Consider the following 55,000-nt stretch of genomic DNA (forward strand, 5'->3'; position numbering starts at 1 on the left):
AATTCTATGCCCGAAAATATATTAAATCGAAAATTAGCCCAATATGGTCTTATGTAAAAAAAAATAGCGGGAGGGCTTGACACAAGAAACATAGGAGAAAGCGACACTTTAGTTAAATTCCGCAGGAATTATAACATAAAGCGACGACGAATTCACGTTATATTAAAGGTAAACCCGTCTGAAAAATAGAATTCTGTTAATCAACCTCGGCGGTCCGCGCGCCGCTTCTGAAATCGAAAAATTCCTGATCGACCTTTTCGAAGATCCTCTCGTTTTCGATCTGCCCCTTCCCGAATGGATACGAAAACCGCTCGCAAGGCTGATCGCAAAAAAAAGAGCGGGGAAAGTCGCCAAAACCTACGAGTCTATGGGGTTCGGAGGAGGTTCGCCTCTTGTTTCGGAAACTTCCAAACAGGCGGAGGCGATCGCCAAAACCCTTAAAAAAATCACGGGACAAGAATGGGAAAGCGACGTCACCATGACCTGCGGTTATCCCGATATTAGAAAATTAGATCGGGAATCCCTCGTTCCTACAAAACGGAATATTCTGCTTCCCTTATATCCTCATTTTTCCAGATCTACGGTTTTGAGTACGGCTAAACTCGTGGAACAAACGACTAAGTTTTGCCCTGTGAGTCTCGAAGGTTGGGTGGCGCCGTTTCATTCTTCCCAAGTTTATTTGGAATCGATTCGGGATCTTATTTTGGACTTTTTTCAAGACAGATTGAACCGGAAAGATTTTTTACACTCCGAATCCTTTCGGAAAGTTACGAACTGGGAAACGATAGACCTTGTATTCAGCGCCCACGGGATACCGATTCGTCTGATTCAAAAAGGGGATAGATATAGGGAAGAAATCCTAACCAACTTCGAAAATTTAAAACGCCTCCTTCACGAAAAGGGATTTCGAGGAGAATGTCATATTTCATTTCAGAGTAGGGTAGGGCCCTCGAAGTGGACGGAACCGAACACAATCACGATGCTCGAAGAACTCGGAAAAAAAGGAATCAAAAGGGTAGCCGTATATCCGATCAGCTTTGTGAGCGATCATTTGGAAACCCTGGAAGAAATCGGAGAACAACTCAAAAAAATCGCATATGAAAACGGAATCGTAGAATACCATCGAATTCCGGCTCCCGGAATTTATCCGAAATTCATTGACGCGATGGCAAAAATCTGTTTGGAATCCGTCGAAGCTCCGAAAAAAGAATGTCTGTGTAAAAAGTTGGGAGGACATATTTTAAAATCGGGAGAATGTCCGATCAATCCGTAAACGATCGATCAATTTCCGTTTCGCATAACGTTCCAGGCCCTTTCTAGGATCGAACTCAGGCCGATTCCGTATCGAAAATTTCCTTCCGCAAAAATCCCTTCGGGAAGGCTACGATCCAACTCTTTGTTGAATTCAAGAAGTGCGGAGTCGTATACCGGAAGCGCGGATTTCCAAATCGTTACATAGTGATTGATGGGTTCGTCGTTTTGAGCCGCGATCTTTTTTCGATCCTCTTCTAAGATGGATACGATTTCTTTTTCTTTGAGTTTCACGATCTCAGCGTCCGACGCCCCTCCGAATATAAACGTCTCGGAATAATGTCCTTCGGAGACTCTTCCGGGAAAGATGGAGGAATTGAGCAAAACGCCCCTGGCCCGCACACCCGCGTCGAGTGGGAAAAGGATTCCAAATCCGGTTTTTTTTCCGAGCAGAGGTTTGTTGCCAAATCGAGTGACGGTCACAACGCCGAGAGTTTTACAGATTTTTTCGTATTTTTTAAAAACGGGAATACTCGAAGATAATAATTTCAGGGAAGATTCCAAACCGCAAGCGAGGACGATTTTTGCCTTCGGATATTTTTTTCTAAGAGAGCTCAGAGTAGGGGATTCTTCCGAACGTAATATTTTGGAATTCGGAGAGGATTTGATTTTTGTTTCCATCGCGTTTAGAAGTTCTCCCAAACCACCCCGAAAACTCACCGTTCCCCTTCTTTGTTTCGGAACTTTTTGTTTCGTATTTTTTTTTAGAGCCGTTTCTCGAATATTTTTTAAAAGCGAGCCCTCCGAAGAGATCCATTTTCCCAATACGAGCTCCGCGGACATATCCTTTAGATTTCCTGCATATACTCCGGAGAGACCCGGCTCCAACAGGTTTTCAACCGCGTCTTTTCCAAAAACCCGAATCCCCCACTGATAGACCGATTCTCCCGGCCGTATCCCGGCGGAAATCGCCGAAACTCCGTATAACAGCCGCAAGGCGCTTAAAAAAGACAACGGTATTCTTTTGGGAACTCCGTCTTTCCAGATGAATCTTTTTTTAGAGTTTTTTTTTGCGGGTAGAATGTCCAACTTAAGCGCGGACGCAAGTTCTTCGAATCGATAGGAATTTAGGATTCCGTTAGCGGCCGTTTCCACGAGCCCAAAAGGGGTTTGAACGGACCCGATCAAACCGCCGCTGCGGTTTTGTTTTTCATAAAGAAAAACGGATTCTCCCTTTAAAACGGCCAGTGTCGCGTAGAGAAGTCCGGTAAAACCGGCGCCGACGACGATATAATCGGGCGGTCGCGTATTCACGGATCGATTTTTGTCTTAAAATTGATATCTATATCCGAACATATACTTGGATTCGAGAGTCGCCGCGGAAGTGAAGCCGCCTTGTGCGTTTCCTGAGTTCGCCATCGGGTTGTAATCGAAGATCAATCCCTTCGTCGCTCCGTCCGAAATTCCGACCTTGGAAGAAATTTGTCCTCCGAAGATAAACGCATCCGCCAAGTTGACCAGATAAATTCCGGCTAACACGCCTAAGCTGGTTTGAAGATTCTTATAAGCCTTATCTACGGCTTCTCTTTTGTCTTGATAAGGACTGAATTCTTGATTGTAGATATGAAGCGCTAAAGGATCGGAAATCACGGGAGGTAAATCCGGATTTGCGATTCCCAGAGAGCTGAGCGCGAGCGCATCCTTGGAATACGGATTTCCATAGTTCTCATATTCTCTTTTGGCAACCATATACTTGCGATTATTCTCATATACTGCGTAACCCGCGACTAAAAAGAGGGTAGGGTAGATGACCGCGGCAAATTTTCTGCCCTCCGCCCATTGTCCCCAACCCGGAAGGGCCGCGGATCTTGCAAACGCTCCGACACGGGAAACCTCCGGTTTTTTAGGCGGCGGAGTAGGAGGAGGAAGGGGTTTATTTTTTTCCGCCGCTTCTCTTTCTTTTCTGAGACGCTCTTCTTCCTCTTGTTTTTTCGTCAGTTCGAGATTTCTTTGTTTTGAAAGTTTTTCTTCTTCCAATCTTAAAATTTCCGCGTTTCGGATCCGTTCTTCCTCTTCTTCGCTGAGATCCTTATAAATGACTTTTAAAACTTCCCTTTTGGAGACGACCCGTTTGCCTTCCTTAGTTTGAATCGTAATCGTTTTTTGATTTTGAGTGATTACCTTACCGCGAAAACTTCCGCCCTCGTGTAGAAGAACGGTTTCCGCAGAAATCGAAAAAACGAAGACCATGAATACGGCAAAGATTAAAAAAAGTTTTTTCATATATGATTTCAAAACGGACCTTCCCACGATAAGCGACTACTTACTATTACAAGAAATTTCGCATCTTACCTTTTATATATGTTTTGGACGACTGTTTGACCGAAAACAGAGTAGTTTCCTTTCAAATCGACCTCGAAAAAACCCTCAATTCCGGACTTTTTCTCCGTAATCTAAGATCCAAACCAGTACAAACGTTTCTAAGAAAAGGTCGACCCTTTTCGGTCAAAGAGAGAAGATTTCCTTCCCACCTAATTAGAGTATCGTCTTCCATCGAGGCCAAATACAGCCTCACGTCTCGCAAAATTCTCTCAGGTACTATAACCTTTCCGGTCGTCGATAATTGCAGAATTAACGATCTTTGTATCAAATCCTCTTCGTCCAACTTATGTCCTCTAAGTGTGGCGAACCCTTCCTCACGGATGCGTTTTTCATATTTTTTTACGATTTTTTCGTTTTGATGAAAACAATCCCAACTATCCGAAATCGCGGAAACCCCGAGACCCAAGAGCATGTCCGTGGTCTTTGTGGTATAACCCATAAAGTTCCGATATAAGTTTCCGTTTTTTGCCGCTTGAGAAAGAGAATCCGATTCCAAAGCGAAATGATCCATCCCGATTTCCCGGTAACCCGCTTTCAAAAACAGTTCTCTGGAAACTTCGTATAACTCGCGTTTTGCGGAACCGGACGGAAGATCGGCTTCCGTAAACAATCTTTGCGCCGCTTTGAGCCAAGGAACGTGCGCGTAACTATAAAACGCGATTCGATCCGGACGCAGTTCCAAAGTTTTTTCCACGGTGCGTTTCATACTTTCCAAATTTTGTTTCGGAAGTCCGTAGATAAGATCGAAGTTTACGGACGTATATCCCAATTTCCGGGAAAGTTCCGTGATTCTTTCCGTCATCTCGAAAGGTTGTGTACGATTGACCAGCCTTTGCACTTCCGGATCAAAATCCTGAACTCCCAAGCTGACCCTTCTAAAACCGAAATCGTGCAGAATTTTCAGCTGTGTGTCCCTGGTTCTGCGAGGATCCACTTCGAGAGAGAACTCGGGTTTCGAAGAGACATTCATTCTTTTTAATATGGAATCCAAAAGAATTTCCAAATTTTTTTCGGAAAAGTAAGTCGGGGTTCCGCCTCCGAGATGCAGTTCTTTCAACTCCCTTTGGCCGATTTCCGGAACCTCTCTTAGATAATTAGAAAATTCTAATAGGATAGCCTCGATATAAGAATCTTCCACGGAATGATTTTTGGTGATCGAAGTATTACATCCGCAAAAAGAACAAAGAGTTTCACAAAACGGAATATGCAAATATAAGGAAAGCGAGGAAGTTTCGGAATAAAGACGATTTCTCACCTTATTCAACCATTCTTCCGCGGTCGGATTTTCGGACCAATACGGCACGGTGGGATAACTCGTATACCGGGGAGCGGGGATATCGTATTTTGCGATCAGTTCTTTTGCGGTCGTCATTGAAATGTCTCTCTCACGATTTCTACGAAGGTTTTCACATTGTCTTCGGGAGTTTTCGGCATCACCCCGTGTCCGAGTCCGCAAACCCAACCGATTCTTTCTTCGGGCAAAAGATCGCGATACCTGCTTAAGTAGTACTTTAAGGTTTTCTTAAATTCTTCCCTTTCCATAAACAATAGGGTTTGATCGAAATTTCCCTGAACCATTCTTTTTTCATTTTTAAGAACTTCTTTCAAATCCCATCTATGATCGAATCCGAAACCCGCAAGGGTCCCGATCTCCCGAATCGTTTGAAAATGCGGAGACGCAGTTCCTCTTCCATAATATCCGACTCTACCGGGATAACTATCGGCCAAGGTTTTTATTCCGGGAAATACGATCTCTCGAAAAAACTCGGGTGAAAGATCTCCTCCCGCAGTATCGAAGATCATAATCAACTCGGCCCCGCCCGCAAGTTGAAGCGCGATATTCTCTTTTAAGAACGGGACTATTTTTTCCAAAAATTCATTCCGGACGTCCGTAAGAGTTTTCGGAAGAGAAAGATTCCCTTCGTGTTTTCCCGAAACCGCGTAAGTGAACAAGGTCCAAGGCCCGCCCACAAATCCGATGACGGATTTATCTTTGGGAATTCTTTCCCTGGTCAGTTTCATCGCGTCCTTTTGAAACTGCATAAAGGAAATTGAATCTTCTACGGACTTCAATTTTTTCAGGTCCTCTTTGGAACGAATCGCAAAACTCAAATTCGGTCCGGCGTCCGTATATTTAAGTCCCATTCCGAGCGCTTCCAGAGGAAACAAAATATCGGAAAAAAGAATCGCAACGTCGAAATCGAATTCGTCTACGGGACCGAAGGCGACTTCCGCGGCGAGCTCCGGAATCTTACAAAGTTCTTCAAAGGAATGTTTTTGTCTAAGGGCCTGATAGTGTTTATGATAACGGCCTGCCTGTCTCATCATCCATACGGGAGGAATCTTTTGAGCGATCCCGCCGATGGCGTTGGAATATCGTTCACTCGACATTTTTGATTTCTCCGGTCCATTGATAACCGACACTTCTTACGGATCGAATCACTCTTTCCCCTTCTTCGCCGAATGCCTGTCTGAGTCTTACGATCGAATTGTCTATCGTTCTATTTGTGGGGAAACTTTCCTCTCCCCAAAGTTTATCCAATATTTCCGCGCGGCTGACAGTACGGTCCCTTTCGGTCACGAGAAAATGGAGTAGGGCGCAGTCTCTTTTGGAAAGCGGAAACTCTTCGTTTCCCTTTTTAATCCGAAATCCTTGAAAGTCCAAAACGTAGTCCTTATAAAAAAATCTGGTTTCTTCTATGGAATGTTTATGCGATTCCAATACGTGCCTAACGCGAAGCAGAAGTTCCTTGAGATGAAACGGTTTGGGAATGAATTCCTCTGCTCCGAGTTCGAATCCTCTAAGTCTTTCCGGCGCTCCCGCCTGCGCGGTTAAGAATAAAAACGGAGGACAGTCTTTCGTTTCCTTCAGTTCTTCCGCAAGAGTAAATCCGTCCCCGTCCGGTAAACGTACATCCAAAAGAATGAGATGAGGTTTTTCGTCTTTGACCAATTTTTTCGCGGAAATCGCGGAGACGGTCCAGAGGACCTCGTATCCTTCTTTTTGCAGACGTTCTTGAAGGGTTTCTCCGAGAGAACGATCGTCTTCGACTAACAAGAGTTTGGCTTTCATCTCATGACATCCCCGGAAAATTCAAGTCTACTCTGAAGCCGACGGTTCGCGGAACGATCCGCATATCGCCTTTCATTTTTTTCATTAACTTTTTTATAATATACAATCCTATGCCGGTTCCGCTTGTGCTTCCGTGTCTGTAAAAAGGGACGCCCAAACCCTTGTATTTGCCGTCAAATCCGGATCCGTCATCCGTAACCGTAATCAGAACCCGATTCGATTTTTGTCTTTCGGAAATCACTTCAAGGACTTGAGCCCCGCCGTGTTTCAAAGAATTCTCCGCGAGATTTTTAAAAATACTTTCCAACGCCTTTCCGTCCGCAAAAACGAAAACGTTTTCCAACCGTGTAAGATCGATTTTCAACTCGGGGAAATCCTCTTCGATCGAAAGAAATACTTCGCGCACGTTCGTTTTTTCTATATAAAGAATTTCCGATCTTGTCAGACTCGCAAGATACATCGCTCGATTCATCTGCGATTCGATTCTCACGGAATCCATCAACAATCTATGAATAAGTTTGTTTTCGTTCGGATTCGGCATCTCTTCCTGAAGACTTTCGGCTTGAAGACGGAGACTCGCCAAGGGCGTTTTCATCTCATGGGTTACGGTGGAAAAAAAATCGTGAATCATCTTGTTTCTTCGAATATCGCGATACGAAAACCAAATCAAAGTGGCTCCTCCTAGAAAGAGCATGGAAAGGAAAAAAGTTCCCTCCATCTTGATCATTCTACTCTGTCTTTCCAAAACCGCAAGACTCTCTAAGGACGCGGACGAATCCAATTTCGCGCTGAGCCCGGCAACCGTGTTCGTAAGTTTTAACCCGAGTAATAACCACCAAACTCCGAGTGAAACGGTGACGAGCAACCAGGCGATCGCGAATAGAATTCTGGAATTTTTCCAAAAATACGACATTAGAGTTCTTTGAGAGCGTTTTGGGCTATCTCCAAAGTTTTTGCGATGACACCTTCGTTATGCGCCCAGGATAAAAATCCGACTTCGTAACCGGAAGGGGCAAGATAGATTCCGTTCTTTAGCAAAGCGTGAAATACTTTTGCGAACCCTTCCTTATGTCCTTCGGGAATTTGATCGATCCTTCTCACGGGTTTGGGAGTTTTTTTATGAAACCAAAATAGGGACGAATGTGTCACCGCCTCCCATTCTTCATCCGCTCTTCCGTTCAGAAGTTTTACCATTTCATCGGCAAAAGTTTTGGTACGAGCTTCTAACACGGAATAGACGGAATCCCTTTCCGCTTTTTTTAGAGTGGCAAGTCCCGCCCTCATACCGAACGGATTCCCGCTTAAGGTTCCGGCTTGATAAACCGGACCGGAAGGCGCGACCAGATCCAAAAGATCCCTTCTTCCCGCGTAACAACCCACCGGAAAACCGCCTCCTATGATCTTACCGTAAGTCACAAGGTCGGGACGAATTCCGAACAAACCGGCCATCCCCTGCAAACCGGTTCTGAATCCGGAAATCACCTCGTCAAAGACGACTAACGTTCCGCGTTTTCTCGCGGCTTCGACGATTTTAAGAATGAATTCTTTTCTTTGAATGAGCAGTCCATAATTCGCGGGCAGCGGTTCGATGATCAGAGCCGCGATATTTTCGGACTCGAATATTTTTTCGACTGCCGCCTCGTCGTCCAAGGGAAGTACAAGAGTGTTTGCGATTGAAGTCGCGGAAATCCCGGCGCTATCCGAAGAGGATTCTCCCGCCAAACCGGAGCCCGCTTTGACAAGGAGAGCGTCCAAATGACCGTGATAACACCCGTCGAACTTTAAGATTTTTTCCCTTCCGGTCGCGGCGCGTGCTACACGAAGCGCGCTCATCACCGCTTCGGTTCCCGAATTCACAAAACGAACCTTTTCCGCCCAAGGAATTCGATTCGTGATAAACTCGGCGAGTTCCAGAGAGTAGGGCTCCGCCGCTCCGAAACTCCAAGCAAGGCCCGCCGTTTCACGAACCACTTCTTCCACTTCCGGGTCCCTGTGCCCCAAGATCAAAGGACCGAAACTCAGACAATAATCGATATATTCCTCGCCTGCAATGTCGGTTAACGTGGCTCCGTTTGCGGAAGCGAAAAACACGGGTGTACCCCCCACGGAGCGAAAAGAACGAACGGGGGAATGGACGCCGCCAGGGGAAACTTTTTTGGCTCTTTCAAAAAGTTCTTCGGAAGTTTTTCCTTTCCAAGAATCGGAAATCAATTTCGAATCGGACGGATGTTGGCTCAAGATAAAATCTCCTTACCTCTTCTTGCGGCATACGTAATCAAATAAGCGGCCCCCGCTCTGGAAAAAATCTGCCAGGTTTCCCGCAAAGCCGCGTCGAAATCGCAGAAACCGTTTTGGGCAAGATAATGGATCGAAGCGTATTCTCCGCTGACTTGATAAGCGCCTGTCGGAAGTCCTGTTTTTTCTCGGATCGGACCGATGAGATCGATGGAAGTCATTCCCGGTTTGACCATCAGGAAGTCCGCGCCTTCTTCCTTATCTCGGATCGAGGAAAGAATCGAATCTTCCCGATTGCGGACGTCTATCTGATACGAGGAACGATCCCCGTGGCCCGGAGCGGAATCCGCGGCCGCGCGAAACGGTCCGTAAAAATTACTCTTAAACTTAGTAGAATAACTTAAAATTGGAATATTCGAAAAACCATTTGTATCTAAAATGGAGCGGTGACTTTTGACTCTTCCGTCCATCATGTCGCTAGGAGCGATTCCGTCCGCGCCGGACCGGGCATAAGTCAAAGCGATTTCGGAAAGACGTTTTACGGAAGAAGGATTATCGATACTTCCGTCCGCGCGCAAAAGTCCGCAGTGACCGTGAGTCGTGAGAGAACACATACAAGTATCGATCCACAAAAAGGCGTCGGGAAATTCCTTCTTTAGGGAGGAAATGGAACGTTCGTAAAAAGATTTCGGAATTTCCGAATCGGACTTACGTTCAGGAACGAGAAAAAGGATAAAATGAGTCGTTCCCTTCTTAAGATCGAATTCCACTTGTTTCAAAACGGACGATTCCGTGTCCCTATAAACGCCCGGAAGAGAATCCATCTTTTCCCTTTCCTTCAAACCTTCCGCGATAAAAATCGGTTGTATTAGTTTTTTTGAATTTAGACTTTCCGAAGACGCAAGATCTCTAAGTCCCGCGTTAAGGCGAATTCTTCTTTGTTTGGTTTCCAAGGTCTTTTCCTTTGAATTCTTCGAGCCCAAGGCTTTGAAGCCAGGACTCATAGTGTATAAAAACGGATAGGTTTGCGGATTCTCCCAGAACTTTTCGGATATGGGAAGAAGTAATTCCGGGTCCGCAAGCGTGAAATCGATTTCGGATCTGCGGATAAAGGGAAAGGGCCTTATCGAACTGAGACGCACTCATCCAAAAAAAATGGTTTTTTTCGGAAAGGTCCGGATGTTCCTCCATCGCCTGCGTTTGATACGTAAGAACCCGCGCAAGATCCGAAACGATTTCCGTAGAACCTACGTGAGTGCATTTCACGAAATCCAAAGACATTCCAAAAATGGAATGTCTTGGAAGTTCCTCTTCCCCGAGGGCGTCCAAGGAACCGTGCACCCAAATGTCCCTTTCGGCGAGTTGGACCCACGTTTTCAAACCGGACGTCCAAACAAGCCCCCTGTGTTCCAAAGCAGGATCCAAATTCGGAAACGCGTTCCCTCGGGTTACGAGCCAATCTTTTAAGACCAATTCTTCGGGAAGAATGATCCTGTCCTCTTTACCGTCCGCGGAAAGAACAAATCCCCGGGAAGAATCCAAAGGAATTCGTTTTTGTTTCAACGCTTCTCCCGGCACCGGATATGCTTTTGCAACGGACTCGGCGCGGGGAGCCGAAAAATCGGAGAACTGTTCCTCGATCTCCAACGTTTCCCCCGAGTCGGTCAGTCCTCTTTGGTATAAAATTTTTCCGTAAGATTTTTGAAGAATGGAAACGCCGATCTTTTGGTGACATCCCCCGCCGAATCGTTTTAGAATGGCGCGTTCTTCCGCGACTGCGGATTGAACTTCGGGTTTACTCAGAGATCGGATCAAATCCAAGACCCAAACGTCTTCGGTTCTTGCTTCCGCGGCGATGGCGCCCTGAGCGGGAGCGGACGGATTTAAGGAAAGTGGAAAAACCTGAAACACGGATTCGTTCAGGGTTTCTTTCAAGAACTTTCGTATTTCTTGATATTCTAATTCGTTCGAATTTAAAAAATCCTCCGACAAAAGCCGATCGAGAGCGGCCTTCGCAAGTACGAGCCCGTCCGCGTCGGACTCTTTCCATTTGCGGATTCTCGTCTGAATGTTTCCCCGAACGGGCAAAAAAGTAAGCGTAGAATTTTTATAACGGGAAGGAAGCGACTTAGTTAAGAATTTTCTTAAGTTATATTCTCTTCTCGGAGAAGAGGTCTGGATTTTCAGTTCGTCGGGGGAATCTTTGGAGAGGGAGGATCTTTTCCATAGAAGAACGTCTCTTTGATCCGCTCGATCCAACACGCCTACGATCGTCGTTCCCGGATGACCCTCCAAATCCAAGTCCTTCCAGGAATGAATCACGAGATCCACTTTTTTTTCCACGAGATCCTTTGTGAGATCCTGCGTAAAAACTCCTCTCGTTTCCATTTTCCAGAGTGGTGTCTGTAAATCCTGATCGCCCGAAGCTTCTCTAAAATGAAGTTCGATCGGAACGTCCGGAAATTTTTCCCTTAGGGCGCCGAGTACAAGGTAGGTTTGAAGTCTTGCGAGAGCGCTTTTACGGGAACCGATCTTTAGCACGCGGGACAAGTCAGGTCTTCCCAACCGAAAACGAATTGTTGCGCTTCGAGTTCGCGTTCTTCTACGAGTTCGTCTAACGCAGGCCGGATTCGTTCCCGAATTCGCAGGGCTCTTTCCTCGGTTTCACGAAGAGAATCCAACATCGCGGCAAAAGATACGTATTGAACGGTATCGGGCCATTTTTCTTCCAAAGGAACCTCTCTAAAATCGACAACAACCGCACCGTTTACGATCGAATCCGAATAAGAGGAAAGATCCAAGGGCGCCGCAATCACGATCGCTTCTGTGGAAGGATTCCAGTCGTTTAACAATTGCACGGAAATATCGGATTCATTAGAAAGTTCTAATAGACGTTTCTCGTTGCGTCCAACGAGAGTCACGTTCCGATTTTTCAACCAAGGAAGAATCTTTTCGGCGAGTTGCCCCGTTCCCAAAAGAGAAACCGAAACGGTGTTTTTCAGATATTTGTTGGCAAGGCCTCCGTAAGATTGTTCGCCGATATTTTGAAGATAACGGGAACGAATGCTTCTCGAATCCTGAATCAGACTGTCTCGGAACCTCGCAAGATATTCCCCGAATGCGGAAGAGGGGAGGGAGGAATTTTTGAACTTATCCCGAAATTGTGCGAGAACTTCGGTTTCGCCCAAAAGTTTGGAATGAAGACCGGAAATGACCTCGAGCACAAAACGATAACCTTCATAACCGTCATACTTCTCTAAAGTAGCGGGAAGTGCGGAAGGTTCCCCGTGTATCCGACTGTCTGCGATCCAAATCGTACGCATACAAGTCATCCAAGAATAGGAACCTGGAATCTCCACATTCTCTCTATCCTTTTGAATCGAATGATAAACTTGTAGAGTGGACCACATATCGATAAAAGAACTATACCAGTTTTAAAGCTTTGATTGTCAAAGAAGTGTCATTCCCTTAAAAAAGTTTCCGTTGACTTTATTGAGACTGGCTTTCAATTTGGGTTTATGCACTTGGATATACGGACACAGGATTGGATCGTATATATCGTCGTTAGTTTAACGGCGGTTCGGCTTTTCTTTCCTTTGTTGTCCGTCGTTCGAGATTTTATCGGCAAACCTTCCGATAACGACGAGGACGATTTCGGCTGTTACAACGGTGCGTGCAAGAGTTGTGATGCGGCCGTGACTTCAAAAAAGAACGATCCGGTTCTCCACTAAAGCCAGAGCGACTCCGTCCTCCTCATTGCTGTATCGCGTAACGTGTCTCGCCGAATTTCTGATTTCGGGAATCGCATTCTTCATCGCAAAACCCGCTCCGCTGTGGCGTAACATTTCCAGATCGTTTCGTTCGTCTCCGAAAGCGACAACACCCTTTCCATCCAAATCTTTTAAGGAAAGAAATCGGGAAATCCCGGACCATTTGGATACGGAGACGTTGATGATTTCGACGCAGTAAGAAACTCCGGGGATTTTTGTGAGAATACATCGAAGTTCGGAAGCCTCTGGAAGGGCGGAAATTTTATGAACGAGAAATTCCAAGTCTTCCCTACGAAGCGACAAAAAACAAATCACTAAAATTTTTTCGAGATCCGCGGAAAGAAGATCCCCGATCGCTCTGGTTCTAGAATGATCCCCGCCGGAATAGTTATGATACATTTCGTCCGTGATCGGAATTTCGGTGATCATATCGATGCCGTCTTCAAATTTATCCACGTGCAGGATCGGAGGAGTGTGGAATTCTTTTCCTAAATGAAGAATTTTTTGAACGGCATTCAACTCCAAATAACTTTCGGAAATCCTTTCCGCGTTCGGCGATTTCCTAAGAATCTGCCCGTTATTGGATACCACATGGACTTCTCCTTTGAATTCCTTTGCGAATGAGAACGTGGAATAAAATCTCCTTCCGGTCGCAATCACCAAATTCTTCCCCTGATCGATCGCCTTTTGAAGCACAGAATGGGTTAGGGGAGAAATCCTACTTTTGGAATTGAGTAGAGTTCCGTCCAAATCGACGGCGATTGTGTGAATCTGAGTCGGGTCAAAAGTCATAGATTGTTTCAGTAAATCCGATCGAATGATTTTAGAGAATGATTTTTCTACGTAACAGTTGGAACAAACGTCTTTTTTAGCCTATGCGCTGCGCTTGCCCCCAAAAAAGCCTATCAAACGTCAATAGAAGCGAGATGCTTTCGTTTCACAGAGATGCGGGAGTTCCCACATTTTTGTGAAACTCAATTTCGCTTTCTAAGGGTCGTTCGAATGGGTCGTTTAGGACAGACTTTAAACTTGTCGGAATTCCAACCGGCGAGTTCTGAATAATGAATTACAAGAATAGGTTTTCTTTTTTTGGGGAAGGATAAAACTGATCTTAAGTCGATCCCCGGGCCGACAAGGATTTCCTCCTTGTTCGACCGTTCAGCGAAACGACTAAGAAAAACGATGGAATTCAGTTTAGCATATTCCCCCTGTCCCAACGATACGTTTTTGTTTTATCATCTTGTGCACGGCAAGGCCGCGGAACGATTTCGAGTTCGGGAAGAACTTCACGATGTGGAAGAATTGAATCGAGCCGCGTTCCAAGGAAAATACCAGGCCACAAAACTTTCCTTTGCCGCGTATTTTTCGGTGATGGATCGATATTCCATTTTGGATTCGGGTTCGGCGCTCGGAAGAAATTGCGGACCGCTTCTCGTTTACAAAAAAGGAAAAAATCCCGGGAACCCCAAAGGAAAAAAAATTCTCATTCCGGGAGAATTGACGACGGCCAATCTTCTTTTAAAAATTTTCCTAAAGAACGATTTTCAAACAACCGCCGTTCGATACGATAAAATCATTCCTCTTCTTTTGTCCGGAGAATCCGACTTCGGAGTTTTGATTCACGAAGAAAGATTCACTTACGAAAGGCAAGGTCTTTCCAAATTTCAAGACTTAGGAGAATGGTGGGAAGAAACGACCGGCAAACACATTCCGTTAGGCGCCATCGCGTTTCGAAGAGATCTCGAAGAGAAGTGGAGGGAGAATTTTGATTCTTCCCTGAAGTTAAGTCTCGATCTTGCAACCGAAAATCGAGAAACGACTTACGAATATATCCTCAAACATTCCCAAGATACCACCCGAGAAGTCGTCGACGCACATATCGGCCTTTACGTGAACGAATTCACTCGATCGCTCGGTTCCGAAGGCAGAGATGCGATTTTTACTCTTTATCAAAAAGGCGTGGAAGCCGGTTTCCTACCGCCCGGAAAGGAAAAAAATTTGTTCTAATATCAGAAAATCATACTTTTTGCAAGTAAAAAGCCGCGCCACATACTCAAAACTTAAAGAGAGCCGCCCTTCAGCTCCCTCACAATGTCGTAACTCGCATGAGATTGATTCAAAGTATAAAGATGGATTCCCGGAACTCCCATCGCAAGCAGTTCCCTGCACTGTTTTACGGAAAAGTTTAAACTTCTCCTGTAAAATTCTTCGGGACGATGTTCGACCTCTTGCAAATCCTCGATGAGAGAAGAGGGGAACTCGCAACCGGCTATAGAATGGAACCGTTCGATCTGAGAAAAAGAAGTGATCGGCATAATCCCAGGAATCACAGGGACGTTAATTCCGACCTTTCTCACCAAGTTCAAAAAATTTTCAAAAATAGAATTCACAAAGAAAAGTTGAGACACCAAAAAGTCCGTCCCCGCGTCCACCTTCCATTTTAGATTTCTCACGTCTTCTTCGAGAGTTTTTGCATTGGGATGTTTTTCGGGATAACAACCGCCCCCGATACAAAAGTCCAATTTTTCGGAACGAATGAAGGAGACGAGTTCCGTCGCGTTTCCGAAACCGCCTTCGGGTTTTTTAAACTCTCCTTCTCCCTTCGGAGGATCTCCGCGAAGAGCCATCAAATTTACGATTCCGGAAGAACGAATTCCTTTTAGAGTTTCCAGAATTTGACCTCGATCCGCTCCGACACAAGTAAAATGAGAAACCGTAGGCAAAGAATAGTTCTTCGAAATCTCGGATAAGATCTGTACGGTTTTATCTCTTGTCGAACCTCCGGCGCCGTAGGTTACCGTGACAAAATCCGGATCGAGACGAGATAATTCCTTCACCGTTTCCATTAACTTCAAATCTCCTTCCGGAGTTTTCGGAGGGAAGAATTCAAACGAATACACCGGCCCCTTTGCAGCGCCGTAAATTTCAGATATTTTTTTCATAAACTCCTGATCATTGAAAGCAGAGAAGAATTTGGATTTGTCCTCGTCCGCCGCGGAGAGGGGTCAACGCTTTTCCAAAAAGACACCCGGGACGCAAAGATTCCGCCGAAATTCGAACAGCGTGTCCTCCGGTCAAACCGGTCACGAGCAAACTCCCCGGTTGAATCGGATAAGCGGATGCGTCCGCATTTACAGTCACAACTCCGGAGACGGCGACCAGCCAATGAGTTCCGTCGGAAGGAGCTTGATCGCCAAAAAGAAGTGCCGCCGATTTTACGGCAACTCCAATCGTATGAGTTGCGTTAGCCGCCTTCGCCTTCTGCAATCTTCCGTCTTCTCCCATCACCAAAATATCCCCTTCCGAAATCACGTCGGAGGGATTAACGGAAAAAAATCTTGCGATACAGTCCGCATTTTTTCCCGTCGAAATTCGAACAGTTCCGGAAAATTCGGATTCTCCCTCCGCAAGGAATGCCTTACCTGATCCAACTTCCCCAAAAGAGGGAATTCCTTTTCCCGTAGCCAAAAGGGCAACGCCTGATCTGGAATGAAAAATTCCACCAAACCCTCGTTTGGCGAGACCGATAACACCGGCGCCGTCCTTGTCTCCGGAAGAAGAATCCCCTCGAACTCCGAATTTTTCTCCGTAACCGATAAGGCCCGTGTTACGAGCCGCACCCACGATCCCGGCGCCTTTTTCACTTTCATTTTTTCCGTAAATGGGAGAGTGGTTTTCCGGAGGAGGGGAGATATTTGCATAGGCCGCCTCCGTATTTCCTTTTACTTTCAGAAAACCGGTATGAGAACTGAAATCGTGATCCAAAGGCGCGTAATCGTGCTTATGCGGCTTCGGATCTCTTTTGTCGGATAACCTTGGATCATCCGCAGAAACGATCTTTCCAGGCGTAGCGCTACCGAGTGTTGCAATTTCCACAATGCCTGGATACGATGTGGTGGCGTTACGAAGTCGTTTATCGTTTCCTTGAACGACTACGCCTTCTTTTGTTTCTCCCGATTGAGCCAACTGAATGATTCCGTAAGTTTCCGTTGTGGCGATTTTTAGGCGTTTATCATTTCCCTGAACGGCGGCTTCCGAAGATTCTTCTCCGCTTCTTGCAAAACGAACGATTCCGGGAAATTCCGTATTTGCTTTTTTGATCCGAGGGTCGTCTGCGGTTACGGCCTTTCCCGGTTCGGATGCGCCCGGCTCGGAAAGAATCGCAAGCCCGTATTTTTTCGTCGTGGCAATTTTCAATCGTTCGTCGTTTCCTTGAACGACTACGCCTTCTTTTGTTTCTCCATTCTCGGCGAGTTCCACAATTCCGTGGCTTGACACCGTAGCTGTTCGCAAACGGTCATCGTTTCCCTGGACCGCTCGTTCTGCCCGATTTTCGCCATTGGATGCCAGGCGAACGAGTCCGTGGGCGAGTTCCGTCGCATGTTTTAGGCGTTTATCGTTTCCCTGGACGACAACTCCTTCTTTTTCTTCTCCGTCTCCGGCGAGCTCCACAATTCCTTTGTATTCGGTAGATGCGTCTCTGAGTCGTCGATCGTTGGATTGAACAGCGACCCCTTCCGAATTTTCTCCGTCCACGGATAATCGCACCAGCCCAGATCTTAAAACCGTCGCATAGGGAAGGGGGTCAGCAGTCGGCTTATTCGTCAAATCGCTCAAATGCGGAGTCGCATACAATTCCAACTCTACGATCTTTGATTGATAGAATTCCTGATTTTTTTTCTCTTTTTGACGAGCGACGAGCTTCAGATAACGCACGTTTGTCGGCAAAAATCTCCACTGATACCAAACGCCCGGTTCGGATAAAAATTGATTCTCTTCCAACAATTGATTCCAGGATAAATCGTCTTCGCTGTAATAAACGGTAAAACTTTCCGGAAAAAAGGTCGGTTCGAGTTTCGGAGTCAAAAGTCGCAACTCATTCACGCGACTGATGGATCCCAAATCGATTAGAAAGAATTCTTCTCCGGGTTTTGAAACTTCCTTAGATGACCAACCATAGTCGGGTCGTTGGTCGATCAAATTTTCTTTCACCCAAAAACGATCCTGTTCCGTGCTCACCTCGATCTTAACAATTCCTGAAATTCCGACCTCTAGTTGACCTAAAGAAATTTTATATTTTCCGGAGCCGTCTTTCTCCGACACTTGGCCGATCAATTTCAAAAATTTTGCCTGAACCAAAGAGAAATTCCATTGTCCCGTTTTTTGATTCAAACGCTTAAATCCGGTCTCTTGTAAAATCGGCTCCCAAACGATTCCGTCCATGGAAATCTCAAATCGAAAGGTTTCCGGGAAAAAGGCCGCTTCTTGTGAATTCGAATAAAGTCGAATTTGATTGAGGCTGGAAATATCTTCAAAGTGGAGTGTGAGTGCTGAAATTCCCGGCGAGCTTTTGGTTTCGGAATATCGGAGTAATTTTCCTTCCTTTAAATCGTATGTTCCCGTAGATTTGATTTCGCGGATTTTGATCAAATCGGGGTGGCTGATTCGAATTGATTCAGAGTTCATTCAAGATTTGTCCTGGTTCTCTTTTTTTAATATTTTACGGATGTAGTTCGGTTTTCTTCGTTTTTTGGGGAAAATATAACCAATATCGGAGGACGGATTTCCTCTGTGAAGTACTTTGCTATGATCATTCGCAAGGACTCTGGTACCGGATCCAAAACACAAAGTGTCCTCCCGTCCGGCTCTACCTTAACTCTTTCCAATTGTTCGATACTCGATCGAGTCAATCGGTCTTTTGTCCAAAGCAGAAATCCTTTCCAAGTATTGTCTTTTAGAAATGTGTCTTTCTCGCTTTGATTAAATTCCGGCACGTTTGTGCGTATTAGATTTTTACAGATTCCTTGCACATATCTTAAATTTGCTTCCATTCCTCTTACTTTGGCGATGGTAAGAGCTTCGGACACAATTGACGTGCCGTATTTTTCTTCTAAACCTTTTATATTTAAGTGCGCTTTTTTCTTTTCTAGTTCTTGGTTTTGATTATTGGTAATGGTTATATTTATATGGTTTGGGGCTCCTTCTCCAGACCCCTGAGGTCGCCCTCCCGACACCCCCGGGATGCCCGTTTCTCCACCTCCAGGGTGTCCAAAAATATACCCCTGCGGTGGAATTTTGGATCCTTGGTAGTTGAAGCAAAAATAATACCGGGAGCTCGTATGTCCCGTTCCCGGTGTGACTTGAAGCAAGCCCGCTTGGATCAAGTCCCTTTTTCCTTGTATGATTGATTTTTTAGTTTTAAAACCTGTTAGTTTTAGTAGCATTTCCGTACTAGGCCATACGGGCTTAAAGTGCTGATCACTAAATTTAAGCAGCACGAGGTAGAGCGTTTTTGCGGCCGAAGAAAGGTTGGCCCAGACACCCGATTCGATGATATCTGCGAAGAACTTGATGTAGGGATAATGCTCACCCATTTTTCTTTCGGGACCCTCCTTTTAGGAAAGTACATTAATTTTAAGCAAAAATTCCGAAGAGAGTTGACATTATCCGACATAAGTATCATTATGTCTCATCCAACAACATTCCCTCGGGAGAATCCGGCCCCTGGTTAGCCAGGGGATTTTTTTCGTCCGGATCAGATAATATGCCTTCGGCCTCAATCCTTTATGATTTGAGCTGAGTACTATATTTCCGTTTACTATATTATGTCACATTAAACAATCCAGCTCAGGGTTTGTCAATCCAATTGAACTTCTTCCCATTGTTTTTGAAAATTTCTTTTGCTAAGTACATGTTTGTACTTTTTAAATGTCGCTTAATAAAATTATTAAGCGACATATGGAAAAATTATATGGATTCGAATTTTTTACGAATTTCTTTTTTGATCAGTTTTAAAATTTCGACTAACAGCGCTTCGTTGTCGGAACTGATCTGGATCAAACCTTGTTTTTTTGTAATCTTATATTCCGTTGATTTCGAATTTGGAATTTTCGGGTTGATGATACCAGTAATTTTAGGGGTAAATAAGTTTTCTTCTTCCCGGTTAAAAGATTTTGCGTCTTTTACGGTTTTGAGTGTGCCCGTCTGGAACAAATTTAAGAATTCAGAAAAGGTTCCTTTTCGCGATGCGGAGACGGCTTGGATTAATAGATTTTTACTTTCGACACCTGCCTCTTTACAGGACCTTAGTTCTTCTTTACTCAGACCTGAGATTCCGAGAAGTTCCGTCATGTAGCTTCTGCTTTTTCCAAAAAGATTTCCTAACTCTTGATCCGTATATTTGAAGCTCGTCTTTAAGTGCGACATTGCTTCCACTTCTTCATAAGGGGATAAGTTTTCTCTTTGAAGGTTTTCTATGATTGCGAGTCGAAAGGTTTCTTTTTCGTCCCGGTCTAAAATTTTACATTCTATTTCCGTCCATCCGAGCTGTTTTGCAGCGTGGTATCTTCTTTCTCCGGCTACAATTCTATAGTTTTCGTCTTCGGGATTTTGTTTTGTGACAATGATGGACTGAAGAAGTCCGTCTTTTTCTAAACTTCTTGCGAGATCCTCAACTCCTTTTTTTCGATCCTGCCTGGGCTGGTTTTCCGACGGGAGAATTTTATCGAGTCGAATTTTCCTAACGGTTCCTTCTAATTTTTCAGCCTGGAAAACATCGGCGAGAGAGCCAAGTCGTTTACTTTTTGAGCTCATTCAAAAACTCCTCTATAAACCCTTCATATTCTTGAGCCTGTTTGCTGGTTTTGTTGTATTCGAATACGGATTTTTTAGCAAGGTGAGATTCTCCAACTGCAACCCCGTCGGAGATGCTTGTTTCGAAGATGCGGAAGTATTTTGTTAAAACAGGTATGATGGTTTTTGTCAAAAGAGTCTGGGGTTTGAGTTGTGTTACTAAGGCGCCTAAGATTTCGAGGTTTGGGTTGATTCTTTTTTTGATACTTGTTATCGTTTGCTGAAGTCCTACGATTCCATCTACGGAAAATTTTTCAGCCTGAAGAGGAATGATCACATAGTTGGATCCGACGAGCGCATTGATCGTAAAGATAGACAAGCTGGGCGGGCAGTCGATGATGCAAAAGTCGATTCCATCAACTCCTTGGAGTGAATCTCTTAGGATATAAGGCGCATCTACGGAGCTTCCGGAGAGAGTTTCCACTTCTGCAAGGTTCATTTTAGAAGGAGCCAAAAATAGATCGGTTTGTCTCGTCTCTATCATGATTTCTTTGATCGTCATTCTCGAGTTGAAAACTCCATGCATCGACTTCTCTACGCTTTCCGGATTCGTAAAAATGCCGGTGGAATTTGCCTGAGGATCTATGTCAACGAGTAGGGTTTTTTTCCCTCTTCGCGCAAGCCCCATGGATAAATTGAGAGAAGTCGTCGTTTTCCCTTCTCCGCCTTTTTGGTTTGCTATGGATACAACTATCATGAATTCTACCTTATACTCTATTGTCGGACATCCGACATTGAATCCTTATCTATACCGGATTTTGATTCGTGGAAATTTTGCATTCAAAAATCAAACGAGATTGTTTACTTTTGATCTCGTTCCCAGATAGAGCGAAGGTTTCCTATCTTCAATCATTTATCCAAAATTGTTATTTTTTCCTGAAAAATTGTCCCGACCAAAGATTACTGTCGGACGTCCGACATCCACATCTGTACTTGGTTGACAGGATGCTTAATTTTAAACATCTTTCTTTTGTGCATCCCTCTTTATTGAATCTTTTTTTTACTGAGCAGCCTTCCCTTAAATTCAAAAGGGACGCTTTTTCAAATGCTCTGGAGGAGTGGGTTCGTATTTCTAACGGAGTCTGTGGTGTTTTAACTTTGAGTTTTGACCGAGGTGAAACCTTAGAAGAGGTTGCTAATTTCGGTTATGACGAAGACGGCTTTTTCTATTCCTTTTTATCTAGGGCTACCGGAAATTTAGACAAACTTTTTCTTAATTCCGATTTTTCTCCCCTTTGGTTTTCCTCCATCGAATCTGATCTTTTTCATCCGGAGGCCATCGGTTGTTTGGTCGGCGGGATTCGAGGGGACTCTTTTTTGGAAGGGTTTTTTCTGGTAGAATTTTTGGTAAAACCTTCCGACGCAATCCTTGCACTTTGGACCTTGCTCACAAAGAAAATCTCGGAAAATCCCCGTCCTGGTTTTGCCGTTTTACAGGCTCATTCTTCTTCAGCTCGCGTCGATTCCTTTAAAAAGGAAGGCATTGGAGAATTTTTGGCCGAAATTTGTGGCGTTCAATCTTTATCGGATTGGCTCATTGGTAAAAATTCTTGGGTCCGAATTTCCGGTCCTGCCGGTTCCGGAAAAAAAACCTTAGGTAAATGGCTGCATCGAAATTTGAGCCCCGAAAAAGGGATTTTAGTTATTGGTTTTTTGCCCGAGCAGATCTCTAAATTAGAGAAGTCTTTGGACGAGTGGATTCGGATGACCGATTCAGGCACGATTTTGATCGAGGGTGCGGAAAAATTCACTTCAGTTCAGCAAAAGTTCTTTTTCAAAATTCTTTCCGAGGGCTCCGGAGATTTTCGTCTAGTTTTTACGGAAACTGAGGGAGTAGAGCCGAACGAAATTTTCAGGCCGTTTCGAGAATTTCTCCTCCAAAGAACGATTGTTATTCCTAGTTTAGATATGCTTAATTCTTCTCAAAAAAATTCTTTAATTAGACTGATTTTGGATGATTTGAAAGAGTCCATAGGTCGCGAGGATCTCCGTTTGTCGGAAGAAAATCTACAAAAGATTCTAAAAATGAATTTTGAGAATAATCTTTCCGGCTTGCGCAATCTTTTAGATGAATCTATTTTGAGTTCTTCCGGTTCGGAGATCGGAATTCCGGACCGGAAAAAAATCCGGGATCGGATTTTGACAATTCCAGATTCTGAGGATCTTGATCTCCGAAGGGCGGTGGAGGCGGTGGAGAGGCAGAAAATTCTTCTGGCTCAAAAATTGTTCGGTGGGAATCAGATTCGAATGGCCCGTGCCCTTGGAATTTCCAGGGGATCTTTGCAGTATAAACTCAAACAATTGGAGATTGGTTAAAAGTGGATCTTGATTCTCTTTACGAAGAACGAAAAACTCCCAGCGGATTTTTAGTAAAAGTCCGTCTCGCAAAAATGACGTATGTCGTTTTCACCCAGAAAGGGCCCGAGGTTCCTAGAGGTTCGAAAAATAATTCGATCGTCGTTGCAGTTCCTAGAATCGTTTTTTTGGGATCGCAATTTAATCTTTCTCATTTTCGTCTCGGCGAATTGAGTTTCGTAAACGTAAAACAAGGCAAACTCGTTATTCCTTATCAGCATTCCAATTCGGGAAATGAAGTTCGGACTATTTTTTTGAACAGTGGAAGTGATTGTGACGTTCTTCCGGTAGTTGTATATCATTTTCAAAACAGCGAAGATTTAATTCGGTCCAGAGAAGAGGGTGTGGAAATGCATCATCTGGTTTTAGACGAATCCTATCCTCGCCAAGATTTAATCACTTTGAAAATTCGGTTTCCGTCCCTGAATATGTTGATCGTTCGTAAAAAAGTGGTCGCTCATAAACCCGTCGAGGCTCCAGTCGAAACGAACCAGGGTAAGGAATCCGGAATTGTAGATTTCAATAAAGTGCGAGCCGCCGACATTATGGATTCCGGAAATTTAAATATTCATTCCGGAAATCCGGTCTTTTTGGCTCGGATTCATTTGAGAAGAATGGATCTTGAAAAAGTAAAACAACTCCTTCTGGATTTTCAGTTAAAACCGGAAGAGGTTTCCTTTATTCGAACTTTTTTTGCGGTTATGATTCGAAACGAGTTTGAAAAAGACGAATTGAAACAAGTCAAACAAAAACTTCTCAACTTAGATGAGGGTTTTCGTCTCGCGGAGTTGATTCTTGAGATGAAAATTCACGAGTTTGAAGTAGAGCTCGAAAAAAACTTTGGCCCAGAGATCGCGAGTATGTGTTATGCGCTGCTTGAAAAAGAGCAAGACCGGGCCGAAGAGGAAGAAAAAGGGATTATTCTCTGGGAATGGAAGTTGAGAGTGAAGCGGCTTTTTCGTAAGAGCGCTTGAAAATTCTCCTAAAAAACTCCGGAAAGTAGAAAAAAAGCTTCCATTTTCTTGAAAAACAGACAAATTATAGAAAATTGCTATGTATTTTCGAACTGAGACAACATTTTTGGCACGATTTTTGCTTACTGGATTTTTGATATTCGGTGGTCTCGATGCGTTGTCGGCTTCTGAAAATGAAGTTTTAGAAGTTTCGGAAATTATAGTTCATCAAACTGAAGTAGATCGAGTTTTGTCGATTCCTGTTTTTGATAACGTTTCGATTTTGGACCAGGACGATTTTTTTGTTTTAGATTCGAAGGCGGTTGTCGGAACAAAAACTCATCGAACGGATTCGATTCGAAAAAAAGTTTTATCTTTTGAGTTACGGGATTTCGTTATAACTTTTCACGATCCGCATTCTAATTTTAATTTTCAAAATTCCAATTTAAATCCTGGCGCCTTTTTATCTTCCTTGGTAGTTTCACAAGATTTTCCTTCTCGAATCCAAAAATCGATTCTAATAAAAACAAATCCCGTTTCATCTCCGGAAAATTTTGAAGTTCTGAAAGTGAAAAATGACTCTATTGTAAGTCGGAGTTTAACTTCCGACAGGATCAGTCTTTTGGTTCTATCGTTATCATTTTTGTTTGGCTCGGATTCCTATTTGTTGTCGGTATTTTTCGATAATCATTTTCAACAAATGGAATGGGTCGTAAATTTAAAGGAAAGAATAGAGCCGATTCCGATAAGCCGATTCTCGCAAAATTGGAAAGAATCTCATCCTTATTCCATCCCAAATTCTGTGAGAAGGTCGGAACTCCGGTCCGCGTTAACAAAAAATCTCGAAAAAGGGATCATTGCCGGTGTGGTAGGCACGGGGAAGAATAAGGGGAAAGAGATTTTACCTGGTCTTCGGGTGAGCGGTGTCAATTTACTCAACCCGGGAAAAACGACGAATGGAATTCTCTTTTGGCTACGTAGTAAACTGGGAAGTAAATCAACATCGTTAAAAACAATTGAAATCGTAGAAATGGTTGGAATTCAAAAGTTGCCCTTTCTATTTAACATGAATTCGATAATTCGTGGAGAAAGTTTGGGCGAATCCGGCCTTGGGAAGGCCGGACCGCGCTTTCTGCTCTGATCAACAAATTGATCGATCACTCGAAAAACGGTTTTCTTTCGTCATTCCAATTTGTTGATCTCGCTTCAATCGCTTTCGCATCGGTTTAAACCGAACTCACGTTATTTCAATCGATTCTTCTGTAGAGAGAATTCGTCGTTGGATAAAATTCTAATTTTGTTTGTTTTTCAGCCCGCGGTTGAAAATCTTTGTTCATGGCTTCCAAAGTGAAACGATCTTCTTTTCAAAAATTGCTGAACGCAATGAAAAAGATGTCTCTTGAAATCAACGATTACGAGATTTGTAGGCGCCTCGAAACGATCATGATGACTAGCAAAGAAGACTTAAGCCAAGTAGTTGTAAAATCACTTCTCGATAACCCGCTGGATTTTGACCCAAAAACGTTACCTGAACCTTATGGTCAGTACATCCGACATTTTATATACATGGTAAAAAGAAATAAAAAGCAGGGGATTGATACGAATTTTGATACGCCAGCTAACTCAAAATCTTCGGAAAAACAAGCTCTCCCAATTGGTGATTCTGTAAAAACACCTCCTAAGAAAGAAACAGCCAAAAAAGCCTCAAAACGTTAAAATTTTCCTGTGGGTTAGACAGGAAAAAAGATAAAATTCTTAAGTGCCGATAAGTTGTCAACGGACGACCTGAATCGGGCAGTAGGCGGCATTCCGAGAGGGCTTAGGCAAATTGTCGGCAAATAAATAAATGCTCAATTTTAGGCATGTTTGTATATCGACGTCTTTTCTTGAAATTGTTTGGCCGCTTTCAAGTAAATTCCGAACGCCAATTCTTTTCTGCTTGTATTCTCATTCAAGGCGAGGCCTGCTTTGGGTAATTTATCGCTCTCCGAAAGAAATGATTAAAATTGGTCAATACAAAAACAAATTGTTCAAAACTTTTCCGTAACCTCAAACTTTTTTAGTCATACCATTCTTCGTTTATCCAGATTCGAATCTTATATTGCAGATCCGTTGCTCAATAGTGCTAAAATCGAGCCTTCCGCCTTAATGGGTCACTCTTCAAAAAGGCATAAATCTATAGAAAGCATTTCGCTTCTGCCGAAATTAGGGCAGAAGGCAAAAGAAAACTGCGGGGTTTGGTGACGGAAAAAAAGCCCAAACAGCGTAGGGATTTGAATCCGAAAATTACGACCACAGCGCTGGTTATGCCACTTTGTCATGTGCAGGAAGAATTCTTGCTAACGTAAAAATGGCAGGAAAAGAATTGCGAAACTTGTCTCAACCTCAAGAATAGGATTAACATTATGGCTGAAGTAATTAAATTGCGGGTTAAGTGCCACGCCTGTTCTTATATGATAGAGGGCTCTGCAAAATACGGAGCGGGTCATTATGTCCCGGAAGGTGCCGATTTTGAATTTATTGCAATTGGAAAAGTAGAAACTCCAAAAGGACGAAGAGTAAAAGCTGAAATTTCAGCAATTTGTCCAAATTGCGGGGTTAAAAATAAGTGGATAGTTTAATTTTGATCATATTTAATCCATTAATTTGAATTTAATATGATCAAAATTGTCGTACAACTTTCTCGAATTTGCATTTGCGTGACCCTATGTAATTTATTTTGCTTAAAAATAATCTATAGCGACAGGCCTACCTCCCTGCGTAAAACTTACATTTGTTGGATAGATCGCCTCCCATGGACAAAGCTTCGAGAGAATGCAAGTTTCAGTACAAGCCTCTAAATTTCATAACTTCCGCAGGAGTTCCCACGTTTTCGTAGTTAAGGACGGGTATTTTAAAGTATAACACAAGCATTTAGCATCCCTATTTTTCGGAGCTCATGCGAGCCTGTAATTTGTGACCGATTGTTACTTTTCGCCTAGTTGCGTTTGGGTTGAATTGCAGTGCTTAAAATAACTAATCAGTGTTTATAAACGTATGTTGGTTTTTAAGGAATAACAATACTAAATTAAAAAGATTACTATTAATCATATATTTTAGATTAAATAAAATGATTAATTTATGATTGAAAATTTGCTGTAAAATGAAGATGAATTCATCTCAATAAATTTTAGGTTACTTTCCTAATAACGTTAGTTCAATATAATAAATGTGAGAGTGATAGTAGCAGAAATTCCGAATGTGAATTTTCAATATTCTGTTGAGTTTTTTCTCTTAAGAATCGCTCAAATTGAAGCCATTTTTACTATGAAGTTTGCAACAACTTGCTACGGTGATCAACTCAGTAGCGCCTTTTTATGGATCGACGACGCCCAGCCCAGGAGTCGTTACACCAAGTTTCCTATTCACCCAATCTTTCTTAGGCCGAAATCATGTTAATAGTAGTTTCCATTCAAAATCGTTTCTGAAACTGACTTTGGTGAAGGTGTTTGGAAAATTCATACTACATCGAGTCCAATTTTAGAGGTTTAAGCTAAGTAATCTTGGTGTATTTTTTTCAATGCCGTAAAATCGGCGGATAGTGATTGTTTTGCTTCTCTATTTAAAGGATTATTAGCACTATTTTGAATCCTTCCATTTTTTCCTAAAATGACAAGCCCATAAGAATTTAGAACCTGCCTTAAAACCTGAAAATGTGGGAACTCCTCCGTTTTACTCCTGATTTTGTTCATCAAGTAACCTGATTATAGTATAGAGATTTACAGTCGTCTAACAGCAAATTCCTATATGCACTTGCTCATAGCTATATAATAAAATACCCAATGTTTTGTGTTGAAACAGTGTTTAGCGATGAAAATTGACGGTACTCAATTTTATAGAGATCAGTAGTAGTAAAGTGAGTAATTCATCCCAATACAAAACTATAAATGCTGGACATTTTGCCCTATAGATCTCGGATTCTTTTCTATTTGAGGGACTCGTTGAATTGAAAAACGGCTGGAGGATTTCCGTTTTACCGGAATTCTGGATTCGGACACAATTTCGATTAAGAGTTTGTCCCAAAACCTGAGGAAAATTTGCAGGAGTTCCCACAGAAACCGTTTCTTTGACGATTTTCGGCTTTTCCGTAATTTTTCTAGTCGTTTAAAAACGCAGGAGTTCCCACATTTTCAGGTTTTAGGACAAACTCTTAATGAATTTTACGACTCCGCAATACTTTCTTTTTTTTGTAATCGTCTGGTGCGTTCGATGGACTTTAACGGCGATTTATCCAAAGAAACAATCTTTTGTTCTCTATTTTTTACTTTCGGTCAGTTATTTTTTCTATCTTTCCTGGGACTATCGTTTCGGTGTTTTGATCCTTTTTACTACGGCTTTGGATTATTCTGTCGGAAGAGCTTTGGGTTTACAAAAAAACCTTCCAAAAAGAAGAGCTCTTCTCTTTCTCTCGTTATTGGGGAATCTCTCCGTTCTCGGATTCTTTAAATACTTTCATTTTTTTGCGGATTCGTTTTTGGCTTTGTTTCATTCTCTCGGTTGGCAAATTTCAGCGCCGACATTGAAGGTGATTTTGCCGGTCGGAATTTCGTTTTATACGTTTCAATCGCTCAGTTATTCGATCGATGTTTATAGAGAGCGAATTCAACCGGAAAAAAATTTTTTCCATTACGCACTATTCCTGTCTTTTTTTCCGCAGTTAGTCGCGGGACCGATCGTTTCCGCGAGAATCCTTTTGCCAGCGTTGCGGAATATGTTTCACTGGGAAAACGTTCCTCTTCGGGAAGGAATTTGGCTGATTCTTTTGGGTTTTGTGAAGAAGGCCGTGATCGCGGACCGAATTTCCGTGATTTCCGATTTCGCTTATCAATTTCCGGAATCCGTTTCGACTCTTTTTGCGTGGATGGGAGTCATTTCTTATTCGATTCAGATTTATTGCGATTTTTCGGGTTATACGGATATAGCGATCGGTTCCGCGCTTCTTCTGGGAATTCGTTTACCCGAGAATTTCAGGCTTCCTTATACGGCTACGAGTTTCTCCGATTTTTGGAGAAGATGGCATATCTCTCTTTCCGGTTGGCTGAGGGATTATCTTTACATTCCTCTTGGTGGAAATCGGATTAACGGTCTTATCACCTACCGAAACCTTTTGATTACGATGTTTCTCGGCGGGCTTTGGCACGGAGCGAGTTGGAACTTTGTGATCTGGGGTTTTATACACGGAATTTTTTTGGCTTTGGAAAGATGTTTTTCGGATTCAACGAGTTTTTCCGGGAAGGAACGAGGGTTAAATCGAGGATTGAAATTTCTATATCAGATTTTCGTAATTCTTTGTATTTGTTTGATTTGGATTTTTTTTCGTTCAAAAACTTTTTCGGGTTCGATCGAACTTTTAAGCGCCTTGTTTTCGTTTCGTGACGGGACCCAACCGACTTATACGATGCGGAGCCATTTTTTAACGATTCTTTTTTTTATGATCCTGGCTACTTGGATCGGGAAAAAGGAGGAATCTTCCGGAGTTTTTTCCCGTTTCAGGGAGAACCTTCACTGGAGTCTTTTTGCTTTTTTGAGCGCTCTGGGTTTTATCGTAGGTGTGGTTTTAACCGTGGAAACAAAACCGTTTCTTTATTTCGTTTTTTGAAAGGGTTTGCGCAATTTTTCCAGGATTTTACGGGAATCTTCGTAGAAATAAATATTTGATTCTCCGCATCGCGTTTTGCCGGACGGCGTTCCGTATATTTCCCCGATACGGTCCTCTCCTAAACCCCGTGTAAAAACCGCGACGGTTCCGGGATAATTTTTGAGATACCATTCTCGGTTTGAAATCGTATGAGAACCTTCTAATGTTCCATACGCGACGTGGATCGACGGAATTCTCTTTTTGGAAAAGACTCGGATTCTTTTTGCGGTCCAAAAGTCGGAAACGACGAGCGATATAGGCGTTTTTTGGGAAATTTCGTCCACACATCGGGCTTCCTGTGGTATCGTCCGGAAAAGCCGAAAAAAAGCATTTTCGACGTTTTCGGGCGTTTTTTGTCCTATGAACAGGAGCAAAAGGAATAAAAGAAAAATCGCAAGCGTCAAAGTTCGTTTTGGAAATCCGGCCACAAAAAGAAGGAAGAACGGAGCGGCAATCAAGGCCGGTGACGCATAACGTAGACTGTACTCGTCGATATAAGATCCGGTAAGGATCGGGACAAAAGTAAGAATCGAAAAAAAGAAAAATAAAAACGCAGTCGATTTCGTTTTTCGAATTCTTCCCAAACTAAAAATCAGAGAGATTGTCAGAATCAAAATGAAAATTGCGGAAACGGGAACGTTTTCTTTAAATCCGGAAAGAACCCAAACCCGAACTTCGGTAATATAACGTGCTCCGTCTTTTACCGCTTGAGCCAATGAAAGATTCGCCGAAATTTTTCCCGGCCTTTCGATGAACAAAAAGGATTTGAGAATGGCGTGTAGGATCAAGCCCGCAATTCCACAGACCAATAGAATTTTGGAACTTTCCGGTAAAAAACGTTTCCATTTCGAATCGACTTTCGTTTGATCGGGAAATAAGAACCCGTCCTTGGACAACTGTACGAACCCCGCCAAAATTCCGGGAACGATCAACTCTACGAACAGGATTCGATCGGATGCGACGGTGAAAACGATCCAAACGGATAAAAACCATACTTTACGTTTTTGGAATGTTTTATGGATGAGGGGCCAGACATACAACGTTACCAAAAACGCGCTCGTATGGATGGAAGGCAGAAATAAGATATAAAGGGTCTGAAAATTTTTCGCCGCCAAAAGCAGGAACGAAATCAGAAGTAAAACCCAGGATTTCACGAGCCTTTTTTCCTTTACGGAAAGGCTTTTCGATTTTTTTTCTTCCCTTGTAAAAATCCAGAAACGTTCCATCAAAACGGCGCACACGATGGTTTGTAAAAACGCAAAACAAATCAGAGCCTTTTGTGCGTTTTCAAAAATTAAAAAAAGAAAGGAAAGGATCGGAAAGTCCGGAAAAAAATAAGGAGAAGGAGTGAAGGACCAGGAAAGAAAATTTCCTTCGTCCGCGAACACATCCAAGGCAAGAGTTGGAAGATAAAGAATGTCGGAGTTGAGATAAATTTCTTCGGGACTGAAAGCGATAGAAAAGAATAGGGAAACAAAAAATAAGATCAGACTGAGAGAGTATTTCAACATTTTGTCAAGAGGTCGAGCTTGTTTCGTAAAGCGGCATCGTTCCCGTTCCCTTTTTGTACCGACTCGAGTCAAGGGTAAAGCTAAAAAGAAGTTCCTGGACACGAGGTTTCGATTCTAAGAATTTGTAGCTTCGGAATCATTTGAAAAAAGGACGTTATACTTTGAATCAAACTGAAAACGTAAATCCTAAAATCGCCGGGATGAATAACGGACTTCTTTTGATCTTCGGGATCTTGATCTTGTGCGGATTGGATTTTTTTTTCTTTCGTGTTTTGATTTGGAAGGTTCCGAACGAATCTCCTTGGAGCTCCAATCACTTCTATAATTTTTTATACGAATACTTCGCGCTGAAGGAAAAACAAAAACTTCATCCTAGAATTCTGATCGTGGGTTCGAGCATCGCTCATTATTCTTTCGATCGTGAATCCTTTCGTAATGAAATTTTCGATAGAACCGGAAAGAACGTGGAAGTGGAATTTCTTTCCTATGCGGGAATGACTCCTTTGGACGCCTGGCTCTGCCGCAAAAAGATCGCGGAGCTGCAGCCCGACTTTGTCGTTTTTCCGATCAACTTTATCGATTGGAGATTACATCGTGCGTATTCTTTGAATCCTTCCCACAAAAACGAAACGATCGATCCGGAAATTCTTCTTTTGGACGCGCTTGATTTTTTCGAGGCTCCTCAATCCCGTTTTATATTTCCTTTGGAAACCGCGTTTGAGTTTTTTTCCGAACTAGGGTTTGCGAGGACGAGCGAATATATATCCGCCTATCTTTTCGGATTTTATCGATATAAGGACGTCTTTGGGAAGAATCTCAGATCTCTTTACGATCATCGTTACGGAAGAAACACGAGTTATCACGGATATAACGGCGTACAAATTCCGGAACGAGTGACTTCTTTGGGTTGGACCGGAAAAAAGTTCTCCTTTATGCTCACGGAAGAAATGAAAAAGGACGGTTTTCTGGTTCAGATCGTACCTGAAATTCTTTCTTCCGGACCGCTTAAAATCACATTCCAAAAAGAGAATAGGATTCGGACGTTTTCCTTTTCGGAACCCGGTTGGAAGAAAATTCTTTTGGAAGGAACTTTCGTTTTGGGAAATCCGGAGTCACCGATCGCCGCCGAACTTTCCAACACCTGGATTCCCTATTACGCGGAAGGGGAAAATAAGGACTGGAATTACGACCGGCTCGGAGTTCGATTGCAGCAGACTTTCGGCACGGACGTTCCGAGAAACGGTATGCAATACACGAGGGAGGAGAGGCTCGAAGACCTTCGTTACATGGATATGAGCGATTTGGAATATTCTAAATACTTTAACTTTCGGCTGCTTGACGATTATCCACTGCGTCCCGGGATCGGGTACTTAATCGCCCTTAAGGACGCTAAACTCAGAATTCGCGACGAGAAATTTGTTCCCGTCCTTCACTTTCAATATCTGGAAAAGTTCACCGGATTTTTAAAAGAAAAGAAAATCCCGCTCTGGATCGTAAACAATCCCGAAAACCCGATCAGTTTGGATTGGTACGGGAACTCGAATTGGTACCGGGATCATCTTTTGTTTTTGGAAGGTCTTTCCGGAGACGGGGTTACGTTCAGCGATTTGAAAAATTCTCTTTCCATGCAGGACTTCAGCGACTATCATCATTTTACTTTTCCGGGTATGATGAAAATGAGTTCGATTTATGCGGAGGAATTCGTCAAAATTTCTGAAAGACAAAGGCGTAATCCTCTAAAACCTTGATAAACAAACCGTATTCGGTCGAATAACACAAATCGTGAGGGCGGGTTTTTTCCGTTTAATTTAAATTATGAGCAGGGTCAAAGTTGCCGTTTTAGGCGCCACCGGTTCCGTAGGTCAGCGATTCATTCAATTGCTGGAGAATCATCCTTACTTCGAGGTTACACATCTCTGCGCTTCCGAGAACAGCGCGGGTAAAACCTACGGCGATGTGATGAAGACGAGATGGAAGATCTCTTCCGATATCCCCGCTTACGCTAAGAACATCGTAATCACAACTCCGGACCCTGTAAAAACAAAGGATGTCGCATTAGCATTTTCCGGTTTAGACTCGAGCGTCGCCGGTGAAGTGGAAACGAATTACGCGAACGCCGGTATTCATATCATTTCGAATTCTAAAAATCATAGAATGGATCCGACGGTTCCTCTTCTTTCCGCGGAAGTGAATTCTTCCCATCTGGATGTTTTAACTTCTCAAAAAACAAAAGGTAAGATTATCACCAACTCGAACTGTACGATTATGGGAGTTACGATTTCGCTCAAACCTCTTTTGGATCGTTTCGGAATCGAATCCGTTATGCTCTTTTCCATGCAGGCGATCAGCGGCGCGGGTTATCCGGGTGTTCCTACGATGGATATTTTAGGAAACGTGGTTCCGCATATCGGAGGAGAAGAGGAAAAGGCGGAGATCGAACCTCTGAAATGTCTCGGTAAAGTGGAAAACGGTAAAATTCTACACGCCGATTTTTCGATTTCGGCGCATTGCAATCGTGTTCCGGTTTTCGACGGTCATACGGTTTGTGTTTCCGTAAAGTTCAAAAAGAAACCTTCCCGAGAAGAAATCCTTTCCTCTTGGAAAGAATTTTCAGGCGAACCTCAGACGTTAGGCCTTCCTTTGGCGCCTTATCCTCCGATCTTTTATAGGGAAGAAGAAGACAGGCCGCAACCTAGATTGGATCTGGATACAGGCAAAGGAATGACTACGGTAATAGGTCGTCTCAGACCGGATCCGGTTTTCGATTGGAAATATGTCGTCTTAAGTCACAATACGATTCGAGGCGCGGCGGGAGCTGCTTTATTAAATGCAGAACTTCTTTACAAAAAGGATTTCCTCGTATGATAATGTCATTCCATGTTGGAGCCTCAATCCCGTGAACTCAAAGTAGCGGATTATAATACCGCATTACAATTGACTCAGGCGCTTGAAGCCAGGAACGATTTTCAGTACAAGAAAATTCATAAACTTTTGCTCGTTATCGGCGATTGGACGGATAAATTTTTAGCCAATAGAATTTTGCCCAACGTCGATCAATTGGCAAGGGAACTGGATCTTGATAAGGATAAGGTTTCTCAGTTTCTGAAAGACCTTTGTACGAAATACAATCCTCCCATCGTAAAAAAGATCTGCATGGTGGATTTTAATCCGACCGGAGACGCATCCGACGGAAGGATCGAGTCGAGTCTCAAAATGAATCCGGTGTTTGCAAGACCGCAACCCGCGGACACTTCGACTAGTCATCGATACGTTGACAGCGTAAATCAAATCACGTTCGCTTCCATTCAGCGTTGGGTTAAGGAAAATAGGGTTTTTCCGAATAAGAAAGAATTTATCAAACGAATTCATTCCGCGATTTCGGAGAATAAACTCTCCGGCACGTACGCTTCCACGGAAATCGGAACTCTTTTTAACGATCCGTTCGACATTAACCCGGAACTCAAACAAATCACCGTAAACATCCACCTCAAACCCGTTTTGAAAAAATTGGTAGAACAGAAGATTTTGTTCTTTTTTAGAAACGAACAGGCGCTCAATCCCGGAAATCGTTCCGTGTTTTATTACAACGTCCAGGATGAAATTCTGGCGAGAATCGAAGCATATAAGATTTTTCTAATAGAAAATTTGGTTCCCGAGTTGCAAAAAATCGGAGCCATAGGCGTTTTAACGGACGAAGAAAAGGAAAATACCCGTTCCCTCGTCAATTCCATCATGCCTTACCTGAGTCCCGCTTACGGAGATCAAAAGACGGCGATGGAAGAACTTCTTGTTCTGATCCGTTTTGAAGAAGAGGATAAGGATAAGAAGGAGAAAGAAGAAAAGAAACTCAAACTGGGCGAAATCGTAGACTACATCAAGTCCGCAAATCGTATCGTGGATCTGAACTTTCTTCGTTTCCGAGGCCAACAGATCGAAGAGGATATTCGAACTCTCGTCGTCAATCACGATCAAATTCTTCATACCGAATTTGCGGACAAGAACACGTTGTATAACTACGTTCTTCATAAACTCGCGATTTCCGGCGCCGTCGAAGCCGCTAAAAAAACGTTCGCCTCCACCGGAAACGATACCGAAATCCGGATCTTGGATCGTATGAAGGTGAGGGATATGATCGAGGATAAGGATTTGGCCGCTTCTTTCGATAAGTTGGAATTATCCAGTTTGTTCAAATACCTTCCTTTTTTTACGAGATTTTGGAGAAACATTTTCGGAAACGTTACGGTTCATAAAGCGGAAGTGGAACAGATCCGCGCTCACAATACGATCGAGTTGAACAAACGAGTCGTGGAGGCTAGGAGTAAAAAGATTCAGGAAGACGCGTCCAAACTCGCCGAAAAAAGAGTGAAGGAAAAGGACGCCGCGGAGAAAAACGCGCGCAAACAACAAGCCACAACTAACGTTCCGCGGGAAAAAAATTCTTTCTCTTCCGTTCCGGTTCCCGCCGATCCTCTCAACGCAAAACTTCTGGAAAGAATCTTGGATATCTTGGACGATTATTGGTCGAACCAACAATATCCGGATCGAAACATTCTTTTGTACGAAATGGACGGAGAGATCAATGAGGACGGTTTGATCAACTTCCTCAAAAAATTCGGGAAAAACGATATTTTCTCCTTTATGGTGAGAAATCAGGAAGATAAATACACGTTTCCGATTCTCGTTACGAAACGTTATTTAAAGAAAAACGGCAAGGGGCTGATGGACAAGGCTTCCGCGATCATCGACGAACAAAAAAAAGCAAGTATGCCCGATCAGGATTTATTCGACTTTTGCATTTCTCTCGAAGCTTTTCTACGCAAAACCATACCTAAAATCTGAATTGTCCTAAGGCCCGTTCTCCCGAATAAAGGTATTACATGAAGAACGAATCCTCCGTATTTAGAAAAACGAAAATTATCTGTACCATCGGTCCGGCAACCGCCGATAAAAAAATGATTCAAGCGCTTGCCGAGGCGGGGATGAACGTGGCGCGGTTGAACATGTCCCACGGTAACCACGACTTTCATAGAAGTATCATTCGTAATATTAAGTCTCTCAATAAGGACGTTCTGAAAAACCCGATCGCGATTCTACTCGATACACAAGGACCCGAAATCAGAACGGGAGATCTTCAGGTGGATCATCTGGATCTAAAGGTGGGCGAGACGTTCACCTTTCATATCATTCCCGGAGAGGAATCCGAGGAACAATCCGTGTTCGTAAACTATAAGGATATCGTTAAGGACTTGAAAGTGGGCGACCCTGTGACCGTGGACAACGGACTGATCAATCTCGTCGTGGAAGAGATCAACGATTCGGCGCTCAAGTGTAAGGTTCTCGACGGAGGAAGATTGGGTTCCAGGAAACACATCAATCTTCCCGGAATTCGAGTCAATCTTCCGTCGATCACTCCGAAGGATCATAAGGATATCCTGTTCGGTTTGGAAGAGGACGTGGATTTTATCGCTCTTTCTTTCGTTCGTTCCGCCGAAGACATCAATCAATTGAAACAAATCATCGAAGAAAACGAAGGGCACGCGCAGGTCATCGCAAAGATAGAGGACCAAGAAGCCGTTCGTAACATGAAAGAGATCGTGGCCGTTTCGGACGGTGTGATGGTGGCGAGAGGAGATTTGGGAGTCGAGGTTCCGATCGAAGAACTTCCGATCCTTCAAAGAGCCATCATCAAAGAATGTGCGCTCAAAGGAAAGAGGGTGATCGTAGCGACACACCTTTTGGAATCGATGATCAATAATCCTTCTCCGACAAGGGCGGAAGTCACCGACGTCGCGAACGCGGTTTACGAAGAAGCGGACGCGATCATGTTGTCCGGAGAAACCGCCGCGGGAAAATTTCCGGTTCGTTGTGTGGAAATGATGGACAAGATCGCACAACGTGTCGAGAAAACGGGCGGAGTGGATTACGTTAAGGATAAAATTCCCCAGGATAAAAAGGAGTATATGGCGAGGTCCGCGTCGGAACTTGCAGATTCTCTAAAATGTCCCGCGATCGTTGTCATCACGAGAAGGGGAACAACGGCGCTTAACGTGGCCGGTTTTCATCCGCATTATCCTTTGATTTACGCGTTTACCAATATGACAACGGTTAGGCGGAAACTCTGGCTCACTCGCGGAGTAATTCCGTATCGAATCGATTTTTCCAAAGATCCGGAAAAAACGATCCGGCTCGCGATCGATACGCTCAAAAAGGCGGGAAGAATCGAAGACGGAGATCAGGTTGTGATTCTTTCCGATATCATCGCCGGAGAGGATCGGGTGGAAACGATCCAGATCCGCGAAGTAAAAACGTATTTGGCGATTGAAACGGAAACAACCTCGAAGTAAGCGGCAAATTCGGTTAAAGACTTTGCGGAGGAATATTTTATACGTTGATCGTTTTGCTAATTTCTTTTATATTGTGATACGGGATTTTTGAATTAAGAATTACGATGATTATCAGTAAAGTTCGCTTGATCAATTGGAAAAATTTTCGGGAAGCCGAGGTTCGGCTTGCAGAACGAATTTTCGTGGTAGGTGCAAATGCATCGGGGAAGTCGAACTTTCTAGATGTCTTTCGATTTTTGCGGGATATAGTTAAACAGGCCGGCGGTTTACAGTTCGCCGTAGAAAATAGGGACGGCGTTTCGAAAATTCGATGTTTATCGGGCGGGCGTATTCCAGGGGTCACGATAGAGGTTCATCTCGCGGATGAAAGTACAACGAATCATAATCCAAGATGGAAATATTTGTTATCCTTTAAACATTCCGGCGGGGGAATTGTTCGAAATCAAGTTTCGATTTTAGAAGAAAGAGTTTTTGACGGAGATAAAAATAAATGGATTTTAGAAAGAAAATCATCGGACGATAAAGAGGATTCCGAGACGTTAAGATTCACTTATCTAGAACAAGTAAATTCTAATATTACTTTTCGTGAAATTTATCATTTTTTTCAGGAAATTCAATATCTGCATATTGTTCCTCAATTGATTCGAGATTCGAATTCGTATCAGCTTTCCGCAAATAAAGAGGATTTTTACGGTAGAAATCTTCTCGAAAAAATGAATAAGACGCCGGAACGAACTCGAAATTCTTATTTAAAATTGATCAACGAATTTTTGCAAAAATCCGTTCCTCAATTGACCAATATCAGTTTCGTAAAGGATAAAAACGGAATACCTCATCTTGAGGCCATTTACGAGCATTGGCGTGCAAAGGGAGCCAAACAAAGAGAAGGTCAATTTTCCGATGGGACATTGCGATTGATCGGATTTATGTGGGCTCTTTTAGATACGCAAGGAACGTTCTTGTTGGAAGAACCCGAGTTGTATCTTCATTCAGCTATCGTAAGACTTTTGCCTGAATTTATCAGTAAGCTACAGAGAAGAAAAGGTAAGGTTAGGCAGGTTATTATTTCCACTCATAGTTATGAAATTCTAAGCAACGAGGGTATTAGCGGCGATGAAACGATCGTATTAATTCCGACGGTGGAAGGAACTGAGATCAAACTTGCGATGGAAATCGAAGAGATTAAGTCTTTTCTTGGTGCGGGATTTAATATGGCTGAAGCCGTGATACCCAGAATTGCTCCCAAGGAAATTCACAAAATTCTCAAAATTCAAAGCAATTGAGAGTAAGATGAAAATCGATATTGCAGGGGAAGATTTAGTAACGCAAGAAATCATCGTTAGAATTCTGAAAGATTATAGAAATGACGTTGAAATAGGCGCTCGAATTCCTGCGCGCGGCTCGCAGATTAAGGATATTTCTCGTAAACTAAATCGAGTTTCTACTCCTACGATTCTATTGACTGACTTGGATAATTATTTATGTGCTTCGGCTTTGATGAGTGATTGGTTATCTGGAGATTCATTAAGGGATCATCTTCTATTTCGGGTGGCTTGTGATGAAGGGGAAAGTTGGTTAATGTCAGACGTTTCAGGTTTCTCTAAATGGCTTTCCATTGATGAAAATCTGATTCCTCAAACAAGTTCAAAAGATAAAAGAAGACCGGATTGTATGGAGTTAAATTTTAATTTTAAACCAAGCCTTTATTTGATGCGAGAACTTGCGGTTCGTAGTTCGGATATGACACTACGTGAGAAACTAATTCCAAAAGCATACGCTAAAAAAGGCCCAGAGTATAATTCAGCACTTTTGCCTTTCATACAAAATATTTGGAACATTGAGGCGGCAAAGCGAAATTCATACAGTTTACGAAGAGCAGTTGAGCGTATTCAAGAATTTCAAATGTAAGATCTCCGTTTTATTTTTCCGGGGGATGCACGTTATCCGGCACCTTCAGGAAAGACTGTAAAAATTCTCCCATACCCAACTTGTCGAGAGCGTCCACGATCATTCCCGTGTAGTTGATCGAAGACTGAAATTTTTCAAACTCCAAACGTACTCTGAGTTTCTGGATGTGAAGATAGAGTTTTAATTCCTCCAAACTCATATCGGAAGGATCTTTTCCGAGAAAACGATCGCTACCGTCGAACGGGTTCAGGTCCGGAAATTCTTTCATGAACGGTCCTTGATCTTGAGAGAGGAGGCGGCGAGCCAAAGAAAGAGGATGGAAAGAAAAAAACTCATTCCACCGGTGCCGAGGCTCGAAAGGAGAAGGTCCCCTTCGGAGATTCTATGGAGGAAAACGAAAAAGGCTCCTAAAAAACCGACGAAACCGAACACGAGAAAGAAGAGGGCCATCTTAAAAAAAATGTAGGCTTGGATTCCGGTTTGAAATCGTTTAATTAGGAATTTTTTCCCGTAGAGGAGTAAGGTTTGGAAGTATTCCAGAATGGAATCGACCAAAGCGAGGAAATGCGATTTAAGATCGTTTCCTTTTTTCGTATATTCGTTGTCATACGATTCCCTTTCCGGTGTTCTTTTTTTTGTCATTTGTATCCTATTTTCTGCGGACGAGCATTCCGACGAGTAGGCCGATTCCAAGTCCCACACCGAGTCCGATCAACGCCGCCTTCTGAGGATTTTCCTTGATGTAGGTTCCGGTTTCGTCAATAATTTGTTTCGCCTTTTCGGAAGTATCGCCGGAGATTTGTTTGATTTTTTCCTTGAAGTCGGAGACGTGTTCCAAGTATTCTTCCCGCGCTTTTCCCGTAATTCTTTTCGCTTTGTCTTTTAGGGACTCCACTTCTTCGTTAAAGTCTTCCGTTTTAGATGTCATGTTTGTTTCCTCTCGATTCTTTTTCCAAGTTTTCCATCGTGGAATCAACCACTTTCGTCGTTTTGGAAGCGGGTTTTTCTCTCGAATTCTAAGGTCTAATGAAAAGAATGGAAAAATTCATTTCAGAAAATGCGTAAATGTCGCCGATTTTTAGATCGTTTAAGGTTAGAATCGAAAGAGAGCGAACGTTTCGGTTTTCGACGTGAAAAGTTAAGACTAGGGTAAACATATGAATTGGATCGGTAAACTGGTTCGTCTTAGAAGACGTCAAAAACAAAGAATCTTCAATAGGGCCTACAGACAAGCTTTGAAGTTGATGAAAAAAGAATTCAAAGCGGAAAGGGAACGTCATCTTCAAGCGGAGAAGGAACTCGAAAAATATTACAGAAAAGACGTGGACTCCGAGGCTAAAAAAACCCGGAAGAAAATTCAGGAGCTCGACAACTTTAAACTTTTGTTGGAAAGAAGAGAGATGGAGTTGGATTCCAAAATCGTGTTCCTGAACGAACAACTCCAAAAGATCGAGGAACTCAAAGCGAGAATGGACGGCGCGGTCAATCTGATGGCGAGAGCCGGTTCGCTTTCCAACGGAGCCGTGGACGACGCGGAAAAGATCAAACAAACCCTCAAAAAGGTTTTATAAATTAGTATGAACGAGTCGGAACTGAAAAGTCTGAGCGAACGGATTCCTTCCGGGTGGGAAGTAAAGCTCCGAGAGAACGTTCCGTTTTTATCCAAAACGTTTTCGTTTAACACTTACTTAGGCGGCGTGGAATTCGTGAACGCGCTTGCGAACGTCGCCGAAGGATTGGATCATCATCCGGATATTTTCTTAGGTTATCGAAAAGTTACGGTGGAAATTTTCACACATTCCAAAAATACGATCACCGATTTGGATCTGCGTTTCGTGGGAGAAGCCGAGAGAAAACTCAAAAGTTGAGAATGTTATAATGTTTGAATATGATTGAACCCTTCGGGTGTTGCCGCTGCGCGGCCGGGCTCTCGGCTCCGGTCAAGTTATTGTGTAATTTCGATAAACGTTATTCGTCGTTGTTTTCAATAACTTGACCCCGCCTCGATCCCTAACACGGTAGTGTAACGTGAGTTCGGTATAACCAATGCGAAAGCGATTGAAGCGGAACTCAGCAGAACGCTCTCTACGAAATCGCCCAAACTTTTTTAAGCCGAACTCACGTTAAATAACGTTCTCTAAGGATCACTAAAAAAAAGCCCGGCTTTAAAAACCGGGCTTTTTGCGTTCAAAACTAAGTGTACTTAATTTTTGGAAACCGATCTCTAGTCCGGAATAACGATGTTATCGTAGTTGTCGGTAAATCGGTAGCCGATTCCCCAGATCGTTTCGATCCATTCGGGTTGAGCGGAATTTTTTTCCAGTTTGGAACGAATCCTTTTAACGTGAGAATCGATCATTCTTTCAAAGCCGTCCCATTCCATTCCCCAAACCGCTTCCAGGATCATTTCTCTGGAAAAAACTTTTCCGGGAGAAGCGGCCATCAGTTGCAGGATATCGAATTCTTTTCTGGAGATATTTACGATATTGTCTTTGAGGGTGACTCTTCTGCGAACCGGATCGATTTTCAAAGCGCCTCGAATGATTTCACCACTTGCGCCGACGTTCGGTTTGATGCCCGCTTTTTTATCCCATCTGCGGAAAAACACATCCACCCTAGTCTTCAGCTCGCGGACGGAAAAGGGTTTTGTAATGTAATCGTCGGCGCCCAATTCGAGTCCCATAATTCTGTCGATTTCTTCGTTTCTTGCCGTTACGATAAAAATAGGAGTATTTTCGTCGTTTCGTCTAACGGTTCTGCAAACTTCGATTCCATCTATGTCGGGAAGGGAAAGATCTAAGATAACCATGTCAGGATGATTTGCTTTGTAGAATTTGAGACCTTCTTCTCCGCTCGTTTGTAAAGTAGTGGAGTAGTGCGCCGAATCCAAGGATTTTCGGATTAAATTTCCGATATCCGGATCGTCTTCTATGACTAAAATTGTTTTCATTACCAAGCTCCCGTAAGAGAATTAGAGGATAAAATTACCTTATCTGCAACAGATAAAACCGATGAAATGTTAATAAAGGAATTTTTTTTGTTCGCCATATTTTTACCGGATATTCAAACGATTTTCGATTTTGAACATTCACCTTTCCTTAGATAGCGGTGATAAAACCATGGATTGTGTTAAATTAATATCAAATATCATTAAAGTTCGAAAGTATGTAAAAAACTATGAGTAATCCGCATACGCATCCGCTCACTTGGGTGATCCTTTCGGTAAACGAAGACGGTCTCGACTCGGAGTCCGTTACGCGTGAATTGGATCTCAAACCCGATTTCAGTACTCCGATATCGGCCACCGATAAGGAAGGAAAACCTCTCGGCTTCGGTCACTGGCAACTTCATTCCATGTTGGACGCAAGGGCTCCTTTGGAAGAGCACATCCTTCAGATCTTGGAGAAGGTTCTTCCTTCCCGTCATAAGGTGAAAGAGTTTGCGATCGAACATTCTCTTTGTATGTATGTTTCAGTGGAGTTTTCGGATTCCTCGTTGCAGGAAACGGAAATCCCATCCCGCCTTTTATTACTTTTGGGGAACCTAGGGATCAAGCTGGTCTTTCAGGCTTGGAAGAAGGAATAGAAATTTTTATAAAGTTATCGGGATGCCCGCGTTTTTTGAAAATCTATATTATAGAATGCTTTAGAAGAGTGTTTTGCGCCTATCCGAATATCGAAACGAAAGTTTTTAGAGGTTCCCACTAAATAATAGAGTGTTCAGAATTCCGCCTTTAAAACGGGGATTCGTCTCAAAATTATAGTACCCTATTATATCGGAAGAATCAATCAAAGGATGAGAACGGCTCTATCCATTCTATAGAATCGGATCAATTTTTTAAACGAGGCGCTTGCTCCCGAGATGACAAGGGTTCGATTTTTAATTCTCAGATCGAACGCAAAGGAAAGGAGTTTCATCGCTACGGGAAGCGGCAAAACCTTGACTCCGCTCAGATTGATTTTCACATGAAGGTTGGATTGATAGAATATGAGCGCGAGTACGGATTTGAATTCTTCGAAAGCGACCTCGTCAAAGGAAGCGATGAGCGGAATCACTTCCGTGGACTGGCGGTTTCTTCGGATTTCAAAACGTTCGTATTTCTGAATCGGATTCATATTTCGATCTTTTCGGAAATTTCGCCTATGAGCTCGGAGAAATTCTCATAGGATCTTATCATTCTTTTTTTGCAATGGAATCAAGAGGAAAACAAAAAGTCAAATGAATGAGTTGAGCAAGGATATTTTAATCCGAAGAGCCAAGTTCTTGTCCGTCCTTCGAAAGTTTTTCGAGAAAAAGAATTATTTGGAAATGGACACTCCTTGTCTGAAGGCGGTTCCTTCCATGGAACCTTATTTGGATCCTTTTATGGTTCGTTCTCCCTCCGGCAAGGAACAAGGATATCTAATTACGTCTCCCGAATATTCTCTCAAGGAAATTCTTTCCAAGGGTTTGGAAAGAATCTACGAAATCACGCATACGTTTCGTTCCGGCGAGGAAGGAAGTCCGTTTCATAGCGCCGAGTTTTTGATGCTCGAATTTTATACGGTCGGAATTTCTCTGGAAGGTCTGATGGATTTTTGTACGGAACTTTTGGAAGTTCTGGATTCGGAATTTTATTCCTTCGGCTTTGATAAAAACAAGGTTCGCAGAATTTCCGTCGAAGACGCTCTTAAAAAATACGCCGGTTGCGGGATTTCCAAAGCGGAATTGGATCGTGTGATCGCCGAACACAAACTGAGCGAAATTCCGGCGGAAAAAAGAACAACCGAAGATTCGTTTTTTATTGTATTCTTAAATCTTGTGGAAGCGCATCTACCCGAAGGTTTTACGTTTTTATACGATTACCCGCCGGAATTGGCCGCGCTTTCCAAGATCGAATCCGGTTTTGCGAAACGTTTCGAACTCTATTACGGAAATCTGGAATTGGGAAACGCATTCGAAGAATTAACCGATCCGATCGAACAGATTTTCCGGTTTCGATCCGAACAGAATCTCAGAAAAAATCTGGGTAAAGAAGTGTTCGCCGTCGATTCCGGTCTGGAACGCGCTCTCCAAGAAGGAATTCCGAATTCTTGCGGGATTTCGATCGGATTGGATCGACTTCTTCTTTGTATTCTGGATGGGGATTCGCTCAGAGAAATCAGTCCGTATTACGGAAAGTTCTGAACTTTCGCTTCGCGGCTTTTGGCCACAACGCTCTCTACCATAACCTTACCCACAAGTACGTGGATCTCAAGATAAATCTGTCGGAATTACGACAAATCTTCTGTGAAACTTACGCCCCACCCTAATTTTGGGTGGTGGGGCGGGAGGTGGAAAGGCTCGGGAGGCTTTTCTCTATCAGAAAATCATACTTTTTGCAAGTAAAAAGCTCCATTCTTGTCGGAACACTTGAAAAATGTGCGTTTTTGATCCTTCTTATTCCAAAAACCTTCTTAACTTGTGGGTAAGGTTATGGCTCTCTACGGATCGCTATTTCTTAGCTTCGCTAAGAGCCAACGCTTTCGCTTCGCGGCTTTTGGCCACAACGCTCTCTACGGATCGCGTTGTGAGACCGAATTTATAAAATGAGAATAAAACTTTTGGTTGCAGGGAATGAATTCTTCCCTAAATTTTGGTGTGGCGGAGATCATGGCGAAAAAAGAAAACTACTACGTTACTATCCAAGGTAAAAAATACGATCGCGGGTTGATTGAACTTGCCCAGGAATGTATTTCCGGTAAACGCGACGGTAGAATTTCGATAAACGACGCGAAACGTCTTTTAAAAGCGGTTAAGGATAACAACAGTTATACGGACATCGAAAAAGATACGATCGAATACATCCGCGAGAATTATAAATTTACCGAAAAGTCGGACCAATGGTTCCGTACGGAAATCCGCAGATGGGCCGCTAAAAAAACTCAGGAACCGAAAAAGAAGGGGACGTCCGAATCGATCCTGATCGACGATACGCAAGCCCCGGACGCAAATTTTCCTTCCGGCTGGGAGGAAGACAAAAACGAGAGCGTTTACGAATCTTCGACAAAGAATTATACGAATTACATTCCGACTCCTTCCGCAAAACCGCATCTGAAAAAAGACAAGACCGTTCCGATCCTGATTTTTTTAGCCGGCCTTTTGATCCTCACCGGACTGATCTATTTCTTCTGGAGCTTATTCTCCGTTGAGAACTCCGAGAAAGCGGCAAAGATAAAAACGAAACCGACAACCGTAAACGCAAAGGAACCGACAAAAATAAAAACGAAATCGGCCGTTGTAAAAACGACGGAAGAGCCGACTTCTTCTTGGAAACGGAAAGAAGTTTCCACGGAACCGGGAAAAGAAACCGTAAAGGACCGGGTTGCGATCCTGAAGTCCAAAGAAAAAAAGAAGGACGAATCGGAAGTTACAAAGGCTCCCGTTTTCAAAACGGAAAGGAAGGATGAACCGGAAACCGCAAAAACAATCACTTCCAAAGTGGAAAAAAAAGCGGAACCTTCTTTCTCCTGGTTTGGAAAAGACGAAGACGCTCCGTCTTCCAATCTCCGATTTAGAGAAATCGAATCCAAAGTGATCCGCTTTGAAAAGAACAGCATTCAAGTTCATAAAGAATCGAGACCGGGTCTCAACAAACTTTCCCGTTGGATGAAAGCGGATTCATCCATTCGAGTCAAAATCATCGGCCATACTTCTCTGGAAGGAACCGAAGAAGCCAATCGAAAGGTTTCTCTTCTTCGCGCGGAAATGGTTCGCGATTATATCGCGGGTAACGGAATTTCCAAGGATCGTTTCGAAATCATTCCCAAAGGTGCGAGCGTTCCGATCGGAGACAACTCTAAGGAAGAAGGAAAAGAAATGAACCGACGCGTTGAACTTAGAATTCGTAACTGAAGTTGTCTCAACGTTTTCAAAATCCTATTTTTCAATCTTCATTTGAAAAATTCTATACAAACTAAATGCTTGCAACAGCATGATTTTATAACTTGTCCCAAGGCTCGGAAAGATTGCCGACTCCAAAACGCACTCCTTGAGCTTGTCTAAGGTTCTTGTCCTACTCGATGAACTTTAGGGCATTCTTGGGGCAGGCAACCATTACGGAGAAGACAATGGCATTCGATATAGAAATGATTCGCGCCCGATACGCTAAGATCGGGGATATAGTTACAAAAGCGAGAAACGTCGTTGGAAGACCTCTGACTCTTACCGAAAAAATTCTTTATTCTCATCTTTGGGAAGGCGATCCCAAAACAGCCTACGAAAAAGGAAAGTCTTACGTCGACTTCGCTCCGGACAGAGTGGCGATGCAGGACGCTACGGCTCAGATGGCTCTCTTGCAGTTTATGTCCGCGGGAAGAAACAAGGTTGCGGTTCCGTCCACAGTTCATTGCGATCATTTGATCCAAGCAAAAGACGGCGCGGTCGAGGATTTAAAAACCGCAAACACGGTGAACAAGGAAGTTTATGATTTTCTTTCTTCCGTTTCCAACAAATACGGAATCGGTTTTTGGAAACCCGGTGCGGGTATCATCCACCAAGTGGTTCTGGAAAACTACGCGTTTCCCGGAGGAATGATGATCGGAACCGATTCTCACACCGTAAACGCGGGGGGCTTAGGTATGATCGCAATCGGCGTGGGCGGGGCCGATGCAGTGGACGTGATGGCGGGAATGGCCTGGGAATTAAAATTTCCGAAACTCATCGGTGTTAAACTTACGGGAAAACTTTCCGGTTGGGCTTCCGCAAAAGATATCATCTTAAAGGTTGCGGGAATTCTTACCGTAAAAGGCGGAACCGGTGCGATCGTGGAATACTTCGGTGAAGGCGCCGACAGCCTTTCCTGCACGGGTAAGGGAACGATCTGCAATATGGGCGCGGAGATCGGGGCGACTACTTCCGTGTTCGGCTACGATCAAAACATGAAAGAATACCTCTTAAAGACGAACCGCAAAGACGTCGCGGAACTCGCGGATAAGATCGCGGAACATCTAAACGGGGACAAAGAAGTTTACGCGGATCCCGCGAAATATTTCGATCAAGTGATAGAGATCAATCTTTCCGAACTGGAACCTTATATCAACGGACCTTTCACTCCCGATCTTGCAACTCCACTTTCCAAATTTAAGGAAGCGGTTCAGAAAAACAACTGGCCGACCAACTTAGAAGTGGGGCTGATCGGTTCCTGCACGAACTCTTCTTACGAAGACATTACTCGTGCGGCTTCCGTCGCGAAACAAGCGGCCGAAAAAAATCTGGAAGTCAAAGCGGAATACACGGTGACTCCGGGTTCGGAGATGATCCGTTATACGATCGAAAGAGACGGACTGATCAAAACGTTCTCCGATATCGGAGGAGTGGTTCTTGCAAACGCGTGCGGTCCTTGTATCGGTCAATGGAGCCGTCATACGAACGATCCCGAAAGAAAAAATTCCATCATCACTTCGTTTAACAGAAATTTTGCGAAACGAAACGACGGCCTCGCGGGAACTCACGCGTTTGTCGCGTCACCCGAAATCGTGACCGCGTTTGCGATCGCCGGAACGTTGGATTTCAATCCTCTTACGGATTTTTTGAAGAACAAGGACGGAAAAGACGTTAAACTCGATCCGCCTACGGGTCTTGACTTTCCTCCGAACGGTTTCGACGTAAAGGATGCGGGTTTTATCGCTCCCGCTGCGGACGGATCTAAAGTAAACGTTTCGGTCGATCTTAAGTCCGATCGTCTTCAACTTCTTTCTCCGTTTACTCCTTGGGAAGGAAGCGACTTGAAAGGTTTGAAACTTCTCATCAAAGCAAAAGGGAAATGTACCACCGATCATATTTCTATGGCGGGCCCTTGGTTGAAATACAGAGGGCACTTGGATAATATTTCCAATAACCTTTTGATCGGAGCGGTAAACGCTTTTAACGACAAAACCAACGAAGTGAAGAATCAATTGTCCGGTGGTTACGAGCCGGTTCCTCAAACCGCCAGAGCGTATAAAGCGAAAGGAATCGGATCGTTGGTCGTAGGGGATGAAAATTACGGTGAAGGTTCTTCCAGGGAACACGCGGCCATGGAACCGAGACATCTCGGGGCCAGAGCGGTTCTCGTAAAATCCTTTGCGAGAATTCACGAGACCAACCTGAAAAAGCAGGGGATGCTCGCTCTTACGTTTGCCGACAAGGCCGATTACGATAAGATCCGGGAAGAGGATTCCATCGACATCCTCGGTCTGACTTCGTTCCAGGAAGGAGTTCCGTTGACTCTCGTATTACACCACAAAGACGGTTCTTCTCAAGAGATTAAGGTCAATCACACGTTTAACGCTCAGCAGATCGCTTGGTTCAAAGCCGGAAGCGCGCTCAACTTAATCAGCGAGGAACAAAGAAAAAAAGGATGATAAGGGCAAGATGAGTAATTGATGATCGCTCATCTTTGTTTCGCAAAGGGTCGCGCTTTCGTCTAACGTTTCCCGATCGGTTTCTTTTTAGAATCGGGTTCTAAACCTTTTCGAAAAATTCGAGCGACTTCTTTGATGGTCGCTTGGATTTCCGAGGGGGGAATTTTATAAATGCACTGTCCCATAAAGCCGAGTGCGAACGTAAGGGAAGAAATCGCATAGGCGATTGATTTTAAATCCGCCTTGGGATCAATCTTACCGGCTTTTTTGAATTTTTCCAACTCCGCCATAAATTCCGGAAGAGCTTTCGTATAAATTTTCTTTTGAATGATTCGGCTGACTTCCGGGTCCAAAATGATCCGACTTACGGCTACTTTCATAAAGTCTTCTGCGTCCCTAAAGTCTCTGCATTTACGGGAAATGGAAGATTGAAGACTTGCTTCTAAGTCTTCATAACTTTCCGAATTTTTGGAAAAGCTGGAACCGGGGGAATCATCCTGTTTGATATCTTCGGCCCGAGTGAGAATCGCTTCCAGAAGACCTTTTTTATTTCCGAAGTATCGGAAGATCAACGCTTCGTTGGCGTTTGCAAGTTTGGCTATGTCCTTAGTATTGGCCGCATCATAACCTTTTTTTGCGAAAACTTGAATCGCCGCCAAAAGAATAGCGGTCTCGGTAGCGGCACGATCTCTTTTGCGAATGATCGTTTCAGAGGTAAAATCGTCCTTCACGCGAGCGCTTCGATTATTTGCCTTCCATCGAATCGATTTCATTTTGATCCCTATAAAAGGTAAGACACGGTTAAGTGTCACTCACTATTTCAAAAGAATCATACATCCCTCAAATCGGTTTATGGAAAGTGCGCGATAACGTGTAAAAATATTATGAATGGCCGTTTTTATGTCGGGCAAAATGTTATAAAAGTCTTATATAAAATCTTTTTTCGATCGTCGTATAAAAGGATAACGAACGATTCAAAGGAACCTATAAGGGATTACTAACGCAATTGTTAAGCGAAGTCAACCGCTTGAGTGACGAAACGATTTCGGGAACGACATTGGAGAGCGGATGCAAAAATTATTCTGAAAAATCTTTGTAGAACTTTTTGACTTTTTCCACATACTTTTGCGTTTCCTTGTAGGGAGGAATTCCTCCGTAACGATCCACGGCTCCCGGTCCAGCGTTGTATGCGGCGAGTGCGTGATCCAAATTCTTATATTTGTGTAAAAGATCGCTTAGGAATTTCGTTCCCCCCGCGACGTTCTCGGCCGGATCGGAAGGATCGTCGACTCCGAGAAGATTTGCCGTGGAAGGCATGAGTTGCATCAGACCGATTGCACCTTTCGGAGAAACGGCGTCCGCTTTAAAACCGGACTCGGCTTTGATGACGCTTTGAACGAGGGCCGGATCGAGATGATTTTTTTCGGATTCCTTACGAATGATTTCAGTGAGAGAACCGTTCCGGTCTCCGCGGGAATCTCTTCTCCAAGGTTCCGAGTCGAGAACGGAATTTTCGCGTTCCGATTTCAGAATCGAATCGAACGTTTGTGTCGGTTTGTCTTGGATCGGAGTTTCTTTTACAAACCGACTCGGTAGACTTTCGATATCTCGAATTCGACTTAAAATCGTTTTTACGGTCTGGAGTTCTTCGATTCTCATATTATGTCTCTCGGAAAGTTGTCCCGAAAGAATGATCTTTTTTTGACTTTTTGAGGAATTTTCAAGGGATTCTTGATAAATCCAACGCATACGAAATAGTGTCTTTTCGTGATTGAAATTGCCGTCACATCCAGAATATCCGCGTTTCCGATTTTATATGCGAAGTCCCGAGGTTTTTTCGAAAAGGAAGGAATTCAGGTACAAGTTCGCGTTTTGGAAAACTACGATGCGGTCCTCGCTTTCCTCAGTTCCGGAAAGATAGAAGCGGGAGAAATTCCGTTTACGACTTGGCTGGATCTTCATTTGAAGAAGGCGGTACCGAATAAGTCCATCTTTCGGGGGATGATTCTTTCGAGAATGATTCACTCGTTTTATTCCAGATACAATTCGAGTACATATTCGATTTTGGAGGGAACTCCGTATCTGATACCGGTATTGCAGAACACTTCGATCGATAAGTTATTGGCGCAAGAGTTCATGAGGTCCAGCCGCTTTCATAAAAAGATTTCTTATGCGTTCGTGTATTCCAGATCTTATCTTTTGGAATACGAGTTTGCACAAACCACAACTCTCGGGCTGATCGGTTCGGTGCAGGAATCCCACTTTTTGAACAACGGATTTAGAATTTCGGAAGGACGGGATTTACCTCCGTATCGTCTTCCGGTCAACATGCTTGCGTTTAACGGAAGATTTGCGAAGACATATCCGGATCGAATCAATAAGGTCCAAACCGCCCTATCGCGCGCCATTCAATCCCTGATCGAAAATACGAGCGATACTACGGAGCACGTGATTCAGGAAAACGTCCCGGAGTTCAACGTAGAACCCGAACAACTGCATTACTTTTACAAACAACCCTCGCAGGACTTGAAAGAGATTCTTTCTCCGGTCGCGGCCCCGGAAGAGTTGGAATACTTGGGAAGGATTTATTGGAGATCCATAAAACATCTAACGGATCCTCCTCCGGTTCTTTTGGAAGCTCTCGACTTGGCCGCCAAGGATCCGATCCCTACGTATCCTGCGGCTTTGAAAACAAAAAAGACTTCTCTCATGGAGGAACAGTTTAGACGCGAGGACGAATCCAATCGTCTTTTGGAAAAGACCGGGGATCGTAGGGAACTCGGAGATTTGGTTTCCGACATTCACAATCTCGTTTTGAACGTCTACAATTCTAAAAAAGGCGTGCGTCTGCCGGTATTACCTCTCAAAGGGACGGCGTCCGCGATCAGAACCGGGATCAACTCCATATTGGACTTTTTGGTTCAGGAAATCCACGCTCAAGAGATTAAAACATCAGCAATTGATAATATTCTAATGATGCAGGGACTTGAGATGGATAAGAGGAATATCGAACTCCAGTTTTCGGACGATCGTTTCAATTATCTATTCGAGTTTTCCCCGATTCCGGTGATTTTGTTGGATTCGGTTTCGGGCGGGTTGATCGCGGGAAATTATAATTTCCGAAGTCTAACCGGTTACGGTAAGGACAACGTTCACAATTTGAAGTTGGAGGATTTATTTCCCGGTTTAAACGAGATGAGCGACTGGTCCATTCCGACCAAATCTCCGGAGACGATGCTTCGTGTGGATCAGGCGAGAATGAAGTTGAGGGACAAGTCCGAGATGGATGTTTCGCTCAGCATCACCGCGTTGTTCGAAAGGTCGAGGAAGATTTATCAGGTTCATATCCTATATGATTCCGAAAAAAAAGAAACGGAACAGGCCAAACACGAATTCATCTCGAATATCAGTCACGAGTTGCGTTCTCCTATGACGAACATCCAGGGTTATTTCGAGCTTTTGAGGGCGGAAATCAACGCTTCCTTATCCAAAGATCAAGGCGGAATGTTGGATGTGATCGAAAAGAACATAAAACGATTGAATCATCTCATCGAAAATCTTTTGAAGTTCGAGGAAGTTCAGGGAGAAAATAATTCCGGTCTGGTGGAAAACTTCGATCCGGCGCTTGTGATCGAAGAAGTGGTTTATTCAAACGAACCTTCCGCAAAGGAGAAAGGGTTGAGCGTCGAGCTTGATCTGATCAAAAAACTGAAAATCTGCGGAATTCGTTTCGAATTTTCTCAAATCATTACCAATCTTTTCGTAAACGCGATCAAATATACGGAAAGGGGAAAAATCGAGATCAAAATGATCGTGTCCGAAGCGAAAAAATTGGAGATCCACGTCAAGGACACGGGAGTCGGGATCGATCCGAAATATATCGAAAAAGTATTCGAGCGTTTTTTCAGAATTCCGAACGATCGAAACAAAAGAGTCGGAGGAACCGGGTTGGGACTTTCGATTTCCAGAACCATTCTCCACAAAATGAACGGTGAAATCACTCTGGAATCCAGAGTGGACGGAGGAAGTAATTTTAAAATTTTCCTTCCGCTACAACCGTCCGATCTCAAATGAACAAAAAAGTAATCTATTCGATTATCATAATTTTCTTAACTTTCTCGGCGTATCTCTTTTTTTTCGAAGAAGAACGTTCCGGCGTAAGGGACTTTTCCGAAGGTGAAAAACTAAAAGGCGGACTCAGTCGAAACACCGTAATGCGGGAAGAGAATTCTCTTTTCGAATCCGGAAATTTTCTGGACTTCCCCGCAGCCGAAGAGTCGGAAACTTGGGGCGCTTCAAAAGCCGAGGCGACCTCGTTCTATTCGAGTTTATCTGTTCAAGAAAAGGAACGGATTCGAAAGGAAGTGATTCAAAAGGTCAAACCTCTGGCGGAACGTTTTCCCGATAATTCCCTGATTCCTAGGGAGTTAAACAAAGAACAGGAGGAAAAACGAAAGAAAGACGAAGAGAGAATGTACGACATCCGCGTAGCTTTGTTGGAAGGAAGGGAAGTTGCGAAATCCGACATGGAATTTTATCTCGATTCTAAGATCAAAAAATCGAACGACATGACTGAAATTTTGGAATACGGTCTGAAATTTTTCAAGGACTCACGCAGGAATGATTCCGAGTTGAAGATCGTCGAAGAACGTTTGAGTTCCCTTCAGAAAAGTAGGGAAGAACTGATTTTTGCTAAAAAAAACTTGGAAACGGAGTGACCGACTTACCGAGCGATTTAGGATTTTCTTGTTTTGGCGGTGCGTTTGCCTTTTTTCTTGGCTTGAATTTTCTTTTTGGAATAGGAACCGCTCTTTTGCGGTTTCGGCTTGGCGGTTAATCCCGGAAGTTTCATGCCGGAAATCGTATAGGCAAGTTCGATCAATTCCGCAGCGCCAAGTACTTCTAAGATGTGAATATTTTTTTCAAAACCTAAAGTTCTTAAAAAGACCAGTAGATTTTGAACGCCGAAGGCCTCGATCAATTTCGGAATGTCGCCGATTCCCCTTTGACGAATCCAAATTCCGGATTGTTCCGGAGTCAACTCTCGAACGATCGGAATCAATTGAGTGGGCGGAACCTTTAAGGAAAGTTCGATGAAGTTCTGAATTCCCACTTCGTTTAACAATTCGATGGATTTTTGAGTTCCTACGTTTTTTAAAATTTCCGCCGAGGATTCTTTGCCGGTCTTAAGGGACATTTCCGCAATGTGCGCGGAGGGAATCGACGTGGACAATAGGACCAGATCGTCCATCGGAATCGTATTTGCAAAATATGTAATGTCTTGGGGCGGAACCTTGGAAAGAAGCGTGACCAGGGTTTCTTCCGGAATGCGGTTTAAGAATTCGATGATCGTTTTTTCATCCAAATTCTGACTGATATAAAGAAGCGTCTTATGATCCACTTTTTCGGAAAGTGAATATAACTTTTCATAACCGAGCGAACGAAACAACTGAAAGGACTTTCCGGTGCCGAGTTTGTCCAGATATTCCAAAGCTTTTCCGATTTGATTGATTACTTTTTTCATCCAAGCACGTCTTCCAAAAGACCGGCTACGAGATCGGTCAGAGGTTTTTGATTATGAACGGCAAGAATGTTTTCGGCGGTCGTTTTGGAAACGGAGTCCCGGAAACGAATATATTCTTCCTCGGAGTAACCTAAAAATTCTTTCAGAGTTTCCCCTCTGTATTCGTTTAAAACCGCGTCTCTGAAATTCTCGTAGAATTTTTCCGCGCTCTTTTCGAGAAGAGGGTCCTTAGAGATAGCCTTCTGAAGTTTTTCGAGATGTTTTCTTAAATCGGCCGATTCCAAACGACCCATATCGGAAAAACCGGTTTGAAAAAGAATTTTCAACGTGTTGGAAATGAGGATTTTTCCGGCCTCGCTTTCGGAAGAAGTATGTAACACTTCCGCGATCTTTTCCGTAAAACCGGGAAGTAAGATCGCCAGAAATCCGGAGATTTGTTTTTCAAAACCCGCGATTTGAAAAACACCCGCGAGTGGATTGAGTTTTTTATTAAATTCCACTAATATCTTTTCGAGGCCCGACGCAAACATTTCTTGGATCGGGGATTGATTTAGGATTTTCATCAAAAAAAACTTGGACGGTGCTGCCACGGTTCCGGTCGCAAATTCCAAAATCGCCTCTTGTGTTTCCCGGCTCATCGCATCGGATAGGGAGTGGAAAGGCAGAATCGTTTGTACGTCGATTCCTTGCAGGATGATTCTTACTTTATCTTCCGGAATTTTAAGTCCGCCCACGGGCTCCAAAGACAAGGAAATCTTTTCCGGCAACAGTTCTTTGAGAGTGGAATCGAAGATTAAATCCAAAGTTCGATTGATACTTTTCCCGACTTTCTCGGGATTTGTAATCCATGCCTTTGCCGCGGATCGATATTCTTTTTTCGGAGAAAATAAACGCTTCCAAAATCCCATTCCGATTTTTGTTCCTTGATTAAGTTAAAGAAAAGAGAATTTTGTCCAGCTCCGGTTTGTGATAGGTGAGCTGATTTGCGTGATACAAAAAAACGTTTTTCTTTATAAGATTTTT

At 43.4% G+C, this 55,000-nt stretch carries 50 protein-coding genes (1 of these 50 cut by a window edge); 22 read left to right on the top strand and 28 right to left on the bottom strand.

The window, feature by feature from the left end; all coding sequences use genetic code 11:
• Window positions 1-178 precede the first annotated feature (178 nt).
• Window positions 179-1,273: a ferrochelatase gene (gene hemH / locus LEP1GSC194_RS03545; RefSeq protein ID WP_081605029.1), complete on the top strand. Its 1,095-nt coding sequence runs from the start codon at window positions 179-181 to the stop codon at window positions 1,271-1,273.
• 8 nt (window positions 1,274-1,281) lie between these two features.
• Here the strand turns inward: hemH and hemG are convergent, their stop codons facing one another.
• The 10 genes from hemG to LEP1GSC194_RS03595 all read right to left on the bottom strand — a co-directional run bounded on the left by hemG (window position 1,282) and on the right by LEP1GSC194_RS03595 (window position 12,351).
• Complete coding sequence (gene hemG / locus LEP1GSC194_RS03550) at window positions 1,282-2,565, bottom strand: protoporphyrinogen oxidase (RefSeq protein ID WP_020772405.1); 1,284 nt, start codon at window positions 2,563-2,565, stop codon at window positions 1,282-1,284.
• A gap of 15 nt (window positions 2,566-2,580) precedes the next feature.
• Window positions 2,581-3,561 carry an LA_0442/LA_0875 N-terminal domain-containing protein gene (locus tag LEP1GSC194_RS03555; RefSeq protein ID WP_086005141.1) on the bottom strand — a complete coding sequence of 327 codons (981 nt, stop codon included), beginning with the start codon at window positions 3,559-3,561 and terminating at the stop codon, window positions 2,581-2,583.
• A gap of 94 nt (window positions 3,562-3,655) precedes the next feature.
• The gene (hemN, locus tag LEP1GSC194_RS03560; protein WP_017809098.1) at window positions 3,656-5,005 is read right to left on the bottom strand and encodes an oxygen-independent coproporphyrinogen III oxidase; all 1,350 of its coding nucleotides are present in this window, start codon (window positions 5,003-5,005) and stop codon (window positions 3,656-3,658) included.
• The gene (locus LEP1GSC194_RS03565; protein ID WP_017809097.1) at window positions 5,002-6,024 is read right to left on the bottom strand and encodes a uroporphyrinogen decarboxylase family protein; all 1,023 of its coding nucleotides are present in this window, start codon (window positions 6,022-6,024) and stop codon (window positions 5,002-5,004) included. The genes hemN and LEP1GSC194_RS03565 overlap by 4 nt, the downstream gene beginning before the upstream one ends.
• Entirely contained in the window at window positions 6,014-6,706 is a 693-nt protein-coding gene (locus tag LEP1GSC194_RS03570; RefSeq protein WP_017809096.1) for a response regulator transcription factor, read from the bottom strand. Before LEP1GSC194_RS03570 ends, LEP1GSC194_RS03565 begins: the two co-directional genes overlap by 11 nt.
• Before the next feature lies 1 nt (window position 6,707).
• On the bottom strand, window positions 6,708-7,619 hold the full coding sequence (locus LEP1GSC194_RS03575; RefSeq protein WP_020772441.1) for a sensor histidine kinase: 912 nt from the start codon (window positions 7,617-7,619) through the stop codon (window positions 6,708-6,710).
• A complete protein-coding gene (hemL, locus tag LEP1GSC194_RS03580; RefSeq protein WP_020772504.1) occupies window positions 7,619-8,944 on the bottom strand; it encodes a glutamate-1-semialdehyde 2,1-aminomutase in 1,326 nt (441 codons plus the stop codon). Before hemL ends, LEP1GSC194_RS03575 begins: the two co-directional genes overlap by 1 nt.
• Window positions 8,941-9,894: a porphobilinogen synthase gene (hemB, locus tag LEP1GSC194_RS03585; protein ID WP_020772387.1), complete on the bottom strand. Its 954-nt coding sequence runs from the start codon at window positions 9,892-9,894 to the stop codon at window positions 8,941-8,943. Before hemB ends, hemL begins: the two co-directional genes overlap by 4 nt.
• Window positions 9,863-11,491, bottom strand: a complete 1,629-nt coding sequence (locus tag LEP1GSC194_RS03590; RefSeq protein ID WP_020772398.1) for a type 2 periplasmic-binding domain-containing protein — start codon at window positions 11,489-11,491, stop codon at window positions 9,863-9,865. Before LEP1GSC194_RS03590 ends, hemB begins: the two co-directional genes overlap by 32 nt.
• Window positions 11,476-12,351: a Rossmann-fold NAD(P)-binding domain-containing protein gene (locus tag LEP1GSC194_RS03595; RefSeq protein ID WP_020772471.1), complete on the bottom strand. Its 876-nt coding sequence runs from the start codon at window positions 12,349-12,351 to the stop codon at window positions 11,476-11,478. Before LEP1GSC194_RS03595 ends, LEP1GSC194_RS03590 begins: the two co-directional genes overlap by 16 nt.
• Window positions 12,352-12,459: 108 nt before the next feature.
• Here LEP1GSC194_RS03595 and LEP1GSC194_RS03600 point away from each other — a divergent pair, with 108 nt between their 5' ends.
• Entirely contained in the window at window positions 12,460-12,672 is a 213-nt protein-coding gene (locus LEP1GSC194_RS03600; protein WP_021064737.1) for a hypothetical protein, read from the top strand.
• Here LEP1GSC194_RS03600 and LEP1GSC194_RS03605 read toward each other — a convergent pair.
• Window positions 12,643-13,503, bottom strand: coding sequence for a Cof-type HAD-IIB family hydrolase (locus tag LEP1GSC194_RS03605; protein WP_020772393.1), 861 nt, complete (start codon window positions 13,501-13,503; stop codon window positions 12,643-12,645). The genes LEP1GSC194_RS03600 and LEP1GSC194_RS03605 overlap by 30 nt on opposite strands.
• Window positions 13,504-13,893: 390 nt before the next feature.
• Here LEP1GSC194_RS03605 and LEP1GSC194_RS03610 point away from each other — a divergent pair, with 390 nt between their 5' ends.
• Complete coding sequence (locus LEP1GSC194_RS03610; RefSeq protein WP_021064753.1) at window positions 13,894-14,718, top strand: 1,4-dihydroxy-6-naphthoate synthase; 825 nt, start codon at window positions 13,894-13,896, stop codon at window positions 14,716-14,718.
• 53 nt (window positions 14,719-14,771) lie between these two features.
• Here the strand turns inward: LEP1GSC194_RS03610 and metF are convergent, their stop codons facing one another.
• The 5 genes from metF to LEP1GSC194_RS03635 all read right to left on the bottom strand — a co-directional run bounded on the left by metF (window position 14,772) and on the right by LEP1GSC194_RS03635 (window position 21,040).
• A complete protein-coding gene (metF, locus tag LEP1GSC194_RS03615) occupies window positions 14,772-15,653 on the bottom strand; it encodes a methylenetetrahydrofolate reductase [NAD(P)H] (RefSeq protein ID WP_020772368.1) in 882 nt (293 codons plus the stop codon).
• Between the two features lie 10 nt (window positions 15,654-15,663).
• Entirely contained in the window at window positions 15,664-18,177 is a 2,514-nt protein-coding gene (locus tag LEP1GSC194_RS03620; RefSeq protein ID WP_020772537.1) for a discoidin domain-containing protein, read from the bottom strand.
• A gap of 26 nt (window positions 18,178-18,203) precedes the next feature.
• The gene (locus tag LEP1GSC194_RS03625) at window positions 18,204-19,085 is read right to left on the bottom strand and encodes a helix-turn-helix domain-containing protein (protein WP_020772411.1); all 882 of its coding nucleotides are present in this window, start codon (window positions 19,083-19,085) and stop codon (window positions 18,204-18,206) included.
• 373 nt (window positions 19,086-19,458) lie between these two features.
• On the bottom strand, window positions 19,459-20,304 hold the full coding sequence (locus LEP1GSC194_RS03630; protein ID WP_020772513.1) for a ParB/RepB/Spo0J family partition protein: 846 nt from the start codon (window positions 20,302-20,304) through the stop codon (window positions 19,459-19,461).
• Entirely contained in the window at window positions 20,288-21,040 is a 753-nt protein-coding gene (locus LEP1GSC194_RS03635) for a ParA family protein (protein ID WP_020772454.1), read from the bottom strand. Before LEP1GSC194_RS03635 ends, LEP1GSC194_RS03630 begins: the two co-directional genes overlap by 17 nt.
• 248 nt (window positions 21,041-21,288) lie before the next feature.
• On the opposite strand from LEP1GSC194_RS03635, the gene LEP1GSC194_RS03640 reads away from it, so the two are divergent.
• The 4 genes from LEP1GSC194_RS03640 to LEP1GSC194_RS03660 all read left to right on the top strand — a co-directional run bounded on the left by LEP1GSC194_RS03640 (window position 21,289) and on the right by LEP1GSC194_RS03660 (window position 26,272).
• Window positions 21,289-22,659, top strand: coding sequence for a helix-turn-helix domain-containing protein (locus LEP1GSC194_RS03640; RefSeq protein WP_020772517.1), 1,371 nt, complete (start codon window positions 21,289-21,291; stop codon window positions 22,657-22,659).
• A gap of 2 nt (window positions 22,660-22,661) precedes the next feature.
• Window positions 22,662-23,672: a hypothetical protein gene (locus tag LEP1GSC194_RS03645; protein ID WP_020772486.1), complete on the top strand. Its 1,011-nt coding sequence runs from the start codon at window positions 22,662-22,664 to the stop codon at window positions 23,670-23,672.
• Window positions 23,673-24,986: 1,314 nt separating this feature from the next.
• Window positions 24,987-25,367, top strand: coding sequence for a phosphatidylinositol phospholipase (locus LEP1GSC194_RS03655; protein ID WP_021064748.1), 381 nt, complete (start codon window positions 24,987-24,989; stop codon window positions 25,365-25,367).
• Window positions 25,368-26,056: 689 nt separating this feature from the next.
• Window positions 26,057-26,272 carry a hypothetical protein gene (locus tag LEP1GSC194_RS03660; protein ID WP_017808387.1) on the top strand — a complete coding sequence of 72 codons (216 nt, stop codon included), beginning with the start codon at window positions 26,057-26,059 and terminating at the stop codon, window positions 26,270-26,272.
• Between the two features lie 906 nt (window positions 26,273-27,178).
• Here LEP1GSC194_RS03660 and LEP1GSC194_RS22860 read toward each other — a convergent pair.
• Window positions 27,179-27,382 carry a hypothetical protein gene (locus tag LEP1GSC194_RS22860; RefSeq protein ID WP_021064746.1) on the bottom strand — a complete coding sequence of 68 codons (204 nt, stop codon included), beginning with the start codon at window positions 27,380-27,382 and terminating at the stop codon, window positions 27,179-27,181.
• A 461-nt stretch (window positions 27,383-27,843) separates the two neighbouring features.
• On the opposite strand from LEP1GSC194_RS22860, the gene LEP1GSC194_RS03665 reads away from it, so the two are divergent.
• Window positions 27,844-29,289, top strand: a complete 1,446-nt coding sequence (locus LEP1GSC194_RS03665) for an MBOAT family O-acyltransferase (protein WP_020772516.1) — start codon at window positions 27,844-27,846, stop codon at window positions 29,287-29,289.
• Here the strand turns inward: LEP1GSC194_RS03665 and LEP1GSC194_RS03670 are convergent.
• Entirely contained in the window at window positions 29,274-30,839 is a 1,566-nt protein-coding gene (locus tag LEP1GSC194_RS03670) for a hypothetical protein (RefSeq protein ID WP_020772401.1), read from the bottom strand. The two genes, LEP1GSC194_RS03665 and LEP1GSC194_RS03670, sit on opposite strands and share 16 nt — an antisense overlap.
• A 200-nt stretch (window positions 30,840-31,039) precedes the next feature.
• On the opposite strand from LEP1GSC194_RS03670, the gene LEP1GSC194_RS03675 reads away from it, so the two are divergent.
• The 6 genes from LEP1GSC194_RS03675 (at window position 31,040) to LEP1GSC194_RS03700 (ending at window position 39,091) form a co-directional block, all read left to right on the top strand.
• Complete coding sequence (locus LEP1GSC194_RS03675) at window positions 31,040-32,587, top strand: hypothetical protein (protein ID WP_231384527.1); 1,548 nt, start codon at window positions 31,040-31,042, stop codon at window positions 32,585-32,587.
• 67 nt (window positions 32,588-32,654) lie between these two features.
• Window positions 32,655-33,704 carry an aspartate-semialdehyde dehydrogenase gene (asd, locus tag LEP1GSC194_RS03680; protein WP_020772372.1) on the top strand — a complete coding sequence of 350 codons (1,050 nt, stop codon included), beginning with the start codon at window positions 32,655-32,657 and terminating at the stop codon, window positions 33,702-33,704.
• A 12-nt stretch (window positions 33,705-33,716) separates the two neighbouring features.
• Window positions 33,717-35,678: a hypothetical protein gene (locus LEP1GSC194_RS03685; RefSeq protein ID WP_020772458.1), complete on the top strand. Its 1,962-nt coding sequence runs from the start codon at window positions 33,717-33,719 to the stop codon at window positions 35,676-35,678.
• A 38-nt stretch (window positions 35,679-35,716) separates the two neighbouring features.
• Complete coding sequence (gene pyk, locus LEP1GSC194_RS03690; RefSeq protein ID WP_020772366.1) at window positions 35,717-37,183, top strand: pyruvate kinase; 1,467 nt, start codon at window positions 35,717-35,719, stop codon at window positions 37,181-37,183.
• A gap of 104 nt (window positions 37,184-37,287) precedes the next feature.
• On the top strand, window positions 37,288-38,466 hold the full coding sequence (locus LEP1GSC194_RS03695) for an AAA family ATPase (protein WP_036041292.1): 1,179 nt from the start codon (window positions 37,288-37,290) through the stop codon (window positions 38,464-38,466).
• A gap of 7 nt (window positions 38,467-38,473) precedes the next feature.
• Window positions 38,474-39,091, top strand: a complete 618-nt coding sequence (locus tag LEP1GSC194_RS03700) for a hypothetical protein (RefSeq protein ID WP_020772371.1) — start codon at window positions 38,474-38,476, stop codon at window positions 39,089-39,091.
• A 10-nt stretch (window positions 39,092-39,101) separates the two neighbouring features.
• Here the strand turns inward: LEP1GSC194_RS03700 and LEP1GSC194_RS03705 are convergent, their stop codons facing one another.
• From LEP1GSC194_RS03705 to LEP1GSC194_RS03715, 3 genes are read right to left on the bottom strand one after another with little or no spacing between them, the layout of a single operon-like run.
• Window positions 39,102-39,359, bottom strand: coding sequence for a hypothetical protein (locus LEP1GSC194_RS03705; protein WP_020772448.1), 258 nt, complete (start codon window positions 39,357-39,359; stop codon window positions 39,102-39,104).
• Entirely contained in the window at window positions 39,356-39,733 is a 378-nt protein-coding gene (locus tag LEP1GSC194_RS03710) for an LBF_4227 family protein (protein ID WP_020772348.1), read from the bottom strand. The genes LEP1GSC194_RS03705 and LEP1GSC194_RS03710 overlap by 4 nt, the downstream gene beginning before the upstream one ends.
• A gap of 7 nt (window positions 39,734-39,740) precedes the next feature.
• Window positions 39,741-40,019 carry a DUF883 family protein gene (locus LEP1GSC194_RS03715; RefSeq protein WP_002999138.1) on the bottom strand — a complete coding sequence of 93 codons (279 nt, stop codon included), beginning with the start codon at window positions 40,017-40,019 and terminating at the stop codon, window positions 39,741-39,743.
• Window positions 40,020-40,248: 229 nt separating this feature from the next.
• On the opposite strand from LEP1GSC194_RS03715, the gene LEP1GSC194_RS03720 reads away from it, so the two are divergent.
• On the top strand, window positions 40,249-40,662 hold the full coding sequence (locus LEP1GSC194_RS03720) for a hypothetical protein (protein WP_002999319.1): 414 nt from the start codon (window positions 40,249-40,251) through the stop codon (window positions 40,660-40,662).
• Between the two features lie 6 nt (window positions 40,663-40,668).
• Complete coding sequence (locus LEP1GSC194_RS03725) at window positions 40,669-40,959, top strand: 4a-hydroxytetrahydrobiopterin dehydratase (RefSeq protein WP_017808335.1); 291 nt, start codon at window positions 40,669-40,671, stop codon at window positions 40,957-40,959.
• Between the two features lie 356 nt (window positions 40,960-41,315).
• Here LEP1GSC194_RS03725 and LEP1GSC194_RS03730 read toward each other — a convergent pair whose 3' ends face one another.
• On the bottom strand, window positions 41,316-42,041 hold the full coding sequence (locus LEP1GSC194_RS03730; protein ID WP_000849259.1) for a response regulator transcription factor: 726 nt from the start codon (window positions 42,039-42,041) through the stop codon (window positions 41,316-41,318).
• Between the two features lie 227 nt (window positions 42,042-42,268).
• Here LEP1GSC194_RS03730 and LEP1GSC194_RS03735 point away from each other — a divergent pair, with 227 nt between their 5' ends.
• Complete coding sequence (locus LEP1GSC194_RS03735; RefSeq protein WP_020772527.1) at window positions 42,269-42,676, top strand: DUF4279 domain-containing protein; 408 nt, start codon at window positions 42,269-42,271, stop codon at window positions 42,674-42,676.
• Window positions 42,677-42,879: 203 nt separating this feature from the next.
• Here LEP1GSC194_RS03735 and LEP1GSC194_RS03740 read toward each other — a convergent pair whose 3' ends face one another.
• Window positions 42,880-43,206, bottom strand: coding sequence for a hypothetical protein (locus LEP1GSC194_RS03740; RefSeq protein WP_020772381.1), 327 nt, complete (start codon window positions 43,204-43,206; stop codon window positions 42,880-42,882).
• Window positions 43,207-43,309: 103 nt separating this feature from the next.
• On the opposite strand from LEP1GSC194_RS03740, the gene epmA reads away from it, so the two are divergent.
• The 3 genes from epmA to LEP1GSC194_RS03755 all read left to right on the top strand — a co-directional run bounded on the left by epmA (window position 43,310) and on the right by LEP1GSC194_RS03755 (window position 48,453).
• A complete protein-coding gene (epmA, locus tag LEP1GSC194_RS03745; RefSeq protein WP_020772459.1) occupies window positions 43,310-44,257 on the top strand; it encodes an EF-P lysine aminoacylase EpmA in 948 nt (315 codons plus the stop codon).
• Window positions 44,258-44,722: 465 nt separating this feature from the next.
• Complete coding sequence (locus LEP1GSC194_RS03750; RefSeq protein WP_173644576.1) at window positions 44,723-45,964, top strand: OmpA family protein; 1,242 nt, start codon at window positions 44,723-44,725, stop codon at window positions 45,962-45,964.
• Between the two features lie 215 nt (window positions 45,965-46,179).
• Window positions 46,180-48,453 (top strand): aconitate hydratase, encoded by a 2,274-nt coding sequence (locus LEP1GSC194_RS03755; protein ID WP_020772539.1) that lies wholly within the window; start codon window positions 46,180-46,182, stop codon window positions 48,451-48,453.
• 62 nt (window positions 48,454-48,515) lie between these two features.
• On the opposite strand, the gene LEP1GSC194_RS03760 is transcribed toward LEP1GSC194_RS03755, so the two are convergent.
• Window positions 48,516-49,226: a TetR/AcrR family transcriptional regulator gene (locus LEP1GSC194_RS03760; protein ID WP_017810233.1), complete on the bottom strand. Its 711-nt coding sequence runs from the start codon at window positions 49,224-49,226 to the stop codon at window positions 48,516-48,518.
• Window positions 49,227-49,530: 304 nt separating this feature from the next.
• Window positions 49,531-50,112 carry a lytic transglycosylase domain-containing protein gene (locus LEP1GSC194_RS03765; RefSeq protein ID WP_036041371.1) on the bottom strand — a complete coding sequence of 194 codons (582 nt, stop codon included), beginning with the start codon at window positions 50,110-50,112 and terminating at the stop codon, window positions 49,531-49,533.
• Window positions 50,113-50,220: 108 nt separating this feature from the next.
• Between LEP1GSC194_RS03765 and LEP1GSC194_RS03770 the strand changes: the two genes are divergently transcribed.
• Both LEP1GSC194_RS03770 and LEP1GSC194_RS03775 read left to right on the top strand, forming a co-directional pair.
• Entirely contained in the window at window positions 50,221-52,527 is a 2,307-nt protein-coding gene (locus LEP1GSC194_RS03770) for an ATP-binding protein (protein ID WP_020772481.1), read from the top strand.
• Window positions 52,524-53,171 carry an LIC_20245 family lipoprotein gene (locus LEP1GSC194_RS03775; protein WP_020772380.1) on the top strand — a complete coding sequence of 216 codons (648 nt, stop codon included), beginning with the start codon at window positions 52,524-52,526 and terminating at the stop codon, window positions 53,169-53,171. The genes LEP1GSC194_RS03770 and LEP1GSC194_RS03775 overlap by 4 nt, the downstream gene beginning before the upstream one ends.
• Window positions 53,172-53,188: 17 nt before the next feature.
• Here the strand turns inward: LEP1GSC194_RS03775 and LEP1GSC194_RS03780 are convergent, their stop codons facing one another.
• The 3 genes in view from LEP1GSC194_RS03780 to LEP1GSC194_RS03790 are tightly spaced (at most 19 nt apart) and all read right to left on the bottom strand, a layout consistent with a single transcriptional unit that may run on beyond the window.
• Window positions 53,189-53,977: a hypothetical protein gene (locus LEP1GSC194_RS03780; RefSeq protein ID WP_020772447.1), complete on the bottom strand. Its 789-nt coding sequence runs from the start codon at window positions 53,975-53,977 to the stop codon at window positions 53,189-53,191.
• Window positions 53,974-54,885, bottom strand: coding sequence for a hypothetical protein (locus LEP1GSC194_RS03785; RefSeq protein ID WP_020772344.1), 912 nt, complete (start codon window positions 54,883-54,885; stop codon window positions 53,974-53,976). The genes LEP1GSC194_RS03780 and LEP1GSC194_RS03785 overlap by 4 nt, the downstream gene beginning before the upstream one ends.
• A gap of 19 nt (window positions 54,886-54,904) precedes the next feature.
• A protein-coding gene (locus tag LEP1GSC194_RS03790; RefSeq protein ID WP_020772364.1) for a 1-acyl-sn-glycerol-3-phosphate acyltransferase crosses the window boundary here: on the bottom strand, window positions 54,905-55,000 show its final stretch. The gene runs 1,047 nt beyond the window's last position; the window shows 96 of its 1,143 coding nt (coding positions 1,048-1,143); the start codon falls outside the window, past its right edge — the gene reads right to left on this strand; its stop codon occupies window positions 54,905-54,907.

Origin of the sequence: Leptospira alstonii serovar Sichuan str. 79601 (assembly GCF_000347175.1) — a bacterium.
GTDB lineage: Bacteria > Spirochaetota > Leptospiria > Leptospirales > Leptospiraceae > Leptospira > Leptospira alstonii.

What these genes read in the sequence shown, in the direction of transcription:
- hemN (WP_017809098.1), bottom strand. Translation starts at nt 5,005, where the DNA reads ATGACGACCGCAAAAGAACTGATCGCAAAATACGATATCCCCGCTCCC.
- LEP1GSC194_RS03565 (WP_017809097.1), bottom strand. Translation starts at nt 6,024, where the DNA reads ATGTCGAGTGAACGATATTCCAACGCCATCGGCGGGATCGCTCAAAAG.
- LEP1GSC194_RS03570 (WP_017809096.1), bottom strand. Translation starts at nt 6,706, where the DNA reads ATGAAAGCCAAACTCTTGTTAGTCGAAGACGATCGTTCTCTCGGAGAA.
- LEP1GSC194_RS03575 (WP_020772441.1), bottom strand. Translation starts at nt 7,619, where the DNA reads ATGTCGTATTTTTGGAAAAATTCCAGAATTCTATTCGCGATCGCCTGG.
- LEP1GSC194_RS03595 (WP_020772471.1), bottom strand. Translation starts at nt 12,351, where the DNA reads ATGTGGTCCACTCTACAAGTTTATCATTCGATTCAAAAGGATAGAGAG.
- LEP1GSC194_RS03600 (WP_021064737.1), top strand. Translation starts at nt 12,460, where the DNA reads ATGCACTTGGATATACGGACACAGGATTGGATCGTATATATCGTCGTT.
- LEP1GSC194_RS03605 (WP_020772393.1), bottom strand. Translation starts at nt 13,503, where the DNA reads ATGACTTTTGACCCGACTCAGATTCACACAATCGCCGTCGATTTGGAC.
- LEP1GSC194_RS03610 (WP_021064753.1), top strand. Translation starts at nt 13,894, where the DNA reads ATGGAATTCAGTTTAGCATATTCCCCCTGTCCCAACGATACGTTTTTG.
- metF (WP_020772368.1), bottom strand. Translation starts at nt 15,653, where the DNA reads ATGAAAAAAATATCTGAAATTTACGGCGCTGCAAAGGGGCCGGTGTAT.
- LEP1GSC194_RS03620 (WP_020772537.1), bottom strand. Translation starts at nt 18,177, where the DNA reads ATGAACTCTGAATCAATTCGAATCAGCCACCCCGATTTGATCAAAATC.
- LEP1GSC194_RS03625 (WP_020772411.1), bottom strand. Translation starts at nt 19,085, where the DNA reads ATGGGTGAGCATTATCCCTACATCAAGTTCTTCGCAGATATCATCGAA.
- LEP1GSC194_RS03630 (WP_020772513.1), bottom strand. Translation starts at nt 20,304, where the DNA reads ATGAGCTCAAAAAGTAAACGACTTGGCTCTCTCGCCGATGTTTTCCAG.
- LEP1GSC194_RS03635 (WP_020772454.1), bottom strand. Translation starts at nt 21,040, where the DNA reads ATGATAGTTGTATCCATAGCAAACCAAAAAGGCGGAGAAGGGAAAACG.
- LEP1GSC194_RS03640 (WP_020772517.1), top strand. Translation starts at nt 21,289, where the DNA reads ATGCTTAATTTTAAACATCTTTCTTTTGTGCATCCCTCTTTATTGAAT.
- LEP1GSC194_RS03655 (WP_021064748.1), top strand. Translation starts at nt 24,987, where the DNA reads ATGGCTTCCAAAGTGAAACGATCTTCTTTTCAAAAATTGCTGAACGCA.
- LEP1GSC194_RS03660 (WP_017808387.1), top strand. Translation starts at nt 26,057, where the DNA reads ATGGCTGAAGTAATTAAATTGCGGGTTAAGTGCCACGCCTGTTCTTAT.
- LEP1GSC194_RS22860 (WP_021064746.1), bottom strand. Translation starts at nt 27,382, where the DNA reads ATGAACAAAATCAGGAGTAAAACGGAGGAGTTCCCACATTTTCAGGTT.
- LEP1GSC194_RS03665 (WP_020772516.1), top strand. Translation starts at nt 27,844, where the DNA reads ATGAATTTTACGACTCCGCAATACTTTCTTTTTTTTGTAATCGTCTGG.
- LEP1GSC194_RS03670 (WP_020772401.1), bottom strand. Translation starts at nt 30,839, where the DNA reads ATGTTGAAATACTCTCTCAGTCTGATCTTATTTTTTGTTTCCCTATTC.
- LEP1GSC194_RS03675 (WP_231384527.1), top strand. Translation starts at nt 31,040, where the DNA reads ATGAATAACGGACTTCTTTTGATCTTCGGGATCTTGATCTTGTGCGGA.
- asd (WP_020772372.1), top strand. Translation starts at nt 32,655, where the DNA reads ATGAGCAGGGTCAAAGTTGCCGTTTTAGGCGCCACCGGTTCCGTAGGT.
- LEP1GSC194_RS03685 (WP_020772458.1), top strand. Translation starts at nt 33,717, where the DNA reads ATGTTGGAGCCTCAATCCCGTGAACTCAAAGTAGCGGATTATAATACC.
- pyk (WP_020772366.1), top strand. Translation starts at nt 35,717, where the DNA reads ATGAAGAACGAATCCTCCGTATTTAGAAAAACGAAAATTATCTGTACC.
- LEP1GSC194_RS03695 (WP_036041292.1), top strand. Translation starts at nt 37,288, where the DNA reads ATGATTATCAGTAAAGTTCGCTTGATCAATTGGAAAAATTTTCGGGAA.
- LEP1GSC194_RS03700 (WP_020772371.1), top strand. Translation starts at nt 38,474, where the DNA reads ATGAAAATCGATATTGCAGGGGAAGATTTAGTAACGCAAGAAATCATC.
- LEP1GSC194_RS03705 (WP_020772448.1), bottom strand. Translation starts at nt 39,359, where the DNA reads ATGAAAGAATTTCCGGACCTGAACCCGTTCGACGGTAGCGATCGTTTT.
- LEP1GSC194_RS03710 (WP_020772348.1), bottom strand. Translation starts at nt 39,733, where the DNA reads ATGACAAAAAAAAGAACACCGGAAAGGGAATCGTATGACAACGAATAT.
- LEP1GSC194_RS03715 (WP_002999138.1), bottom strand. Translation starts at nt 40,019, where the DNA reads ATGACATCTAAAACGGAAGACTTTAACGAAGAAGTGGAGTCCCTAAAA.
- LEP1GSC194_RS03720 (WP_002999319.1), top strand. Translation starts at nt 40,249, where the DNA reads ATGAATTGGATCGGTAAACTGGTTCGTCTTAGAAGACGTCAAAAACAA.
- LEP1GSC194_RS03725 (WP_017808335.1), top strand. Translation starts at nt 40,669, where the DNA reads ATGAACGAGTCGGAACTGAAAAGTCTGAGCGAACGGATTCCTTCCGGG.
- LEP1GSC194_RS03730 (WP_000849259.1), bottom strand. Translation starts at nt 42,041, where the DNA reads ATGAAAACAATTTTAGTCATAGAAGACGATCCGGATATCGGAAATTTA.
- LEP1GSC194_RS03735 (WP_020772527.1), top strand. Translation starts at nt 42,269, where the DNA reads ATGAGTAATCCGCATACGCATCCGCTCACTTGGGTGATCCTTTCGGTA.
- LEP1GSC194_RS03740 (WP_020772381.1), bottom strand. Translation starts at nt 43,206, where the DNA reads ATGAATCCGATTCAGAAATACGAACGTTTTGAAATCCGAAGAAACCGC.
- epmA (WP_020772459.1), top strand. Translation starts at nt 43,310, where the DNA reads ATGAATGAGTTGAGCAAGGATATTTTAATCCGAAGAGCCAAGTTCTTG.
- LEP1GSC194_RS03750 (WP_173644576.1), top strand. Translation starts at nt 44,723, where the DNA reads ATGGCGAAAAAAGAAAACTACTACGTTACTATCCAAGGTAAAAAATAC.
- LEP1GSC194_RS03755 (WP_020772539.1), top strand. Translation starts at nt 46,180, where the DNA reads ATGGCATTCGATATAGAAATGATTCGCGCCCGATACGCTAAGATCGGG.
- LEP1GSC194_RS03760 (WP_017810233.1), bottom strand. Translation starts at nt 49,226, where the DNA reads ATGAAATCGATTCGATGGAAGGCAAATAATCGAAGCGCTCGCGTGAAG.
- LEP1GSC194_RS03765 (WP_036041371.1), bottom strand. Translation starts at nt 50,112, where the DNA reads ATGAGAATCGAAGAACTCCAGACCGTAAAAACGATTTTAAGTCGAATT.
- LEP1GSC194_RS03775 (WP_020772380.1), top strand. Translation starts at nt 52,524, where the DNA reads ATGAACAAAAAAGTAATCTATTCGATTATCATAATTTTCTTAACTTTC.
- LEP1GSC194_RS03780 (WP_020772447.1), bottom strand. Translation starts at nt 53,977, where the DNA reads ATGAAAAAAGTAATCAATCAAATCGGAAAAGCTTTGGAATATCTGGAC.
- LEP1GSC194_RS03785 (WP_020772344.1), bottom strand. Translation starts at nt 54,885, where the DNA reads ATGGGATTTTGGAAGCGTTTATTTTCTCCGAAAAAAGAATATCGATCC.